Below are 57,240 nucleotides of genomic sequence, written 5' to 3'. Positions count from 1 at the left end.
GCAGCGCCTTGCCTTCCGGGCTCTGCTGGAAGCGATCGACGGCGTTGATGTCGTTGAACAGGAACGGCAGGTCGAAGATCTGGATCTGCTTGGTGTAGTGCTCGAACTTGGCCAGCGACGGCGCGATGATCTGTACGTCACCGAGCAGCAGCGCTTCCATTTCCTTGCCATCGCCGAACAGCGAGGAGTTCGGGTAGACCTGCACGGTCACCTTGCCGTCCAGGCGCTCGTCGACGAGCTTCTTGAACAGCAGGGCGCCCTGGCCTTTCGGCGTGTGCTCGGCAACCACGTGGGCGAACTTGATCGATATCGGATCGGCCGCCTGGGCCATGCCGGCGATGCTCAGCGACAGGGCGCAAGCCAGTGCCTTGGCAGTGAATTTGAACATGCGATGCTTCCTCTTGTTGTTGGCTATCGTGCTGGGCGCCGAGGCGCTGAAACGAGCGAACAAGAGCAAGTCGAGGATTGCCGCTCGAGCGGCAGGATCGGTTGGCAGCGATTGGGCCTGGACTTGTACTTGTTTTCCGCTGATGAGCAGCAGAGCAAGCGTTGTGCCAGGCGTGGTAAGAATTCGGCATGGCAGCTTTGCGTCAGGCGCAAAGCCCCATGTCATATGGTACGGCGGATTTTCAAAATAAAACCCGCCAGCCCTTGCGGTTGGCGGGTTTGCGAATTTCCGATGAAAGCCGCTGATGAAGTCGGCAAGAATCCGCTTATTTACTCGATGTCGTCTGGCGAGCTTCCGCCAGCGTCGGCGAAGTTCAAGCCATGCTTGCGCAGTTTGTCGTGCAGGGTCTTGCGGGGCACGCCAAGAGCCTCGGCGAGGCTGCGCAGGGAGTTGTGGTTACGGGTCAGTTCGGCGGCGATCAGCGCACGCTCGAAGGCCTCGACCTGTTCGCTGAGGCTGCCGGATAGCGGCGCACTGTGTAGCTGGCTGTCGACGCTCAATTCCAGCCCCAAATCCAGGCCAAGTGCGAAGCGCTCGCCAGCGTTCTGCAATTCACGCACGTTGCCCGGCCAGGGGTGGCGTAGCAGCATGGCGCGCTGACCGGGTTGCAAGTCCCGTTGCGGCAGGCCGTGGCGGGCGCTGGCGGTGTTAGCGAAATGCTGGAACAGCACCAGGATGTCCTCGCCGCGTTCGCGCAAGGGCGGGATGCGCAGTGGCGCGACGTTGAGGCGGTAATAAAGGTCGGCGCGAAAGCGTCCCTGGTCGGCGGCGGTACGCAGGTCTTCCTTGGTAGCCGCGATCACCCGGATATCCAGCGGGATCAGTTGATTGCCGCCGAGGCGTTCGACCACCCGCTCCTGCAGCAGGCGCAGCAGTTTGACCTGCACGTCCAGGGTCATGCTCTCGATTTCATCGAGGAACAGCGTGCCGCCATTGGCAAACTCGAACTTGCCGATGCGGCGCTTCTGCGCGCCGGTGAAGGCACCGGGCTCGTGGCCGAACAGCTCGCTTTCCACCACGGATTCGGCCAGGGCGCCGGCGTTGATCGCCACGAAGGGGCCATCGCGGCGGCTGGACAGGTCGTGCAGGGCGCGGGCCACGACTTCCTTGCCGGCGCCGGTTTCACCGAGGATCAGCACGTCGGTGCTGATCCCGGCCAGGGAGCCGATCTGCTCGCGCAGGCGTTGAATGGCCGGCGAGTTGCCGACCAGCCTACCGGACAGTTGCTGGCGGTCGGCCAGAGCCAGGCGCAGGCTGCGGTTGTCGAGCACCAGGCGGCGCAGGGCCAGGGCACGGCGCACGCTTTCCAGCAGGTCTTCGCTGGCGAAGGGTTTCTCCAGGAAGTCGTAGGCACCGGCGCGCATGGCCTGTACGGCCAGGGGCACGTCGCCGTGGCCGGTGATCAGCAGCACCGGCAGATCCGGGTCCTGTTCATGCAGTTGCTTGAGCAGCTCCAGCCCATCGACGCCCGGCATGCGTATATCGCTGACCACCACGCCGGGCCAGTCGCGTTCGATACGCTCGGCCAGGCCCTTGGCATCGGCCAGGGTGGCGACCTTGAGGCCGGCCAGGTCCAGGGTCTGGCTGAGGGCCTGGCGCAGGTGCGGGTCGTCGTCGATCAGCAGAACCTGAGTATTGGCGTCGATGGTGCTCATACGGTGAAGTCCTCGGGCGGCTGGATGTTCACGCCGTTGTCGGCGGTGCGCAGGCGCAGGATCAGGTGCGCGCCGCCTTTGGGATGGTTGGCGAACAGCAGTTCGCCGCCCAGGGCGCGCATCAGGGTGTCACAGATCGCCAGGCCCAGGCCGAGGCCCTGGGCGCTGGTCTTGGTGGTGAAGAACGGTTCGCGGGCGTGGGCCAGGGCGCTTTCCGAAAAGCCGGGGCCGTTGTCGCGCAGGTGCAGCTCGAGCAGATCGCCCTGCAGCTCGGTGCTGATCCAGATGCGCCGCGGCTGCGGGCGCTCGGCCAGGGCATCCAAGGCGTTGGCCAGCAGGTTGCTGAGCACCTGGCGCAGGCGCGTCTCGCCAGCCTGCACCCACAGGGTGGCATCCGGCAGATCGCGGATCAGCTCGACGTCCATGGCACGGCGGCGCTTGGCCAGCAGCGCCAGGGCATCGTCGATGGCCGGTTGCAGGGCCACGCTTTCCGGTGCGTGGCGGTCGCGGCGGGCGAAGGCGCGCAGGTGGGCGATGATCGAGGCCATGCGCTCGGTGAGCTGGCTGATCAGCTTGAGGTTGCCGCGGGCGTCCTCGGTGCGCCCGTGGTCGAGCAGCACGCCGGCATTCTCGGCGTAGCTGCGGATGGCCGCCAGGGGCTGGTTGAGTTCGTGGCTGATGCTGGCGCTCATGGTGCCCAGGGCGGTCAGCTTGCTGGCCTGGACCAGTTCGTCCTGGGCCTGCACCAGTTCCTGTTGGGCCTGCTCGCGCTCCAGTACTTCCTGCTTGAGGCGGCTGTTGAGGCGCTCCAGATCCTGGGTACGTTCCTGCACGCGCTGCTCCAGCTCCTGGCGGGCACGGGTACTGAGGGCGATGCGGTCAAGGTAATGACGGCGGCGCTGCATCATCAGGCCGACCAGCAGGATCAACACCAGCAGGGCGCCACCGCCGACCGCCATTACCGTGCGCACCGAACGGTCGAGTACCACCCGCGGGGCGAGAATGCTGACGCTCCAGCCAGTTTCGTCGAGTACCCGACTCTGCGTCAGCCAGGCATCGGGGTCGAGCTGCAGGGGCGGCGGTGCCTGGGTCGGGTAGGGCTGGATGGCGGCGATGGAGGCGCGCTCGGCCTTGTCCAGCGGGCGGCTGGCGTGAAAGCGCCAGTCCGGGCGCGAAGTCAGGATCACCACGCCATTGCCGTCGGTCACCAGCAGTTGCTCCGGGGTGTTGCCCCACAGGCTTTCGGTGTGATCGAGGTCGACTTTGATAACCATCACGCCGATCTTCTGATTGCCGTCATAGACCGCCGAAGCGAAGTAGTAGCCGCGCTTGCCAGAGGTGGTGCCGAGACCGAAGAAGCGCCCCAGGCGCCCGGCCAGCGCCTCCTGGAAGTAGGGGCGAAAGGCGAAGTTGCCGCGCACGAAGGTGTCCTGCTGATCCCAGTTGGAGGCTGCCAGGGTTTCGCCCTTGGGGTTCATCAGATAGATGACATCGGCACCGGTCTGCTGGCGTACGCGCTTGAGCAACTGGTTGGCCGCTGCCTGGGCGGCTTCGTCGCCCGGCGTCGCCAGCACGGTACGCAGGCCCGGCAGGTCGCCGAGAATCGGCGGCAGTACTTCGTAGCGGCGCAGGGTACCCAGCAGGTTGGCCACGTACAGGTCGAGGGTTTGCCGATTCTGTTCGGTCAGCTCGATGCGGTAATAGCGCTCGGCGACGTAGTGCAACGGCCACAGCAGCGGCGCCAGCAGCAGGGCCAGGATTGCCAGGCTGCGCCAGCGGGGGCGTTTGGGAATGGTGCTGGGGATCGTGTTCATCGAATGGGCGCCGGAAAGACCGGGCCATTATGACCGCATACGCCGGGTGCCAGGTAGCCCAACCCGAACCTGGCGATAGAGGGTGAGCCCGGGTTCCCAGCGCTCACCCGGGCTAGCTGTCGGCGTCAGCGTGGCCTGTTCAGGCACTCGAGCAGGCCGGTGTGCCAGTCCGGCAGGCGCACGCCCCAGTCGCGCTCCAGGCGCGTACAGTCCAGGCGCGAATTGAGCGGGCGCCTGGCGGGCGTCGGGTACTCCGTGGTGGCGATGGGCTTCAGCGTGGCGACCGGTTTGCCCTGTGCCAGCAATTGCGCGGCGATGGCTTCGGCAAAGCCGCACCAGGACGTTTCACCGCGTGCGCTGAAGTGATAGACGCCCCAGGCTGCGGTTTGCTCAGCCTGCCAGCGCTCGATCAGTTGCACGGTCGCAGCGGCGATGCTGCCGGCCCAGGTCGGCGCGCCGATCTGATCGGCCACCACGCTGAGCTGCTCGCGCTCCTGCAGCAGGCGCTGCATGGTCAGCAGGAAGTTGCGCCCGTGCAGGGAGTACACCCAGCTGGTGCGCAGGATCAGGTGCTTGCCACCCACTGCCGCGATGGCCTGCTCGCCAGCCAGTTTGCTGCGGCCGTAGACGCCCAGCGGGTTGGATAGGTCGTCTTCGTGGTAGGCGGCCGGCTTGCTGCCGTCGAACACGTAATCGGTGGAGTAGTGGATCAGTGGTACGTCGAGCGCCGCTGCCTCTTCGGCGAGCACGCCAGGCGCGATGGCGTTGATCGCGAAGGCCGCCTCCGGCTCGCTTTCAGCGGCATCGACCGCGGTGTGCGCTGCAGCGTTGATGATTAGTTCCGGGCGCAGATGGCGCACGGCCTCACGCAGGCGCGCGGTATCGGCAAGGTCGAGTTGCTCTCGGCCGAGCACGATCAGTTCATGCTGCTTGCTGAGCAACGACTGCAGCTCACGGCTCACCTGGCCGTGTTGGCCGAGCAGGAGGATCTTCATTGGAACAGCTCGGCGTCGTCGAAGAACTTGCCCTGCTGGTCCTTCGTTGAAAGCTTAGGTTCGCTTCGCAGCTGCCAATCGATGGCCAGCTTGGGATCATCCCAGCGGATGCAGCGCTCGTGGGCCGGGGCATAGTAGTCGGTGGTCTTGTAGAGGAATTCGGCGAACTCGCTGAGTACCACGAAGCCGTGAGCAAAACCCTCGGGCACCCACATCTGCCGTTTGTTGTCAGCGGAGAGATGGGCGCCCACCCACTGGCCAAAGGTGGCTGACTGGCGGCGCAGGTCCACGGCGACGTCGTACACTTCGCCCGCGGTCACGCGCACCAGCTTGCCCTGGGCCTGTTGCACCTGATAGTGCAGGCCGCGCAGCACGCCGCGCTGCGAGCGCGAGTGGTTGTCTTGAACGAAGTTGGGGTTCAGGCTCGTTGCGTCGGCAAAGGCCTTCGCGTTGAAGCTTTCGAAAAAGAAGCCGCGCTCATCGCCGAATACCTTGGGTTCGAGTATCAATACGTCGGGGATGGCGGTTTGAATGATGTGCATCAGTTGTCCTCGGCCAGGCTGAACAGGTACTGGCCATAACCGGTCTTGCCGAACGCCTTGGCCTGGCGCAGCAGGCATTCGCGGTCGATCCAGCCCTGCCCGTAGGCGATCTCTTCCAGGCAGGCGACTTTCAGTCCCTGGCGGTGCTCGATGGTTTGTACGTACTGCGAGGCTTCCAGCAGGCTGTCGTGGGTGCCGGTGTCGAGCCAGGCGAAGCCGCGGCCGAAGCGCTCTACGCGCAAATCGCCGCGCTGCAGGTAGGCGTTGTTGACGTCGGTGATTTCCAGCTCGCCGCGCTTGGACGGTTTGACCGCCTTGGCGATCTCGATCACGTCGTTGTCGTAGAAGTACAGGCCCGTTACGGCATAGCTGGAACGCGGCTGGGCCGGCTTTTCCTCGATGGAGATCGCCTGGCCCTGAGCATCGAACTCCACCACGCCAAAGCGCTCGGGATCGCGAACCCAGTAACCGAACACCGTGGCGCCCTTTTCCACTTGCGCCGCGCGCAATAGCATCTCGGTGAAGTGTTGGCCATGGAAGATGTTGTCGCCAAGGATCAGGCACACCGGATCACTGCCGATGAACGCTTCGCCAATGATGAAGGCGCGCGCCAGACCGTCCGGCTCCGGCTGTTCGGCATAGCTCAGCTGCAGGCCGAACTGGCTGCCGTCGCCGAGCAGCTTCTGAAACTGCGGCAGATCGTGGGGTGTGGAGATGATCAGAATCTCGCGGATACCGGCGAGCATCAGCACCGATAGCGGGTAATAGATCATCGGTTTGTCGTAGATCGGCAGCAGCTGCTTGGACAGGCCCAGGGTGATCGGGTGCAGGCGGGTGCCGGAGCCGCCAGCGAGGATGATGCCTTTCATTACTGTTGCTCCTTGGGCGCGCCGAGCCGTTCGCGCTGGTAGCTGCCGTCCTGCACGCGGCGGCACCAGTCGAGGTTGTCCAGGTACCAGCGCACGGTCTTGCGCAGGCCGCTGGGGAAGGTTTCCGCTGGCGTCCAGCCCAGCTCGCGCTCGATCTTGCTGGCGTCGATGGCGTAGCGCAGGTCATGGCCGGGGCGATCGGTGACGAAGGTGATCTGCTCGCGGTAGGAGCCAGCTCCACGCGGCTGCAGTTCGTCGAGCAGGTCGCAGATGGCGTGCACCACGTCGAGGTTCTTCTGTTCGTTGTGGCCGCCGATATTGTAGGTCTCGCCAACCGCGCCGCGGGTGACGACCTGCAGCAGGGCGCGGGCATGATCCTCGACGAACAGCCAGTCGCGCACCTGCTGGCCATTGCCATACACCGGCAGCGGCTTGCCATCCAGGGCGTTGAGAATCACCAGCGGGATCAGCTTTTCCGGGAAGTGGTAGGGGCCGTAGTTGTTCGAGCAGTTGGTCAACAGCACCGGCAGGCCGTAGGTGCGCTGCCAGGCGCGCACCAGATGGTCCGAGGCCGCCTTGCTGGCCGAGTAGGGCGAACTGGGCGCGTAGGGCGTGGTTTCGGTGAACAGGTCGTCGACGCCGTGCAGGTCGCCGTACACCTCGTCGGTGGAAATATGGTGGAAGCGAAACGCCTGGCGACGGGGCTCGTCCAGCTTCGACCAGTAAGCGCGGGAGGCTTCGAGCAGCCCATAGGTGCCGACGATGTTGGTCTGGATGAACGCCGCCGGGCCGTCGATGGAACGGTCGACGTGGGACTCGGCCGCCAGGTGCATAATGGCATCCGGTTGGAAGCTGTTCAGCGCCTCGCTGACTGCAGCCTGATCGCCGATGTCCGCCTGCAGGAAGCCATAGCGCGGGTCATGCTCGACCTCGCGCAGCGATTCCAGGTTGCCGGCATAGGTCAGTTTGTCGAGGTTGAGCACCTCGTGATCTGTGCTCTTGATCAGGTGACGGATCAGCGCGGAGCCGATAAAGCCCGCGCCGCCGGTAACGAGAATGCGCATGTGAAAGGTGCCCAGCCATTTAAAAGGCCAAGTATGCCTGCTCGACCCCTCAGAGACGAGCGCTGGAAAAGGTATCGCAGGCACCCACCTTGCCGCTTTCGAATCCGGTGGTGAACCAGTGAACGCGTTGCGCCGAGGTGCCGTGGGTGAAGGAGTCCGGCACCACCCGGCCCTGGGTCTGTTGCTGCAGGCGGTCATCGCCGATGGCGTTGGCGGCGTTCAGCGCCTCTTCCAGATCGCCCGGCTCCAGCCAGTCCAGGCGGCGCTGGGCATGGTGCGCCCAGATGCCGGCCAGGCAATCGGCCTGCAGTTCCTGGCGCACCAGCAGGCCGTTGGCGCCCTCCAGGTTCTCGCCACGCTGACGCGCCGCATCGACCTTGGCGGACACGCCAAGCAGCGTCTGCACGTGGTGGCCGACTTCGTGGGCGATCACGTAGGCCTGGGCGAAATCGCCGGCCGCACCGTAGCGGTGTTCCAGATCACGGAAGAAGCTCAGGTCCAGATAGACCTGGCGGTCGCCCGGGCAGTAGAACGGGCCGACCGCCGAACTGGCGAAACCGCAGGCCGAGTTCACCCCGCCGTCGAACAGCACCAGCGTCGGGTCCTGATACTGGCGGCTGTTGGCTTGGAAGATGGCGCGCCAGGTGTCTTCGGTATCGCCCAGCACCGCACGCACGAACTCCGACTGCTCGTCGTCTCCCGCCGGGCGATCCACCTGGCTGCTCGAATAACCGCCGGACTGGCCGGCGAGCTGGCCGAGAATCTGCAACGGGTCCTGGCCCATCAGCAAACCTACCACAACGACGATGGCGATGCCGCCGAGGCTCAGCCCACGGCCGCCGCCAAAGCGCATGCCACCACCGCCGCCACGGGCGTCCACGACGTTGTCACTGCGGCGAGCTCGTTTCCAGCGCATGGCGATATCCTTTCAAAGGGGGCGAGTCAGTTGCCCGGATAACTACTGACCACGCTTTCGCCGCCTTGTGCGTCCAATCCAATCACCTGATAGGCGTCGCGAATATTGCCCCGTTCCATGCCCGGCGAGCCGGTGGGCATGCCGGGCGCGGCGATGCCGAGCAGATCGGGGCGCTCGCGCAGTTTGAGGATGTCGGCCGCCGGCACATGGCCTTCGACGAATTTGCCGTCGATCACTCCGGTGTGACAGGAGCCCAGGCGCTCGGGCACGCCGAGGCGCTCCTTGACCGCGTGCATGTCGGTCTCGATATGGTCGTTCACGGTAAAGCCGTTGGCCTGCAGATGGCTGATCCAGCCCTTGCAGCAGCCGCAGTTGGCATCGCGATGTACATCGATGGTCAGCGGCTCGGCGGCCTGGGCGAGGCCGGCGCACAGGCCGGCGACAAGAAGCAGTGGGCGCATGCTGGAATCCTCCGGAAAGATTCCGCGAGCATAGCGCCGCCAGCGGTTGTTTACCTATTCGACAGGTTCGTAGGGCAGCCCCACGTAATTCTCGGCGATGCTGGTGCGCCCGGCTTCGGAGCCGACGAAGTAGTCCAGCTCGGTCTGGCGCATGCGCGCGGTAAAGGCATCGGTATCCGGGAAGTTGTGCAGCAGGCCGGTCATCCACCAGGAAAAGCGCTCGGCCTTCCAGACCCGACGCAGGCAGATCGCCGAGTAGCGCTCGAGTAGCTCGGTGCGGCCTTCGCGGTACACCTTGAGCAGAATGCGGTACAGGGTGCTGACGTCGCTGGCGGCCAGGTTGAGGCCCTTGGCGCCGGTGGGCGGCACGATATGGGCGGCGTCGCCGAGCAGGAACAGCTTGCCGTACTGCGTGGGCTCGACCACGAAGCTGCGCAGCGGGGCGATGCTTTTCTCGATGGACGGCCCGGTGACCAGATTGGCCGCCGTATCGGCCGGCAGGCGGGCTTTCAATTCACCCCAGAAGCGCTCGTCGGGCCAGTCCTGCACCTGCTCGTCGAGGCCGACCTGCACGTAATAGCGGGTGCGCGTCGGCGAGCGCATGCTGCACAGGGCGAAGCCGCGCGGGTGGCTGGCATAGATCAGCTCTTCGGCCACCGGCGGGGTGTCGGCCAGTACGCCGAGCCAGCCGAACGGATAGACCCGTTCGAAGATCTTCAGGGTATCGGCAGGGATCGATTGCCGCGATACGCCATGGAAGCCGTCGCAACCCGCGATGTAGTCGCAGTCCAGGCGATGGGCCGTGCCATCCTTTTGGTAGGTGACATAGGGCGCGGCGCCCTTGAGATCGTGCAACTGCACGTCGCCCACCTCGTAGTGGGTCAATGCGCCGCTCGCTTCGCGCGCTTCCATCAGGTCACGGGTGACCTCGGTCTGGCCGTAGATCATCACCGTCTTGCCGCCGCTCAGGCCTTTGAGGTCGATACGCTCGCGGCGGCCGTCGAAGGCCAGTTCGAAGCCATCGTGCACCAGGCCTTCGCGGTCCATGCGCGCGCCGACCCCGGCTTCGCGCAGCAGATCGACCATGCCCTGTTCGAGCACCCCGGCGCGGATGCGACCGAGCACGTAGTCGGGGCGCTGGCGTTCGAGAATCACGGTGTCGATGCCGGCGTTGTGCAGTAATTGGCCGAGTAGCAGGCCGGCCGGGCCGGCCCCGATGATGGCGACGGTGGTTTTCATGGCGTCCTCGATATTGTTGTGTGGACTGTCGTGCTTGTATTTTTGATTGGCCTTGGCCGCTGGATAAGGCAAATTCGCGTCGTTTACTTGGACTTTCATAAACTCCGTGCGCCTATCGGCCACTTTTCCGGGAGCCGCCATGAATCAGCCGCAGATCGCCGTGCCGGTGTTCAAGCTGTACGGCGACGCCCTGGAGTGGCCGACGCCCGACTTGCTGCACTGCGAGTCGATTCCCAAGCGCAGCCGCCTGCATGACTGGGTGATCGAACCGCACCGCCATCCCGATCTGCTGCAGTTGCTGTATCTGCGCCAGGGCTCGGCGCTGATCGAAGTGGAAGGCGTGCAGTCGCGCATCGCCGATCCGGCGCTGCAGGTGTTGCCGCCCTTGTGCGTGCACGGCTTCCAGTTCTCCGATGACGTCGACGGTTACGTGCTGACCCTGGCCGCGCCATTGGTGGCGCAGCTGGAGGCGCACCTCGGCGCCCGGCATCCGGTGTTCAGCACGTCGGCGCTTTATCCGGTGGGCGATGATCGCGCCCAGCTGGATCATCTGTTCGATGCCATCGACAGCGAGTACGGGCAGAGCGCGCCGGCGCGCAACCTGCTGCTGCAGTCGCTGGTCGGCGTGCTGGCGGTGTGGCTTGGCCGTCAGGTGCTGGGGCGCCAGGCCGCCGAGCGGCCGGCCCGTGGCGAACAGCATCTGGCGGCGTTCAATCGTCTGGTGGAGCGGCATTTTCGCGAGCAGTTGTCGGTCGAGGGGTACGCCCGGCGCCTGGGCATCACCACCGCGCACCTGAACAGCATGACCCGCCGCTACGCCGGGCAGAGCGCCCAGGCCCTGGTGCATCAGCGCCAGTTGCTGGAGGCCAAGCGCCTGCTGGTGTATTCGTCGATGACCCTCAGCCAGATCGCCGACACCCTGCAGTTCTCCGAGCCGGCGTATTTCTCGCGGTTCTTCAAGCGCCTCACCGGCCAGACGCCCAGCGCCTTCCGACAACAGCGCTGACTGGCCTATGCTCAGCCCATGTGCCCGGAGGATTGCGCCATGCCCTACGCCCGTATCTTTCTCGTCGTGCAACTGCTCGTGCTCGCTGCTTTCGGCGTTGCCTACTTTCTGTGGCCCCAGGAAATGGGCGCGGTCAGCGGCATGCTGCTGATGGAGTCGTCCTCGGTCACCGACGTGCGTGCCCATTACGGCGCCCTGTCGGTCGGGTTGGCGGTGTTTGTCGCCCTGGCCGTGTGGCGGCACGAGCTGACGCGGCCCGCGCTGATCTTGCTGCTGGTGCTCTACGCCAGCCTGGCGCTGGGGCGTATCGCCGGTCTGTGGCTCGATGGTGGCACGCAGCAGACCTTCAATCTGTGGGCCCTGTTGTTCGAGGCCGTGTCCGCAGGTTTGGCAGGCTGGGCACTGCAACGCCCGCGAGCGCTATGATGGCGCCTGTCGACAGGTGGGCGAGGGCGTGATGTACAAATCCGGACAGCGGGTACTGGCTGCCTTGCGGCAGATGATCGCCTCGGGTGAGTTGGCGGCGGGCGAACGTATCGCTGAAATTCCTACCGCCGAGCGGCTGCAGGTCTCGCGTACGCCGATTCGCATCGCCTTTCGTACCCTCGAGCAGGAAGGTCTGCTGTGCAAGGCCCCGGGCCGTGGCTACACGGTGCGGGCGGTGACCGACGACGATATCGCCGGCGCCGTGGAAGTGCGCGGCGTGCTGGAAGGCCTGGCCGCGCGCCAGGCCGCCGAGCGCGGCCTCAGCGACGAGATCCGCAATCGCCTGTATGCGTGCCTGGTGGAGGGCGATCGGCTGTTCGAGAAGGGTCATGTGGTGATGGAGGAGCTGGAGATCTATCACGACCTCAACAAGCGTTTTCATCAGGCGATCATCGAGGCCAGCGGCAACAGCGCCATCGCCATGGCCCTGTCGCGCAACGATCACCTGCCGTTCGCCTCGGTCAGCTCACTGGCCGTGGATGGCAACGACATGCCCCGCGAATACCGGCGCTTCAGCTTCGCCCACATGCAGCACCACGCCGTCTACGATGCCCTGGTCAACGGCCAAGGCGCGCGCGCGGAAAACATCATGCGCGAACACGCCAACGCCACCCTGCGTTACGCCCGCGCGGTGCATGGCGATGAAACGGGTGAAGCCGCGATGACGATCCTGCGCGATGGCTGAGGTGCAGTGGGCGATCCGCCAGGCGCGCGAGGCGGATGCCGACGCCATCAGCGACGTCATCGTGCAGGCGTTGCGGCTCAGCAATGCCGCGGATTATCCGCCGCAGGTGATCGAGCGGGTGGCCGCCAACTTCGACGCCGCCAGTGTGCGTGCACTGATGGCCTCGCGTGAAGTATTCGTGGCGCTCGATGGCGCGCGGGTGGTGGCCACCGCCAGCCTGGCCGGCGATGTGGTGCGGTCGGTGTTCGTGCTGCCCGAACTGCAAGGGCGCGGGGTCGGCAAGGCGCTGATGGGCCATGTCGAAGACGTCGCGCAGGCCGCTGCCGTGCCGTGCTTGCGGGTGCCGGCGTCACTGACGGCGGTGCCGTTCTACAAGGCCCTGGGTTATGCCGTGGTCCGCGAAGTGGTCGAAGGCGATGAGCGGACTCTGGTGATGGCCCGTCAGCTCAGTGCTGGGTAATCGGCTCAGGAAGGTGTCGTGCATTCGATTTGGTGGGCTGAAGCCCACCCTACAGGTGGTGGTGGGTGTAGGGTGGGCTTCAGCCCACCATCGCTGCCGGCAGGGATCAGATATCCAACACCAACCGCGCGCTTTTCGCCCTTGAACAGCAGGGCGTGAACTGGTCGTTGGCGGCCTGCTCTTCTTCGCTGAGAAACAGATCGCGGTGATCCGGCTCGCCTTCCAGCACGCGGGTCAGGCAGGTGCCGCAGATGCCCTGCTCGCAGGACACTGGAATTTCCACGCCGATGCCGCGCAGCACTTCCACCACGCTGATGCCTTCCGGCACCTTGAGCACTTCGCCGCTGCTGGCCAGTTGCACTTCGAAACCCGCCTGGGGCTGGTCGTCCGGTTCGGCGCTGAAGTACTCGCGGTGCAGGTTGTCGTTGGTCCAGCCCAGCGCGCGGGCGCTGTCCAGCACATGCGCCATGAAACCGCCCGGGCCGCAGACGTACAGGTGTGTCTGCGCCTGGGTCGGGCCGATCAGCGCGGCGGTATCCGGGCGCTTGCTCGCCTCGCCGTCGTCGAAATGCAGGTGCACGCGCTCGGCGAACGGTGACTGGCGCAGGCGCTCGACGAACGCCGCCTGCGGCGCCGAGCGGGCGAAGTAGTGCAGGGTGAAGTCGCCGCCGATGTGGCTCAGCCGTTCGGCCATGCACAGGATCGGGGTGATGCCGATACCGCCGGCCATCAGCAGGTGGCGCCTGGCGTCGTGCTGCAGCGCAAACAGGTTGCGTGGTTCGCTGATGCTCAGCCTGACGCCCTGCTCGAGGCCGTGCATGGCGATGGAGCCGCCGCGCGAGTCGGCGCTGCGCAGCACGGCGATCTGATAGCGGTGCCGCTCTTCGGGGTGGTTGCACAGCGAATACTGGCGAATCAGCCCATCCGGCAGGTGCACGTCGATATGCGCGCCAGCGCTGAAGGCCGGTAGTGGTTCTCCATCCGCGCGGGCCAGATCGAAGCTGAGAATGTCCTGGGCCTGGGGCTCGATGGCGGTGACGATGACGTCGATCATGGTGGCGCTCTCTTCAAGGCTTGCGCGCACCACCTGGGTGGCGCGCGACGGGCAAGGGTCAGCCGACCTGGCGGACGTCGATTTTCTGGGCGGCGAGGGCCTGCTCCTCAGCCAGCAGGCGGTCGATGATGCGCCGCGACTGCACGCCACCGGCGTCGATGTTGAGCTTGAGCAGCCCGCGCTCGGGCTGCCAGAGCAGGTTGCGCTGCTGGCGTTCGAGCATCTCCAGGTCCTCGCTGAAAATCTTGTCCTGGCCTTCGCGAATGCTGTCGGTCAGTGCCTGGTCCTCGGGTTTGAAGCTGCGCGCCATGCCCCAGAAATACCAGATCGAGGTCTCGCTCTCCGGGGTGATGAAATCGACCACGATGCTCGCCGCCTTGACCTCGGCCGGCGCCTCGTAGCCGCCGTGCCCGGCGTGGGCCACACCGACTTCGATCATCACGTGGCTGGGCGGTTTGAAGCGGCAGATCTGCCAGCGATCCACCGGCACATCGTCGGCCAGGCCGTTGCCGAGCAATGCCATGCGCCAGAACGGCGGAGCCATGATGTTTTCCATGTGGCGGCTGGTGATCACCTCATCGCCTTCGACCTGGGTGATCGGCGGCGCTTCGTCGATCTCCTTCTGGCCGATGCTCGAGGCATGCACGTAGGTTTCATGAGTCAGGTCCATCAGGTTGTCGACCATCAGCCGGTAGTCGCAATTGATGTGGAACAGCCCGCCGCCGTAAGCCCAGTCGGGATTTTCCGCCCATTCCAGATGATGGATGGTGGCCGGATCGGCCAGTGCCTGATCGCCGGTCCACACCCAGATGAAGCCATAGCGCTCCACCGCCGCGAATGCACGGATGCCGGGAAAGCCGCGCACGCGTTGGCCGGGCATCGACACGGTCTTGCCTTCGCAGCCCATCTCCAGGCCGTGATAGCCGCAGATCAGGTTGCCGTTCTCGACATAGCCGAGCGACAGCGGCGCGCCGCGGTGCGGGCAGAAATCCTCGAGAGCCACTACCTGGCCCTCGGCGCCGCGATAGAACACGATCTTTTCCCCGCAAATCTGCCGGCCCAGGGGCTTCTCGGCGATCTCATCGGGGGTGCAGGCTACATACCAGGCATTTTTCGGGTACATGACGACCTCGGTTATTGTTGGAGTTATTGGATCCAATGGTTGGTTTTTAATCAGCCTAATGTCAAGGCCTGTCCGGGAAAACAGTTAACAAAACAAACTGTCCGATCAGCGAACGCAATCTTCCCGTGTCACCGATCGAGCAAGGCCCCGAGCGACGGGGCTCGGGCCTCGGGCGCCTGTATTCAGAGGCTCGTCGCTTCGGTTGCCTGGATTGAATATTGGATCCACTTCTGCAAGCTTGGCTGCGGCTTCTCCCATAACAACAATCCAGGATCCGCGCCGATGAACCTTCGCCTCGCTCCGTCAGCTGCCGATTGCAGCATGCCTTTCTCGTTATCTTTCGTGGCTGCGGCGGGAGGTGCGCGATGAGCGATCTCCGGCAGGTCGTCGACCAGGGGCCGATGCGCGGCTTTCAATGGATCGCCATCGGCGTATGCATCGTGCTCAACATGATCGATGGCTTCGATGTGCTGGTGATGGCCTTCACGGCCTCGTCGGTGGCCGCCGATTGGTCGCTCAGTGGCGCGGAAATCGGCCTGCTGCTCAGCGCCGGGTTGCTTGGCATGGCTACCGGCTCGCTGTTCATCGCGCCCTGGGCCGATCGCATCGGTCGGCGCCCGCTGATCCTGCTGTGCCTGGTGATTTCCGGCACCGGCATGCTGCTCTCGGCACTGAGCCAGACGCCTACCCAACTGGCGCTGCTGCGCGGCTTCACCGGGCTGGGTATCGGCGGCATCCTGGCCAGCAGCAATGTGATCGCCAGCGAGTACGCCAGCAAGCGCTGGCGCGGCCTGGCGGTCAGTCTGCAATCCACCGGCTATGCCCTGGGCGCCACGCTCGGTGGCCTGCTGGCGGTGTGGCTGCTGTCGCACTGGGGCTGGCGCTCGGTGTTCTTAGCCGGCGGGCTGATGACCTTCGTGGCCATCGTGCCGGTGCTGCTGTGGCTGCCCGAGTCGCTGGATTTCCTGCTCTCCAAGCAGCCGGCCAAGGCGCTGGTGCGGGTCAATCGTCTGGCCCTGAAACTGGGCCAGCCGAGCCTGACTGCGCTGCCGTCGCTGGCGGGCGATGGGCAGGGTGGCAGCGGTTCCTTCGCGCGGCTGTTCGACCCTGAGCAACGCCGCAGCACCTTGCTGATCTGGGTACTGTTCTTCCTGGTGATGTTCGGCTTCTACTTCATCATGAGCTGGACACCCAAGCTGCTCACCCAATCTGGGTTGTCGGTGCAGCAGGGCGTTACTGGTGGCGTGCTGCTGAGCATCGGCGGCATCTTCGGTGCGGCGCTGCTGGGGTTGTTATCGGCGCGCTTTTCCCTGGCGCGGGTGCTGGCCGGCTTCATGCTGATCACCGCCGTGCTGCTGGTGATCTTCACCGGCCTGGGCTCGTCGTTCACCGCGGCGCTGGGCATGGGCCTGCTGATCGGGCTGTTTTCCAACGGCTGCGTCGCCGGCCTCTATGCGTTGTCGCCGCTGATCTATGGCGCGTCGGTACGGGCCACCGGGGTGGGCTGGGCGATCGGCATCGGTCGTGGCGGGGCGATCCTGTCGCCGACCGTGGCGGGTTTCATGCTCGATGACGGCTGGCAGCCGCTGCAGCTCTACACCTGGTTCGCCCTGGTGTTCGTCGCCGCGGCGGTGCTGTTGCTGACCTTGCTGCCGGCGCAGAAGCCGCAGCAGCTGACGCCCGCTCAGGCCTGAGCCACAACGGGCGCGAGGCGGCATCGCGCGCCCGGTCCGTCGCCAGAGTGCCAGGGTGTGGTCGATGTGCAGGCGGGTCTGCTTCTCGTCACCATCGCCGCGCAACTGGTGCTCCATGCGCTGGCGCCGCTGGCCTATCCGACTGCGGTACGCGCCACTGGTGTGGGTGCTGCGGTCGACAGGCCGCCTGGGATCGGTTCCCGGGCCACTGGGCATCGTACTGACCGAGGCGGGCACATGACAGACGCTGCGGTGGCCTTGCGCCGCCGCACTAGCCGCCGCACTTTTCCACAGGCAATAAAAAACCCGCCGAAGCGGGCTTTTACTGACCAATGCCAACGTCCTGTCGGCTGCCATCCTAGCTATGGTCATGTCATCCATGACCCTGAGCACGTCCTGTGCTGCAGGTATGGGCATAGATTACGGCGCGCGGCGGGGTGTCACCAGAGCGAACCGGCGCGCCGTCGTGTAAGCCTTTGGCTATAGCGAAGCGGCGGTGTGAACTGTCCGAGATTCTTCGCACCCTTCGAACGATGGCGTTGGCGGCGAATATGCGGATTCCGAACAGATGGTGATTTTTATTAATGGTTAATTGACATAACCATTTTTCAGGATTAGCTTCTGTCCATCGACAACCAAAACAAGAGCACACCCCATGAGCAAGTACGAAGGCCGCTGGCAAACCGTCAAGGTCGATGTCGAAGAAGGCATCGCCTGGGTCACTCTCAACCGTCCGGAAAAACGCAACGCCATGAGCCCGACCCTCAATCGCGAGATGGTCGAGATCCTCGAAGTGCTTGAGCAGGACGCCGAGGCCCGCGTACTGGTGCTGACCGGCGCCGGCGAGTCGTGGACTGCGGGCATGGACCTCAAGGAATACTTCCGCGAGGTGGACGCCGGCCCGGAAATTCTCCAGGAGAAGATCCGCCGCGAAGCCTCGCAGTGGCAGTGGAAGCTGTTGCGCATGTACGCCAAACCGACCATTGCCATGGTCAACGGCTGGTGCTTCGGCGGCGGCTTCAGCCCGCTGGTGGCCTGCGACCTGGCGATCTGCGCCGATGAAGCCACCTTCGGCCTTTCCGAAATCAACTGGGGCATTCCGCCGGGCAACCTGGTCAGCAAGGCCATGGCCGACACCGTGGGCCACCGTCAGTCGCTGTACTACATCATGACCGGCAAGACCTTCGACGGTAAGAAAGCCGCCGAGATGGGGTTGGTCAACGAAAGCGTGCCGCTGGCCCAGCTGCGTGACACCACCCTGGAGCTGGCGCGCAACCTGCTGGAAAAGAACCCGGTGGTGCTGCGCGCCGCCAAGCATGGCTTCAAGCGCTGCCGCGAGCTGACCTGGGAGCAGAACGAAGACTATCTGTACGCCAAACTCGACCAGTCGCGCCTGCTGGACGAAGAGGGTGGTCGCGAGCAGGGCATGAAGCAGTTCCTCGACGACAAGAGCATCAAGCCCGGCCTGCAGGCCTATAAGCGCTGATCGCCTAGCCTTGTAAAGCGCGGCGTCCGCCATGGGGTCGCGCGCGTTCCCGACAACGACAACAATGAGGAATCACCATGCTGGACGTGCCCCTGCTGATCGGTGGCCGCTCGTGCCCGTCCCGGGACGAACGCACCTTCGAACGTCGTAACCCGGTGACCGGCGAGGTGGTATCGCGAGTCGCCGCCGCCACTCTGGAAGATGCCGACGCTGCGGTGGCCGCCGCACAGGCCGCTTTTCCCGCCTGGGCCGCGCTGGCGCCCAACGAGCGGCGCACGCGTCTGCTCAAGGCCGCAGCCGAGATGCAGGCGCGCGCTGGCGAGTTCATCGCCGCTGCCGGGGAAACCGGGGCGATGGCCAACTGGTACGGCTTCAACGTGCACCTGGCCAGCAACATGCTGCGCGAGGCGGCGTCGCTGACCACCCAGATCCATGGCGAGGTGATTCCTTCCGACGTGCCCGGCAGCTTCGCCATGGCGCTGCGCCAACCCTGCGGCGTGGTGCTCGGCATCGCGCCGTGGAACGCCCCGGTGATTCTCGCCACTCGCGCCATCGCCATGCCGTTGGCCTGCGGCAATACCGTGGTGCTCAAGGCCTCCGAGCTGAGCCCCGCCGTACACCGGCTGATCGGTCAGGTGCTGCAGGACGCCGGCCTGGGTGACGGCGTGGTCAACGTGATCAGCAACGCGCCGGCCGATGCTGCGGCGATCGTCGAGCGGCTGATCGCCAACCCGGCGGTGCGGCGGGTCAACTTCACCGGCTCGACAAAGGTCGGGCGCATCGTCGGCGAACTGTCGGCCCGCCACCTCAAGCCGGCACTGCTGGAATTGGGCGGCAAGGCGCCGTTGCTGGTACTCGACGATGCCGACCTGGACGCTGCCGTCGAAGCCGCGGCCTTCGGCGCCTACTTCAACCAAGGGCAGATCTGCATGTCCACCGAGCGCCTGGTGGTCGACGCCAAGGTTGCCGACGCCTTCGTCGCCAAACTGGCGACGAAGATCGCCAGCCTGCGCGCCGGTGACCCGGCCGACAGCGCTTCGGTGCTCGGCTCGCTGGTCGACACCTCGGCGGGCGAGCGCATCCAGTCGCTGATCGACGACGCCGTCGGCAAGGGCGCCAAGCTGGTCGCCGGTGGCCAGGTCGAAGGCAGCATCATGCAGGCGACCCTGCTCGACAACGTCACCCCGGCGATGCGCCTGTACGCCGAGGAGTCCTTCGGGCCGGTGGCCGTGGTGCTGCGCGGCAGTGGCGACGAAGAGCTGCTGCGCTTGGCCAACGACTCCGAGTTCGGCCTGTCGTCGGCGATCTTCAGCCGCGATACCACGCGGGCGCTGGCCCTGGCGCAGCGCGTCGAGTCGGGCATCTGCCACATCAACGGGCCGACCGTTCACGACGAGGCGCAAATGCCCTTCGGCGGCGTCAAGGCCAGTGGGTACGGCAGCTTCGGCGGCAAGTCGGCGATCGAGCAGTTCACTCAGTTGCGCTGGGTGACCCTGCAGAACGGCCCGCAGCACTACCCGATCTAACCAGGCGACGGCGGTAATCCTGCGAGTGCCGGCTGCCTCCCTGGCGAGGCGGTACGGCGCTGCGTGACAACAAGAACAACAGGGGCGAGCCAGTCGCCCGCGTGGAGAAGCGAAGTGAACGCCAATACCGGACCGCGTTATCGCCAGGTGTCCATCGGCCACCCGGCCGTCGAGGTCAGCGAGCGCCAGGGCGAATTGCATCTGCGCTCGCTGGAACCGCTGGCGCCCTTGCCCGAGCGTTTGCTCGACCGCTTGGTGCATTGGGCCGAAGTGCGTGGCGAGCAGACCTTTCTGGCCGCACGCGGCGAGAGCGGCGCGTGGCAGCACACCCCTTATGCACAGATGCTCAATACGGTGCGAGCCATCGCCCAGTGCCTGCTCGGCTTCGGCCTGAGCGCCGAGCGGCCGCTGGCGATTCTCTCCGGCAACGGCCTGCAGCACCTGCAGATCGCCCTCGGCGCCATGTACGCGGGCATCCCCTACTGCCCGATATCGCCGGCCTATTCGCTGCTCTCCCAGGACCACGCCAAGCTGCGCCACGTCTGCGATTTGCTGCGGCCGGGGCTGGTGTTCGTCGACAACGCTGCGCCCTATCAGCGCGCCATCGACGCCGTGCTGCCAAGCGATGTGCCGGTGATCACCGTGCACGGTGAAGTGGCGGGCCGGCGCACCATCGATTTCGCCAACCTGCTGGCCCAGCCAGGCGGCGTCGAGGCCGAAGTCGCCTTCGCCGCCACCGGCCCGGATACCATCGCCAAGTTTCTGTTCACCTCCGGCTCCACCAAGCTGCCCAAGGCGGTGGTCACCACCCAACGCATGCTTTGCGCCAACCAGCAGATGCTGCTGCAGACCTTCCCGGTATTCGGTGAGGAGCCGCCGGTGCTGGTCGACTGGTTGCCGTGGAACCACACCTTTGGCGGCAGCCACAACCTGGGCATCGTGCTGTACAACGGCGGCACCTTCTACCTCGACGACGGCAAGCCGACGCCCCAGGGCATGGCGCAAACCCTGCGCAATCTGGGCGAGATTTCCCCGACCGCCTACCTGACGGTGCCCAAGGGCTGGGAAGAACTGGTCAACGCCCTGGAGCAGGACGCGGCGCTGCGTGAGACCTTTTTCGCACGCATCAAGCTGTTCTTCTTCGCCGCTGCCGGGCTGTCGCAGAGCGTCTGGGACCGCCTCGACCGCATCGCCGAGCGGCATTGCGGCGAGCGCATTCGCATGATGGCCGGCCTGGGCATGACCGAGGCATCGCCCTCCTGCACCTTCACCACCGGGCCGCTGTCCATGGCCGGCTACGTCGGTTTGCCAGCGCCGGGCTGCGAAGTGCGCCTGGTGCCGGTCGACGGCAAGCTGGAAGGGCGCTTTCGCGGGCCGCACATCATGCCCGGTTACTGGCGTGCCGAGCAGCAGACCGCCGAGGTGTTCGACGAGGACGGCTTCTACTGCTCCGGTGATGCGCTCAAGCTGGCTGAGCCGAACGATCCGCAGCTGGGCCTGATGTTCGACGGGCGCATCGCCGAAGACTTCAAGCTGTCGTCCGGGGTGTTCGTCAGCGTCGGCCCGCTGCGTAACCGCGCGGTGCTGGAAGGCTCGCCCTACGTGCAGGACGTGGTGGTCGCCGCGCCGGATCGCGAATGCCTCGGGCTGCTGGTTTTCCCGCGTCTGTATGAGTGCCGGCAACTGGCCGGCCTGGCGGCGGACGCCAGCGACGCCGAGGTACTGGCCAGCGCGCCGGTACGCGGCTGGTTCGCCGACTGGCTGCAGCGCCTGAACCGCGCAGCCACCGGCAATGCCACGCGGCTGGAATGGATCGCCCTGATGAGCCAGGCGCCGTCCATCGACCGCGGCGAGATCACCGACAAGGGTTCGATCAACCAGCGCGCCGTGCTGCAATGGCGCGCCGAGCAGGTGGAGGCCTTGTACCGCGGCCGTGACGAGTCGATCCTGCGCGCCGAGAGGCCAATGTGAATGGCGCACAGGGCAGCCACTTCGAGGATATGACGATCATCGCGGTGCTGCGTACGCTCTGGAGCTACCTGAACGGGGGCTGGCGCGGTTGAGCGCAGCGTGCAAACCACCGGCAACAGCTGCGCGGTGGTCGACGGAGCGGCGGCGGCACTGTTTTTTTGGCTGGACGGGTGTGCTCTGTTCGCCGGTGTGTGGCGTGTAGAGGAATGATGAGAATGTGGCGGGAGTGGTCATCGGCGCAGTATTTGTGGGAGCGGGCCATGCCCGCGAAAAATCACGGGCATGGACTGGGCGTGCCCGCCCGCTCCCATAATGAGTCCGCCAGCATTACCGTATTGTTTGCGCGCTCAGTTCCGCTCTGACGAGCGGGTTACTTTTGGCATTGCCCGGATAGCCGGCCCCGCCAAAAGAAACCAAAAGGTCTAGCCCCGACACCCGGCCCCAGCTGCGCTGGGGTTCCCTCATTACATCGTCGTTCCGGGGGCCGGCCTGGAAGGGCCATCCATGGCCCATCAGGCGGGGGCGCCTAGCCCCCTCGCCGCATCCATGCGGCTCGTCCCCCTATACAACGATTCCATTCGGCCTCCTGAAGGGGCGATTGATGTCGTCTGCTACCGCCGTGCAGGAGAAACATCAAAAAGCAAAAGCGACGAGTGGCTGCTTCTGCCTTCAAGCGGCCTCTCCCAAGCAGCCTTAACCGTTGACCTTGTGCAGCAACCGTAGCAGTTGGTTGCGCTCGTCGTCGTCGAGGGCAGCGGTGGCCGCTTCGTCGCTGGCCACGGCGATGGCCTTGAGTTGGCCGAGCAGGGCGATGCCTGCCTTGGTGAGGAACACGCCATAGGCGCGCTTGTCCTGCACGCCACGCACGCGCTGGGCCAGGCCGCGGCTTTCCAGCTTGTTGAGCAGCGGCACCAGTTGCGGCGGTTCGATGGCCAGTTGGCGGGCCAGGTCGGCCTGCATCAGGCCTGGTTCGTTGTCGATGATCACCATCGCGGTGAACTGGGCCGGGCGCAGGTCGTGTTCGGCCAGATTACCGACCAAGTGCTGGAACACCTTCAGTTGGGCGCGGCGCAGCGCGTAGCCCACCAGGGTGTCCAGCCAGCTGTCAGGCAGCGCGTCGCCAGCGACGCTGTTCGCGGGCGAGGTGTCCGGCAGGCTGGAAACGTTGCTCATGACTTGGCTTCTTCAGTTAAGAGAGTTAATTATTTTGCACCGTGGCTCGCTGGCTGGCCAGCGTGGAGAGGAGATCGGCGCGCGTCGCGTCAGGCCCGTTTCTTGGCGCCTGGAGCATTGCCCGGCGTGCGATTGAGCTTTTCCGCGCTAAGCCGGCGCTGGCCTTCGCCGTCGACCCAGCCGGCTTCCCAGGCAGCGGCGGGAATGCTGTTGGCGAAGGGCAGGGTCTCGGCTGCATGGCCGGCAAGGCCTGCCATGTAGCCCTGTTGGTAGGCCTTGGTGAGGCTTTCCAGGCTCCAGTGCTGCTTGGTGTCGGGGTGGCTCATGAGAGGGGTTCGCAAAGAGGCTTGCAAACCATGCTAGCCAAATACGCCTGGCCAAACCGGGCCACCTGTCCCGGATTTATGACCATTGGTTTCTTTTGTGACGCAGTCGTCGCGGGCCAGGCCTCGGTTTCACACGGCCAGGGCGAGGATGCTGGCCTGGTAGGCGGCGGCGAAGCTGTCGAAGTCGCCTTCTTCGTGGGCTTCGAGTTCGGCCTGATCCTGCAGTGAGCGCTGTGCGGCCTGCTCGAATTCGGCCTGCCGCTCGCTGCTCAATGGCTGGCCGCGGAAATGCTCGGCGTGGCGCTTGCTCTGGCGCAGGGAAAACGCCGCGAAGCTTTCGCCCTTCTGCAGTTCGGCGAGCACCTGGGCCGAGGGCGTCAGACTGGCATCGTCGACTTTCGCGCGTTGGGCCTGCAGAGCAGCGCCGTGGGCGTCCGTGCCCTGGCTGCGGTCGAGCAGTTCGGTGATCGCCTCGATACCGTCGAGCAGCTCGTGGGCCCAGCTCTGCAGAACCACGGGTGCGCCGTGACGCTGCAGGTGCAGGCCCGGGCGGCGGCCGTCCTTGACCACCTTGAGGAAGTTATCCGAACAGCTGCCGCATTCGCCGTTGCTCAGCTGTGGGCTGTCCTGCAGGGCGCAGTAGAGCAGGAAGGCGTCGAGGAAGCGCGACTCGGCGAGGTCGATGCCCATTGGCAGGAACGGGTTGATGTCCAGGCAGCGCGCCTCGACGTACTGCACGCCACGGGCCATCAGCGCCTGGATCGGCCGCTCGCCACTGTAGGTCACCCGTTTCGGGCGGATGTTGGAGTAGTACTCGTTCTCGATCTGCAGCACGTTGGTGTTGAGCTGCAGCCACTCGCCGTCCTTCTTGGTGCCGATGTCCACATAGGGTGGATAAGGCGTGCCAACCGCCTGGCGCAGGCTGTCGGTGTAGCTGGCCAGGTCGTTGTAGCAGGGCGTCAGCCCGGCCTGGGCTTCGCTCTGGTAACCCAGGTCGCTCATGCGCAGGCTGGTGGCGTAGGGCAGGTACAGGGTATCGGCGTCCAGCTCCTGGAGCTGGTGCGGGGCGCCGCGCATGAAGTTCTTGTCCAGCGCCGGCGAGGCACCGAACAGGTACATCAGCAGCCAGCTGTAGCGGCGAAAGTTGCGGATCAGCGCGATGTAGCGCGAGGACTGATAGTCGCGCGCGCTGCGCCCGTCGCCTTCGGCTTCCTGCAGCACGGCCCACAGCTGCTCCGGCACGGAGAAGTTGTAGTGGATGCCGGCGATGCACTGCATGGTCTTGCCGTAACGCAGGGCCAGGCCCTTGCGGTACACGTACTTGAGTTGGCCGATGTGCGAGCTGCCGTAACGGGCGATCGGAATGGTCTGCTCATCCGGCAGCGGGCCCGGCATCGAGGGGCTCCACAGGTACTCGCCGTCGAGCTTGCTGTACACGAAACGGTGGATGCGATCCAGCTCTGCCAGGGTGTCACCCGGGTCGACCGCCGTGGCGGTGATGAACTCGAGCAGAGATTCGGAATAGTCCGTGGTGATCTGGCCGTTGATCAGCGCCGAGCCCAGCGCAGCGGGGTGCCCGCTCAGCGCCAGCTGGCCGCTTTCATCGACGCGCAGGCATTCACGCTCAATGCCATGCAGGCACTGGGAGAGCAGGGACAGGTTGGCGTGCTCGCCGAGCAGGGCCAGACGGCGGGAGAACAGGTCGCTCAAGATTGCATTCCTTCACGCAGCGGTCGCCCCAATATGGGGGTGGACGCTGGACTCTACAAGGGGCGAATTGCTGACGTTGGTCGTCTGGCGAAAGGGATGTACGTTTTAGCGACACACGCAGGCAGCTTTCAAGCTCTGCCGCGCGTGATCTGGGCCTCGGAGCCTGTTCACGATCTTTATGCGCATGAAGCGGCAGCTACAAGGCAAAAGCGGCTATTGATGAAGTACCTGTGGGAGCGGGCCATGCCCGCGATTTTTCGCGCGCATGGCGCGCTCCCACAATGGATCAGGGAAAGGCCGCTCCCGCCACTTGGCTGCTTGAATCGACGAATCTGCGCTTAGCGATCATGAACAGGATCTTAGAGGCAGGCGAAGGTGGCTTGGGCCTTGGCGACCAGCTTATCGTGCTGGTGCACCTCGGCTTCGATCACCTGGGTGCGGCGGCCGGCGTGGATGACCCAGGCACGGCAGCTCAGGTCACCTTCGGTGACGCCGCGGATGTAGTTGACCTTGCACTCCAGGGTCACGCTGCTCGGCTCGCCGTCGCTGAGGCTGTGGCTGGCCTGGCCCATGGCGGTGTCGATCAGCGAGAACAGCGCGCCGCCGTGCAGCTTGCCGTGCAGGTTGCGCAGGCCGTCGTGCATGCTCAGGGCAATGATCGCTTCGCCGGCCTCGGCCTTGACGATCCTGAGGCCGAGCAGGCGCCCGAAGGCGCTGCTCTTGCCGATTTCATCCGCGGAGTCGCTCATCGCTTACTTCCTCAGCTGCTTGGCGTTGGCGAACAGCGCGGCCATGGCAGCGTTGGCCGGGGCCGGCTTTTCCTGGCCCCCGTGGCGCTCGCTGCGTGGTGCCTGACCGCCCTTGCCCGCGCCCTGGCGAGCACCGCCGCGCGGGCCTTCGACCTTCTCGCCCGGGGTGTCGCTCATGCGCATCGACAGGGCGATGCGGTTGCGCGGGATGTCCACTTCCATGACCTTGACCTTGACCACGTCGCCGGCTTTGACCGCCTCGTGCGGGTCCTTGATGAATTTCTCGGAGAGCGCCGAGATGTGCACCAGGCCGTCCTGGTGCACGCCGATGTCGACGAAGGCGCCAAAGTTGGTCACGTTGGTGACTACGCCTTCGAGGATCATCCCCAATTCGAGGTCTTTGAGGGTTTCCACGCCTTCCTGGAACTCGGCGGTCTTGAACTCGGGGCGCGGGTCGCGACCGGGTTTTTCCAGCTCGCTGAGAATGTCGCTGACGGTCACCTGGCCAAAGGTCTCGTCGGTGAACTTCTTCGGATCCAGGCGCTTGAGAAAGCCCGCATCGCCGATCAGCGAGCGAATGTCGCGGCCCGTGTCGGCGGCGATGCGCTGCACCAGCGGGTAGGTTTCCGGGTGCACGGCGGAGGCATCCAGCGGGTTGTCGCCGTTCATCACGCGCAGGAAGCCGGCGGCCTGTTCGAAGGTCTTGTCGCCCAGGCGCGGGACCTTCTTCAGAGCGTCACGGGTTTTGAATGCGCCGTGAGCGTCGCGGTGGGCGACGATGTTCTGCGCCAAGGTTGCGTTGAGGCCGGAAATCCGTGCCAGCAGGGCGCTGGAGGCTGTGTTGACGTCAACGCCCACGGCGTTCACGCAGTCTTCTACCACCGCGTCCAGGCTGCGCGCCAGCTTCAGCTGGGACACATCGTGCTGATACTGGCCCACGCCGATGGATTTCGGGTCGATCTTCACCAGTTCGGCCAGCGGGTCCTGCAGGCGGCGGGCGATGCTTACCGCGCCGCGCAGCGACACGTCCAGATCGGGGAATTCCCTGGCCGCCAGCTCCGAGGCCGAATACACCGAGGCGCCAGCCTCGCTGACCATGATCTTGGTCATTTTCAGGCCCGGGTACTTCTTGATCAGCTCGATGGCCAGCTTGTCGGTCTCGCGGCTGGCGGTGCCGTTGCCGATGGCGATCAGGTCGACGCCATGCTTGGCGCACAGCTTGGCCAGCACGTTGAGGGTGCCGTCCCAGTCGTTGCGCGGTGCGTGCGGGTAGACGGTGGCGGTGTCGAGCAGCTTGCCGGTGGCATCGACCACCGCCACCTTGCAGCCGGTGCGCAGGCCCGGGTCGAGGCCCAGGGTTGCGCGCGGGCCGGCGGGGGCGGCCAGCAGCAGGTCGTGCAGGTTGCGGGCGAATACGCTGATCGCCTCGGTTTCCGCGCCTTCACGCAGCTCGCCGAGCAGGTCGGTTTCCAGATGGGTGTAGAGCTTGACCTTCCAGGTCCAGCGCACCACCTCGCTCAGCCACTTGTCGCCGGCACGCCCCTGGTTGGCGATGCCGAAACGCTCGGCGATCATGCCCTCGCACGGGTGCAGGGTGCCGGGAAGCTCTTCGCCGACCTTGAGGCTGGCATTGAGGATGCCCTCGTTGCGACCGCGGAAAATCGCCAGGGCCCGGTGTGACGGGGCGCCCTTGAGCTTTTCGTCATGCTCGAAGTAGTCGCGGAACTTGGCGCCTTCGGTTTCCTTGCCGGCGATCACCCGGGCGCTCAGGGTGGCGTTGTCGGTGAGGAAGCCGCGCAGGCTACTGAGCAGGCTGGCGTCTTCGGCGAAGCGCTCCATGAGGATGTACTTGGCGCCTTCGAGCACCGCCTTGGTGTCGGCGAAGCCTTTCTCGGCATCGATGAAGCGCGCCGCTTCGCTCTCCGGGGTCAGGTCTGGATCGTTGAACAGCGCATCGGCCAGCTCGCCGAGGCCGGCTTCCAGGGCGATCTGGCCCTTGGTACGGCGCTTCTGCTTGTACGGCAGGTAGAGGTCCTCGAGGCGCGTCTTGGTATCGGCGAGGTTGATCTCGCGGGTCAGCTCGGGGGTCAGCTTGCCTTGTTCCTCGATGCTGGCGAGGATGCTCGCCCGGCGGTCATCGAGTTCGCGCAGATAACGCAGGCGCTCTTCCAGGTTGCGCAGTTGGGTATCGTCGAGGCTGCCGGTGACTTCCTTGCGGTAACGGGCGATGAACGGCACGGTAGAGCCTTCATCCAGCAGCTGTACGGCGGCGGCGACCTGTTGCGGGCGCACGCCCAGTTCTTCGGCGATACGGTTGTTGATGCTGAGCATAGAAAGAAGAGTCCACCTTGAAACGACTAAAACCGGCCTCGCTCATGATGAGCCGGACACTGACGGGCACCTTTAGAAACTACCTGCGTTGTCATCACAGCGTTAAAAACAGGCTCGGACTGCTCATTTACAACCCGTAAACTGCGCGTCCTCGCCTGTTTGCCTTGTGCTGACTGCCTCGCCTACGTTTCTAAAGGCGCCCTAAAGCGGCGCATTATAGCCACGCCCACACGGGCGCAGGCCACTCGCCGTTGGCGGCTGTCAGACCATGAATTGGTGCGAAGTGCGCCAACAACGGCGAAAAATCTGCTAACAATGGACAATACGTGGTCTACACGGCCTCTGAGCCATAATGCCGCCGGTCAGCCGGGCGCAACGCGTCGCGGACTCTCGGTCAAGGAGCTTCTATGAGCAGTACTGCAGTACCACCGGTTGAAGGCGAAAAGATCCTGATTGTCGATGACGACGCCCGTCTGCGTCGCCTGCTCGAGCGTTTCTTCGACGAGCAGGGCTATCGCGTCCGCGCCGTGGAAAACGTCGAGCAGATGGACCGCCTGCTATCGCGCGAGCTGTTCAACCTGGTGGTGCTCGACCTGATGCTGCCCGGCGAGGATGGCATGAGCGCCTGCCGCCGTCTGCGCGCGTCCAACAACCAGGTGCCGATCATCATGCTCACTGCCAAGGGTGACGAAGGCAGCCGTATCCAGGGTCTGGAGATCGGTGCCGACGATTACCTGGCCAAGCCTTTCAACCCGCGCGAACTGCTGGCTCGCATCAAGGCCGTGCTGCGCCGTCAGGCGCCGGTCGTGCCGGGCGCGCCGGGCAGCGAAGACGAGAGCGTCACCTTTGGTGATTACGAGCTGTCCCTGGCCACTCGTGAGCTGAAGAAGGGCGACGAGGTGCACATGCTCACCACCGGCGAGTTCGCGGTGCTCAAGGCGCTGGTGCAACATGCCCGCGAGCCGCTGACCCGCGACAAGCTGATGAATCTGGCCCGCGGTCGCGAGTGGGATGCCCTGGAGCGCTCCATCGACGTACAGATTTCCCGTCTGCGCCGACTGATCGAGCCGGACCCGTCCAAGCCGCGCTACATCCAGACCGTCTGGGGCGTGGGTTATGTATTCGTGCCGGACGGCAACAAATGACAGACCGGTGAGAAGCCTCCTGCGTTGCCATCGCGGCGTTGAGAACAGGCTGGGCAGCCCCGGCCAAACTGCGTATTTACTGCTCGGCCACCGTGCGCGTTCGCCCGCTCTCGCGGAGTCGCCATCGTCAGTGCACTGGTTGCCTGGCCCAGGTATCTCAACGGCCTGTTGGCCAATCGAACACAAAAGGGCTGGCCACCGAAACCAGCCCTTTTGCGTTAAGTTTCCCGCCCTCAGCGTTCTGCCCCGGCTTCTGTCCTTATGAAAGCTCCTCTCTGGTTTCCGCAAAGTTTCTTCTCGCGCACCCTCTGGCTGGTGCTGATCGTCGTGCTGTTCTCCAAGGCGCTGACCCTCGTCTACCTGATGATGAACGAGGACGTGCTGGTCGATCGTCAGTACAGCCATGGCGCGGCCCTGACCCTGCGCGCTTACTGGGCGGCGGATCCCGAGGATCGCGCCAGCATCGCCGAGGCCGCCGGCCTCAAGCGGGTGACGCGCGCCGAAGTGCCGGCCAGCGAGGAGCACTGGCCCTACAGCGAGATCTTCCAGCGGCAGATGCAGTCCGAACTCGGTCCGGATACCGAAACCCGGGTCCGCGCCAAGAGCCCGCCAGCGCTGTGGGTGCATGCACCGACCCTGGGCGAGGACTGGGTTCGCGTACCGCTCTACCCGCACCCGCTACGTGGCCAGCGGATCTGGAGCGTGCTGGGCTGGTTTCTGGGCATCGGCCTGTTGTCCACAGCGGCGGCGTGGATTTTCGTGCGCCAGCTCAGCGCGCCGCTCAAGCGCCTGGTGATCGCTGCCCGGCAGTTTGGCCAGGGCCGCAGCGTGCGGTTGCCGGTGGGCGATACGCCGAGCGAAATGACCGAGGTATACCGCGCCTTCAACCAGATGGCCGAGGACGTCGAGCAGGCCGGGCGCGAGCGCGAGCTGATGCTCGCCGGGGTGTCCCATGATCTGCGCACGCCGTTGACGCGGCTGAGGCTGTCGCTGGAGTTTCTCGACCACGATTCCGAGCTGACCGACGACATGGTGCGCGATATCGAGGACATGGACGCCATTCTCGATCAGTTCCTGGCCTTCATCCGCGACGGTCGCGACGAGCCCGTCGAAGACCTGGTGCTGCCCGAGCTGATTCGCGAGGTGGTCGCCCCCTACAACCAGAAGGGCGAACAGGTGCGCCTGTTCCTCGAACCGATCCCGGCCTTTCCGCTGCGCCGGGTGTCGATCAAACGGTTGATCGTCAACCTGATCGAAAATGCCCTGCGCTATGGCGGCAGCCCGGTGGAAATCGTCCTGTCAGTGGCCGGTGACCCCAGTGCGCCTTACGTGGTATTGAGCGTGATGGACCGCGGCGCCGGCATCGATCCGAGCGAGCTGAGCAATATCGTCAACCCGTTCATCCGTGGCGACAGCGCCCGCGGTGGCAAGGGAGCCGGGTTGGGGCTGGCAATCGTCAAGCGCATCGCTTCGCTGCATGGCGGCAGCGTGGAATTGCGCAATCGTACCGGTGGTGGGCTGGAGGCCCGTATTTGTCTGCCTCTGGGGTTGGTGTTGCCACGCGACGCGGCCTGATTCTCGACTAGGCTGTTAACTCGATGCAGGCACCTGTACAGCCCTGATAGGCTGCTTCATGCTGTGCTGGCATAGCGATATGAGGTTCGTATGCCCAGCACTGCCGAACGCTTGCCGTTCTGGACCTGGTGGTTGCCACTGCCTGCGTTCCATTTGGCTACACAGCTGTCCCTGGCCACCCAGTTCGAGGGTGGGTTGGGCATTCTCTACCTGCCGTTCGCCCTCGGCTTGGTACTGGTGCTCTGGTGGGGGCCGCGGGTGCTGTGGGCGCTCTACGCCAATGCGCTGCTTTGCGCGCCTCTGTGGGGCCTGGACTGGCCCCAGGCGCCACTGCATGCGGCGCCGGAAACCCTGGGCGTCGCCTGCTGTTACCTGTCGCTGCGCTGGCGGCCATTCGATGCGGCATTGCCGGACATCAGTCACCTGCTGCGCTTCATCCTGCTCGGTGTGCTGATACCGGCGGCAGTCACCTGCCTGCTGCTGATCGGCTGTCGGTTGCTGCTCGACGAACTGACCATGGCGCAGGAGCCGCAGCTGGTTCTGGCGCTCTGGCTGGCCGACAGCCTGACCGCGCTGGTTATATCCATTCCCCTGCTGACCTATCTCAGCCCCTGGTTGCGCCGGCGCAGCTGGCTGATGCGGGCAGCGGGCATCGCGACGCCGCTGCTGCAGGTGCCCCGGGTTTTGCGCACGCTGCCATCGCCGTACTTACTGCTGCCGGTGCTGGTTTGCCTGCCGGTGCTGGTGGAGCTGTTGCCTGCGCCCCTGAAGATGCCAGCCGTAGGCCTGGTCATGCTGGGTCTCGCGCTGGTCTGGGGGTTCTCCGGGGCGGTATGCGGGGCTGCGATCAGCGCCGTCGCCATCCTGGTGCTGCCCTGGTTTCATGCGGTCACCGATGGCGGCAGCTGGACCGATCCGCAGCGTGTCGAGCTGCACTTCGGCATCCTGCTGTTCGTCCTGGCCGCGCTGCTGATCGGCCGCAGCCTCACTGACCTGCGCCTGGCCCTCAGCCATAGCGCGGCAGTGCAGCGCCAACTGAACCTGGCGCATTCGGCGCTGGATGCCAGCCCGCTGGGGGTGCTGATCGCCGATGCGCGACAGGCCGAATTGCCGCTGATCTACTGCAACCCGGCCTTCGAACAGATCAGCGGGCGCGAGGCCGATGCGACCCTCGGCCTCAGCCTCCTCGAGCTGCTGCGCGGCGAGAAACGCCACGAAGGCCTGCATGTGCTGGAAACCGCCATTCGCCGCGAGGTGCCCGGCAATGCCGTGTTGCGCCTGCAGCGCCAGGGCGGCGAAGCCTTCTGGGGCGAAGTGATTCTGGCGCCGATGCGCGACGAGGAAGGCGTCAGTCACTTCATCGTCATGCAGCAGGACGTCAGCGCACGCGAGCAACTGGCCCAGGACATGGTGCGCCAGAGCGAGGCCCTGCAACAGCAGAGCCATTTGTTCACCCAGACCGAGAACATCGCCGACCTGGGCGGCTGGTCGCTGAACATGCGTGACATGAGCATGTACTGGAGCGCCGGCTGCTTCGCCATCTACGAGCTGGACCCGAAAAGCGGTGCGCCGTCCTTCGAGGAATCGCTGAATCAGTTCGATGCGCCTGGTCGCGAGCTGATCGGCCGCACCCTGCAGAAGGTGTACAAGGGCGACGACCAGTTCGACATCGAGGTGCGCGGCAGTACCGCCAAGGGCCGCACGCGCTGGGTCAGGCTACTGGGCGTGGCCGAGCGCGACGGTGGCGAGCTGGTACGCATCTATGGTGCCGCTCAGGACATCACTGCGCGGCGCCGCACCGAGCAGCAACTGCGCGAGCGCGACGATCGTCTGCGCCTGTTCTTCGAGGCGCCGCTGATCGGCATGGCGCTGATTACCCCGACCTTCGGTTGGTCGGAGGTCAACCTCAAACTGTGCAGCATCCTTGGCCTGAGCCGCGAGCAACTGATGGAATCCAGCTGGGCCAGCATCAGCAGCCCCGAGGACCTGGAGGCCGAGCAGCCCCTGCTCGACGAAGTGCTCAGCGGCAGCCGCGAGGGCTTCGAGCGCGATCGCAATTTCCTGCGCGGCGACGGCAGCCCGGTGCAGACGCGCCTGCACCTGCGTGCGGTGCGACGCACCAATGGCGGCGTCAGCATGTTCTTGTTGCTGGTCGAGGACATCAGCGCGCGCTACGAAGCCGAAGCCCGCTATCGCACCGTCGTCGAGCATGCGCCCGAGGCGATCATGCTCTATAGCGAAGAGGGCGGCATGGTCGATTTCAACGGCAACGCCCTGCGCCTGTTCGGCTATCGACGCGAGGAGCTGCTCAGTCGCTGGCCTTTCGAACTGAGCCCGGAGCTTCAGGCCGACGGCAGGCCGTCCTCCGAGGCTGCCAAACACTACCTCAAGGCCGCCCTGCGCGGTGAGGTGCCGGTGTTCGAATGGTTGCACCAGGATAGCGGCGGTCGGCAGTTTCCCTGTGAAGTACGCCTTGTGCGGCTGCCGGGCGAGCCGGTGCTGATTCGCTGCAGCGTCACCGATATCTCCGAGCGCCAGCGTTACCAGCGGGAGATCGAACGCCTGGCCTACAGCGACGAACTCACCGGCCTGCCCAACCGCCGGCTGATGCTCGACCGCCTGCAGCATGCCATGGACCGTGAGATACGCCAGGGCAGCCTGGGCGCGCTGCTGTTCATCGACCTCGACCATTTCAAGACGGTCAACGACAGCCTCGGCCACCTGGTCGGCGACAGCCTGCTACGAGAGGTGACCGCGCGTCTGGAAGGGCAACTGCGTACCGAAGACACCCTCGCGCGCATGGGCGGTGATGAGTTCGTGGTGCTGCTCGAGGGCCTGGATGCCAATGCCCAACTGGCGGGCGAGCAGGCTGCGCTGGTTGGCGAGCGCTTGCTCAAGAGCCTGGAACGGCCCTGCGTGATCGACGGTCACGAGTTGTCCATGAGCGCCAGCATCGGCATCGCCCTGCATCCGTTCGGAGAGCAGAACGCCGCCGATGTGCTCAAACAGGCCGACACCGCCATGTACCGTGCCAAGCAGGGTGGGCGCAACGCCCTGCACTTCTTCGCACCCGCCATGCAGGCAGCCATCGACCAGCGTCTGCAGCTGCAGGGCGAGCTGCGCCAGGCGATTGCCCGGGAGCAGCTTTACTTGGTGTTCCAGCCACAATTGCAATTGGATGATGGCCGGTTGATCGGTGCCGAGGTGCTGGTGCGCTGGGCGCACCCGGAAAAGGGCGAGATTCTGCCAGGTCATTTCATTCCCCTGGCCGAAGAAACCGGCTTGATTCAGGACATCGGCAATTGGGTGCTCGAACGGGCCTGCGCCACCCTGCAGGGGTGGCAGGCGGAGTACCCGGACGTGGTATTGGCGGTGAACCTCAGCCCGCGCGAGTTGCGCAGCCGCGAGTGCGTCGAGCGGGTACGTGGCTGCCTGGAACGCTACGGCGTGCCGGCCGCGGCCCTGGAGCTGGAGCTCACCGAAGGCGTGCTACTCGAGGACGTCGAACAGTGCATCGCCAACATGCGCGCGCTCAAGAAGCTCGGCGTACGCTTCTCGATCGACGACTTCGGCACTGGCTATTCGTCCCTGACCTATCTCAAGCGCCTGCCGCTGGACCGGCTGAAGATCGACCGCAGCTTCACCCAGGATCTAGGGGCAAGCGGCAACGGCAGTAACGTGCTGCTGGTGGAAACCATCCTGATGATCGCCCGCAACCTGGGCCTGGAGTGCGTGGCCGAGGGCATCGAAACCAGCGACCAGCTCGAGCACCTGAAGCGTCTGGGTTGCGAGTTCGGTCAGGGTTATCTGCTGGGCAGGCCGATGGTCGAGGCGGAGTTCGTGGCGCGAATGGGCCGGCCGCACCAGGCCCGTTCCTGAGTCTTCACCAGCTCAGTTCGTCACCCTGCAAGCGCGCCTTGCGGCCATACGGCCAGGCGAAGTTGGCGTCGCCGTGGCCGCTGGGCAGCTCGCCGTAGAGCGGGATGTCGAAGGGTGCCAGGTACTCGCCGATGATTTCCTCGATGCTGTGCTGCACGCCGCGCCGTGGGCAGTCGGTGAAGCTGCCCAGGCACAACGCGGCCGGGCGGCGCTCGGCGAAGCTTTCGAACAGTTGCCAGAAGCTGCGCTCCAGGCGGTAGTACGGCTCGCCGACGTCCTCGAGAATCAGGATGGCATCGTCCGGCAGTTGCATGCCGGCGACTGTGCCGCAACCGCTGGCCAGCGCCGTCAGGTTGCCGCCGACCAGCGGGCCTTCGACGACAGTTTGCGGGCCGCTGAGGTGGCGTACGGGTAGCGAGTGGCTGCGGTCCTGCAGCAGATCCCACAGCGAGCGCATCGACGCCAGCCACTCGCGTTGGCCGGCCGGTGCGGACAGGGCCTGCAGGCCGAGGGCAGTGGCCACCGGGCCGTGGATGCCGGGCAGGTCGTGGCGGGCGAAGGCGTCGAGCAGCACCGACAGGTCCGAGTAACCGATCAGCGGCCTTGGGCTGGCGCGCTGCAACAATGGCCAGTCGATGCCCGGCAGCAGCTGCGCGCTGCCGTAGCCGCCGCGCAGGCACCAGACGGCGTCGATGTCCGGCAGGCTGAAGGCTTCGTGCAGGTCGTCCAGGCGCTGCGCCGGCGTGCCCGCCAGGTAACGATGACGGGCGCGCACGTGGCGCCCCAGGTGGTAATCGATGCCCTGCACGTCGAGTTGCGCCAGGGTGGTGTCGAAGATCTCGTTGGCGATTGCCGAGGCGGGGGCGATCAGGGCCACACGGCCCTTGAAGGCTGTACTCATCCTTTACCCTTGGTGCGTGTCAGGTTGGGGCCGCCGTTCTTTTCCAGGTAGCCGATGATCATTCCGGCAACGTCCTTGCCGGTGGTCACTTCGATGCCTTCCAGGCCGGGCGAGGAGTTCACCTCCATCACCAGCGGGCCGTGGTTGGAGCGCAGGATGTCGACGCCGGCCACCGACAGGCCCATGACCTTGGCGGCGCGGATGGCGGTCATGCGTTCTTCCGGGGTGATCTTGATCAGGCTGGCGGTGCCGCCGCGGTGAAGGTTGGAGCGGAATTCGCCGGGCTTGGCCTGGCGTTTCATCGCCGCGATGACCTTGTCGCCGACCACGAAGCAGCGGATGTCGGCGCCGCCGGCTTCCTTGATGTACTCCTGCACCATGATGTTCTGCTTGAGGCCCATGAAGGCCTCGATCACCGATTCGGCGGCCTTCTCGGTTTCGCACAGCACCACGCCGATACCCTGGGTGCCTTCGAGCACCTTGATCACCAGCGGCGCGCCGTTGACCATCTGGATCAGGTCGGGAATGTCGTCCGGCGAGTGGGCGAAGCCGGTCACCGGCAGGCCGATGCCGCGCCGCGACAGCAACTGCAGGGAGCGCAGCTTGTCCCGCGAGCGGGCGATGGCCACCGATTCGTTGAGCGGCACCACGCCCATCATCTCGAACTGGCGCAGCACCGCGCAGCCATAGAAGGTCACCGAGGCGCCGATACGCGGGATCACCGCGTCGAAGCCTTCCAGCGGTTTGCCGCGATAATGGATCTGCGGCTTGTGGCTGGCGATGTTCATGTAGGCGCGCAGGGTATCGATCACCACCATTTCATGGCCGCGCTGTTGCCCGGCTTCGACCAGGCGACGCGTGGAATACAGGCGCGGATTGCGCGACAGCACAGCGATTTTCATTGGGCACCGGTCGGGTCGGGAAGCACAGGTTTGTCTTGTACGTAAGTGAGCGCCGGGTTGACCACCAGTTGGCCGTCGACCAGGGCTTTGGAACCGAGCAACATGCGATAGCGCATGGTCTTGCGGCTGGCCAGGGTGAACTCCACCGGCCACTGCAGATCGCCCAGCATCAGACTGGTACGGATCACGTAGCGGCTCTGGGCCTGGCCGTTGGAACTCTTGATGGTCTTGAGCGCGACCAGGCGCGCCTCGCAGCGATGGCGGCGCTGCACTTGGGTGCCGATGTAGGCGGTGAAGCGCACCCAGCGTTCGCCGTCGCGCTCGAACGGCTGAATGTCGCTGGCGTGCAGGCTCGACGTGCTGGCGCCGGTGTCGATCTTGGCGCGCAGGCCGACGATGCCCAGCTCCGGCAGGTTCACCCACTCGCGCAGGCCGATCACGTTGAGGTGGTCGAATGTCTTCAAGAACGCGTTCCGTCTCTATAAGGGCTGGCATCAGGCGCGCATGGTACTGAAAATTCGCCGTGCTGCACGCCTGTCAATGGGTGATCGTAGCGGATGCCCATGCCGCTTCGGCTATCGTCGGCAGAGCCCTGAATTGCGGCTTGGCGAACAGGTAACCCTGCATCAGGTCGATGCCGCTGGCAGCGAGAAAGTCGCGTTCGCCCGGCGTTTCGATCCCCTCGGCGATCACCGTTACACCCAGATCGTTACAAATGCGGAGGATGCCGCGCACGATGGCCTGGCGGGCCTTGTCCTGGTCGACGTCGCGGATCAGCGCCATATCCAGCTTGATCAGGTCAGGCTGGAAATCGGCCAACAGGGTGAGACCGGAATGGCCAGCGCCGAAATCGTCGATGGCCGTCTTGAAACCGAACTCTCGGTACTGGCGCAGGATGTTGGTCAGGTGCCTGCTGTCGGCCATGTGATCGCTTTCCAATGTCTCGAAAATCAGCCGGTCGAGAGGGAAGTCATGCTGACGCGCCGCTTCCAGGGTGCTGCGGATGCACAGCTCGGGGCGATACACGGCGTTGGGCAGGAAGTTGATCGACAGGTAGCTGGCCATGCCCAGTTGCTTGGCCTCGGCAATGGCCTGGGTGCGGCAGCGCTGGTCGAAGCGATAGCGGTTGTCGTCGTTGACGCGCTCGAGTATGGACAGCGCCCCTTCGCCCGCCGGCCCGCGCACCAGTGCCTCATGGGCGAATACCTGACGGCTGCGGATGTCGATGATCGGCTGGAAGGCGAAATGAAAGTCGAAGTCCAGCTCCGGGCTGCTCTGGCAGCCACGGCATTTTTCGGGGTGGACGAGATCGCTGGGAAAGTGGGTCACCGCTGCTCCAGAATGAGGATCGCTCGAGCTTGCATGCATGGGACAATGCGCACAGGCTCAAGTGACAATGAATAGTGATGATAGCCAGCAATGAGTGAGGTAAGGGTGGCAAAGCAGGATGCCGATGACAAGGTTCGCTTGGACAAGTGGCTGTGGGCCGCGCGCTTCTACAAGACCCGTGCGCTCGCCAAGGCGGCGATCGAGGGTGGCAAGGTGCATTGTCGCGGTGAGCGCTGCAAACCGGGCAAGGAACCCAGGGTCGGCGAAGAGTACGTGATTCGTACCGGTTTCGATGAACGCACCGTGGTGGTTCAGGCGCTGTCGGTGGTGCGTCGCGGGGCGCCCGAGGCGCAGACGCTGTATGCCGAAACCGGCGAGAGCATCGTGCGCCGCGAGTTGGCCGCCGAGCAGCGCAAGGCCGGTGCCCTGGGCGTACAGACCGAAGGGCGGCCGAGCAAGAAGCAGCGCCGGCAGCTGTTCTACCTGCGCGGCGGCTCCGGGGAGTGGGTGGAGTAGGGCGGCCAGCTCTGGGCGAGCCGGCCAGCCGTGATCAGCGCCCGCTGATTACGGCGAAGCCGCCGATCACCGGCACGCGGGCCAGAATCCGCATCAGCGGTGCCGTCGCCCGTTCGATGGCGGCGCTGGCTCGGTAGGCCAATGGCGTGTAGCAGCTCCAGGCGATGCCCAGCACGCTGAGCAGTACTCCACCGACGAAGGCATCCGCTCCCCAATGGGCGCCAGCGACCAGCCGCGGCAGCATGCCGATCACCGCTACTGCCCAGGCCAGCAAGCGGCGCCAGCCGCTGACGAAGAGGCTGCAGAACATCGCCCAGATCAACAGCACCGAGGCGTGGTCGCCCGGGAAGCTGCGCGTGGCGCTGTCCTTCAGGTCCCAGCGCTCTTCCCAGGCGGGAAACATCTCGGTGAGCCGTGCGCTGCCTTCGACCTGCAGCGAGGGGCTCGCATGCTGCCAGCCCATGTACTCGACCAGATCGGCAAAGCCCACGCGCATCAGCAGCATGACGATCAGGGCGACCAGAAACGCATAGAGGCCGGTGCGCACCTGGTTGGCCGGAAATATCAGGCCGGCCCGCAGCATGATTGCCAGCATCACCACGCCGACGCCGGCGTCCACCGGGCGCATGCTGCCGATCGCCCAGATATGCGCCCACAGGCCGGCGGCGTGTACGGGGTCGTTGAGCAGATGGAACAACCAGACGTCGAACTGATTCCAGTACACGCGGGTAACCGGCCACAGCCAGCTGGCGAACAGCACGGCGACGAGCAGGTGGCTGATGAGCAGGGCGCGTGGGCGCCATTGAGCGTTGAGGGCGAGATGCATGATGGCGGCTCGAGGAAAACCGCTGATTCTAGGCAAGCGTGTCGTCCTGCTGGGTGCTATCGCTGCTTCGTTCAGCCGGCGTTCAGGCTGCAGGAAGCAGCCGTTCTTCGCCTGCGGCTTGGTCGGCGCCGCGTTTGCGCCTAAAATTGCCGGCCCCCAGCCCAGCGGGTGCGCCCCTGGTCTGTCTTGCATCCTTGAGCAGGCGACTCGTTATGTCCGACTTCACCCAACGCTTTATTTTCGATGACACCGATGTGCGCGGTGAACTGGTCGGGCTGTCCGGCAGCTATCAGCAGGTGCTGGCCAAGCACGATTACCCGCGCCCGGTGGCGCAGCTGCTCGGTGAGCTGCTGGCTGCCGCCTCCCTGCTGGTCGGCACCCTGAAGTTCGACGGCCTGCTGGTGCTGCAGGTACGTTCCGAAGGCCCGGTGCCGCTATTGATGGTGGAGTGTTCCAGCGAAGGTGACCTACGCGGCATCGCCCGTTACGACGCCGAGCGCGTCACCGAAGGCGATGGCCTGCGCCAGCTGATGCCCGAAGGGGTGATGGCGATGACCGTCGACCCCACGCAGGGCCAGCGTTACCAGGGTATCGTGTCGCTGGACGGCGCCACCCTGGCCGACTGCCTGACCAACTACTTCGCCACCTCCGAGCAGCTGGCCACGCGGTTCTGGCTGTGCGCCGACGGCCTGCGCGCCCGTGGCTTGCTGCTCCAGCAACTGCCGCCCGATCGCCTGACCGACGACGACGAGCGTGCCGCCAGCTGGGAGCACCTGGTGACCCTGGCCGACACCCTGCAGAACGAGGAATTGCTGGGCCTGGACAACGAGACCCTGCTGCATCGCCTGTACCACCAGGAGACGGTTCGCCTGTTCGATCCGCGTGGCATTCGCTTCCGTTGTAGCTGCTCTCGTGAACGCTCGGCCAAAGCGCTGGTCAGTTTAGGGCGGGCCGATGCCGAGCTGCTGCTCAGCGAGCATCATGGCCGCGTGGAAATCGACTGCCAGTTCTGCAACGAACGCTACGGCTTCGACGCCGCCGACATCGCTCAGCTGTTCGCTGGCGGAGGCAGTCAACAGCCCTCCGACACCCGTCACTGAGGGCTGCCAGCAACGCGCAGGCTGTTCTGATTGGGGGCTGCACCCGCGGTCCGCTTTTCTGGCATAATCCGCGCACTTTTTTAGCTGTAGCCCTGTTCTCTGCATGGCTACAAACGTTTGGAAGACTCGGCCGATCGGCCGACGGGGACTCACATGACGCAAGCCAACAACGCTGTGTACACCGACATCAGCACTGCCCAACTGGTCGAAGAAGCCCTTCGTCGCGGTGAAGGCGAACTGGCGTCCACCGGTGCTCTGGTTGTACGCACCGGCCACCGTACCGGGCGTTCTCCGGTCGACCGCTTCATCGTCGACGAGCCGAGCACTTCGGCCGACATCGGCTGGGGCCCGATCAACCGCAAGTTTCCAGCGGACAAGTTCGATGCGCTGTGGGAGCGCGTTCAGGCGTTCTCCAACGCCCAGGACAGCTTCGTTTCCCACGTTCATGTAGGTTCTGCCGAAGACCACTACCTGCCCGTCAAGATGACCACTGCCACCGCTTGGCAGAACCTTTTCGGCCGCCAGCTGTTCATCGAGCCGACCCAGTACAACCCGTCCGGCAAGCAGGAGTGGCAGGTTCTCAACGTCGCCAACTTCGAGTGCGTGCCGGAGCGTGACGGCACCAACTCCGACGGCTGCGTGATCATCAACTTCGCTCAGAAGAAGGTGCTGATCGCCGGCATGCGTTACGCCGGTGAAATGAAGAAAGCCATGTTCAGCGTGCAGAACTTCCTGCTGCCGGCCGCCGACGTGCTGCCGATGCACTGCGCCGCCAACATCGGCGAAGAAGGCGACGTGACCCTGTTCTTCGGCCTGTCCGGCACCGGCAAGACCACCCTGTCCGCCGACGAAAGCCGTTACCTGATCGGTGACGACGAGCACGGCTGGGGCGAGGGCGTGGTGTTCAACATCGAGGGCGGTTGCTATGCCAAGTGCATCGACCTGTCCGAGAAGAACGAGCCGGTGATCTGGAAAGCCATCAAGTTCGGTACCGTGCTGGAAAACGTGGTGCTCGACGAGCAGCGCAAGCCGGATTACACCGACGACAGCCTGACCCAGAACAGCCGCGCCGCCTACCCGCTGGAATTCGTCGAGAAGCGCAGCGAGAAGAACCTCGGTGGCGAGCCGAACGCGGTGATCTTCCTGACCTGCGACCTGACCGGCGTACTGCCGCCCGTGTCGATCCTCAACAACGAGCAGGCCGCCTACCACTTCCTGTCCGGCTACACCGCCCTGGTCGGCTCCACCGAAATGGGTTCGGGCAGCGGTATCAAGTCGACCTTCTCCACCTGCTTCGGCGCGCCGTTCTTCCCGCGCCCGGCTGGCGTCTACGCCGAGCTGCTGATCAAGCGTATCCAGGCCTTCGGCTCCAAGGTCTACCTGGTCAACACCGGCTGGACCGGCGGTGGCTACGGCGTCGGCAAGCGTTTCAACATCCCGACCACCCGTGGCGTGATCGCTGCGATCCAGAGCGGTGCGCTGATCGATGCCGAGACCGAGCACCTGCCGATCATCAACCTGGATGTGCCGAAGTCGGTACCGGGCGTCGAGACCAACCTGCTCAACCCGCGCAACACCTGGGCTGACCAGAATGCCTACGACGAAGCCGCCAAGGGCCTGGCCAAGCTGTTCATCGACAACTTCACCAAGTTCGACGTCAGCGACGCCATCAAGAAAGCCGGCCCGCAGCTCTAAGCGCTGGGTAGAGCAAAAGAAACCGCCTTCGGGCGGTTTCTTTTTGGCGGCAGGCGGCAGGCCACAGGTTGTAGGCTAGAAGCGGGAAAAACGCTTGACGAGCTGTACGCGCTAGCGCCCACTGTGAAGCCTGAAGCCTGAAGCCTGAAGCCTGAAGCCTGAAGCCTGAAGCCTGAAGCCTGAAGCCTGAAGCCTGAAGCCTGAAGCCTGAAGCCTGAAGCCTGAAGCCTGAAGCCTGAAGCCTGTTCAACGGAGTGACAGCTCATGTCCACCCTCAAACGTGTCTTCGGTTTCGACCAACTGCGCCCTGGCCAGGAGGCGGTGATCAGCGCCGTGCTCGCCGGTCGTTCGGCAGCAGCGATTTTCCCCACCGGCTCGGGCAAGTCCCTGTGCTACCAGTTGCCAGCCTTGCACCTGCCGCACCTGACGCTGGTGGTGTCGCCTCTGCTGGCGCTGATGCAGGACCAGCTCGCCTTCCTGCATCGCCACGGCATCAGCGCGGCCAGCATCGATTCGGCACAGAGCCGCGAGCAGGTCAGTGAGACCATGGCCAAAGCCAAGGCCGGCGAGCTGAAGATCCTGATGATTTCGGTCGAGCGCCTGAAGAACGAGCGCTTTCGCAACTTTATCGGCGAGGTGCCGATTTCCCTGCTGGTGGTCGACGAGGCCCACTGCATTTCCGAGTGGGGCCACAATTTCCGGCCGGATTATCTGAAGCTGCCGGACTATCAGCGCCAGTTCGCCATCTCTCAGGTGTTGCTGCTCACCGCCACAGCGACGCCGCCGGTGATCGCCGACATGCAGAAGAAGTTCGCCATCGCCGCCGACGACGTGGTCACCACCGGTTTCTACCGGCCCAACCTGAACCTGCTGGTCGAGCCGGTAGCCGGCCGCGACAAGCAGCAGCGCCTCGAGCAGTGGCTGGGCGGCAAGGTTGGCGAGCCGAGCATCGTTTACGTCACCCAACAGAAGACCGCCGAGCAGGTCGCCGAACGCCTGAGCCTGCGGGGCTTGTCCGTCAGCGCCTACCACGCCGGCATGGGCCACGAGATGCGCGAGGCGATCCAGCGCCGCTTCATGGCCGGCGAGCTGAGCTGCATCGTCGCCACCATCGCTTTCGGCATGGGTATCGACAAGCGCGACATCCGCAACGTCGTGCATTTCGATCTACCCAAATCGGTGGAAAACTACAGCCAGGAGATCGGCCGTGCCGGCCGCGACGGCGAGGCCTCCGACTGCCTGGTGCTGGCCAATCGCGACAGCCTCAACGTGCTGGAAAACTTCGTGTACGGCGACACGCCGGAGCTGGGCGGTATCGTCCGGGTGCTCGAGGAAATTCGTGGCAACAGCCAGGGCGGGCAGTGGGAAATGACCATCAATGCACTGAGCGATCACAGCAACATTCGCCAGTTGCCGCTCAAAACCCTGCTGGTGCAGCTGGAGCTGCGCGGCAGCATCGCGCCGCGCTACGCCTATTTCGCCGAGTACCGCTTCAAGTACCTGGTCGAGCCGGAAGCCCTGCTGGCACGCTTCGAGGGTGAACGGCGGCAGTTCGTCGAGGCCATCTTCAACGCGTCCACCCGGGCCCGCACCTGGTGCAGCGTGGATTTCGACGCGCTCTATGGCCAGCATCAGGCCCAGCGCGAGCGGGTGGTCAAGGCGCTGGACTATCTGCAGGAGCGCGGCTGGATCGAGCTGGAAAGCAAGCAGATGACCGATGTCTACGCCGTGCTCCAGGCGGACTTCGACGTGCAGGGGCTGGCGAGTGAGCTGCATACCTATTTCGTGGCCCAGGAGGGCAGCGAGATCCGGCGGATCCAGGCGATGCTCGCGCTGTTCGCCAGCGAGCAATGCCTGAGTCATCGTCTGGCCCGCTATTTTGGTGACGAGCAGGCGCCATCGCGCTGTGGGCATTGCTCGGTGTGCCGCGGGCAGGTCGCCCAGCTGCCCGAACCGCCACCGCTGCCACCCCTGGCGGAGTACGACCGCAACGCGTTGTGCGCGCCATTCATCGCCGCTCACCAGGCTGCGTGTGGCGGCGAGCTGCCTGGTAACGAATGCCTGGCACGTTTTCTCTGCGGCCTCAGCTCGCCCCTGTTCACCCGTCTCAAGGCCCGGCAGATCAAGGGTTTCGCCGCGCTGGAGGACTATCCCTACGGCGAGATCCGTACCTGGCTGGCCGACGCCTGACAGGCCGCTGGTTCGGTAGGCGTGGCGCAGTGGGCCATACTGCAAGGTTTCGAACCCCGGAAACCACGCCATGACCCTTTCCCTGCCCCAGCGCCTGGCCCGCGCCATCAACGCGCAGCCCGGCGAGCTGGCCGCGGCGCTGGCCGGTTTCGCGCTGTTCTTCTGCCTGTTCAGCGGCTACTTCATGCTGCGGCCGATTCGCGAATCGATGGGCATCCAGGCTGGGGTGGAAAACCTGCAATGGTTGTTCACCGCCACCTTCGTGGTCATGCTTCTGGCGGTGCCGCTGTTCGCCTGGCTCAACTCGCGGGTACCGCGCATCCATTTCATCGATTGGGTATACGGCTTTTTCTGCCTCAACCTGCTGGGCTTCGCCCTGGCGTTCAGCCTCATGGGCGAAAGCCTTTGGCTGGCGCGGGTGTTCTACGTATGGATCTCGGTCTACAACCTGTTCGTGGTATCGGTGGCCTGGAGCCTGATGGCCGACGTGTTCGACTCGCCCCAGGCCAAGCGGTTGTTCGCCTTCATCGCCGCTGGCGCCAGTGTCGGCGGCCTCAGTGGCCCGGCGCTGAGCGCGCTGCTGGTCGGCAGCATCGGCGCCAGCGGCCTGGCCTTCCTGGCTGCCGTGCTGTTGGCCGGTGCGCTGGCACTCAAGCATTACCTGATGGCCTGGCGCGAGCGAGCCGGAGCGGGGCGCCCCGGTGCCCGCCAGACGGAAAATCCCCGGCGCCCGGTGGCGGGTAATCCGTTCAGCGGCATGACGCGGGTGTTCACATCATCCTACCTGCTGGGCATCTGCGCCTTCGTCATCCTGCTCGCCACGGTCACCACCTTCCTGTACTTCGAGCAGGCACGTTTGGTGGCCGAGCTGTTTCCTGATCGCGACGAGCAGGTGCGGGTGTTCGGGCTGATCGACTTCGTCGTGCAGGCCGGCGCGCTGCTGGCCCAGCTGTTCATCACCAGCCGCGTCGCCCAGCGCCTCGGCGTGCGCACCTTGCTGGCCGCGGTGCCGATGCTGATGTGCGTGGGCTTTCTCGCCCTGGCCATGGCGCCGACCTTCGCGGTGCTGGCTGGGCTGATGATCGTGCGGCGCATCGGCGAATACGCCTTCGTGCGGCCGGGGCGGGAAATGCTCTTCGCGCCGCTGGATGCCGAGAGCAAGTACAAGGCCAAGAACTTCATCGATACCGTGGTCTATCGTGGCGGCGACGCGCTCAGCGGCTGGGCCAAGAGCCTGATTGACCTGCTCGGCTACGGCGTGGCCCTGATCGCGGTGATCGGCGCGGTCTGCGCCGCGCTCTGGGGGCTGCTGGGCTGGTACCTGGGCGGTCGCGCCGACCGTGGTGAAAGCGCTGCGCCGCTGGCCGAACCCGAGGCGGCGGTCAGGCGCTGATCAGCGTGCGCGCTTCGCTGAAACAGGCCTCGGCCAGCGGCGAGCGGGGCGCGCCACGGCGCATGATCAGGCCCAGCGGGGCCAGGGTGTGGGCGTCCTCGATGGGCGTGAGGATCAGTTCGTTGGTGAACTCGGCCAGGCCGTTCTGCAGCGGCATGATCGAGCAGCACAGGCCGGCGCTGACCGCTTGCAGCAACTGGTGAACGGCATCGGTTTCCAGCTTGGGCAGGGGCGTCAGGCCCCGCGAGCGGAAGCTGTGGTCGATGGACTGGCGAAAGTGCATGCCGGCCGACAGCAAACCCAGCGGCAGGTCGATCAGGTTCTCCCAGCGCAGGGTGGTTTCGCTGAACTGGAAATGCCGGCGGTCATACAGCAGGCCCATGCGCGTGGCGGCCAGCTCGAGGCTGTCGAAGTGCTCACGGTCGAGGCGGTCGAGGTACGACAGGCCCAGGTCCAGCTGGTTGCTGCCCAGGCGCTCGAGAATCTGGTCGCTGCTCAGGGCGAACAGCTGAAAGCGTAATCCCGGATGCTGCTCGGCGAACAGGCGCACCAGTTCCATCGGGTCGAAGCCGGACAGCGGCACCACGCCCAGGCGCAAGGTGCCGACCAGCTGGCCACGGCAGGCAGCGGCCTCGGCATACAGGCCATCGTGGGCGGCCATCAGGCTACGGGCCCAGGCCAGCACCCGCTCGCCTTCGGCGGTGAACCCTTCGAAACGCTGGCCGCGGCGTACCAGCTCCAGGCTCAGTTCGTTTTCCAGGTTGCGCAGGCGCATCGACAAGGTCGGCTGGGTGACGTGGCAGCGAGCGGCTGCCTGGCCGAAATGGCGGGTTTCGTCGAGGGCGATCAGAAACTTGAGCTGCTTGATATCCATGGGCGCTCTATCGAGGGGTAGCTGGCGCGGGCTGCGTCGAAAATTCTAGCAGCCGGCTCAGGAGGCGACGGTATCGTCCTGTGTCTGGGTACGGCGTTCACCGACCCAGTACTCGATCAGGTCCCTCAATTGCGAGAGTTCCACGGGCTTGGCCATGTGGCCGTCCATGCCGACCTGGCGTGCGCGCTCCTTGTGTTCGCTGAGAATGTGCGCGGTCAGCGCGACCACCGGCGTGCGCGGGCGGCGTTCGGCGATCTCCCAGGCCCGCAGTTGCTCAGTGGCGGAGAAACCGTCCATCACCGGCATCTCGCAATCCATCAGCACCAGGTCGTAGCGTTGGGCTTTCATGGCGATGAGGGCTTCTTCGCCATTGCTCGCCGTGTCCGGCTTCAAGTTGAGCTTGCCGAGCATGCCACGGATCACCTTGGTGGAAATGCTGTTGTCCTCGGCGACCAGAATGCGGAAGTCCTCGGGCACTTCCAGTACTGCCGGGCTGGCCTGGGCGGGGGCATCCGCGCCGCGCTGGCGCTGGGCGAGCTCGTCGGCCAGGGTCGCCTTGAGGGTGTAGCCAGCCACCGGCTTGGCGAGGATGCGCTTGATGCCGGCGTTGCGCGCGATGATCTTGCTTGGCGCGTGGCTGATGCCGGTGAGCATGATGATCAGGATGTCGTTGTTGAGGCTCGGGTCTTCCTTGATCTTGGCGGCCAATTGCATGCCGCTCATGCCCGGCATGTCCTGGTCGAGCAGTACCACGTCGAAATACTCGCGCATGTGCGCGCGAGTGCGCAGCAACGCCAGCGCCTCCTTGCCGGACGGCACGCTGCTGACGTTCATGCCCCAGGCGTTGCATTGCTGCAGCAGCACTTTGCGGCAGGTGTCGTTGTCGTCCACCACCAGCAGGCGGGTGCCCTGCAGGGTACCGTCGATATCGGTGCTCGGCTGCTGCAGGCGGGCGTCGTCCAGCGGCAGGGTCAGCCACAGGGTGGAGCCCTGGTTGCCGCCGCTCTGGATGCCGAACTCGCCGCCCATCAGCAGGATCAGCTGGCGGGCGATGATCAGCCCCAGGCGGCTGCCCAGGCGAGTGGCCGACAGGAAGTCACGGCTCTGCAGTTCGGTGTTGAGCAGTGCGTCGCGCTCGCTGGCATTGAGCGGGTGGCCGCTGTCCTGCACGGCGAAGCGCAGGCGCGGCTGCTCGCCGCTGCTGTCGAGGGCGACCACCAGCAGGATCTCGCCCTCACTGGTCTGCTTGAAGGCGTTGTCGAGCAGGCTGAGCAGGATCTGCCGCAGGCGCGTCGGGTCGCCGCTGACGATGCGTGGCACCTGGGGTTGAATGAAACTGATCAGCTCGATCTTCTGCAGTTCGGCCTTGGCGCGGAAGATGTCCAGACAATCTTCGGTCAGTGCATTGAGATCGAATTGCACATCGTCCAATTCGATCTGCCCGGATTCCAGCTTGGATATGTCGAGAATCTCGTTGATCAGGTTGAGCAGCTCGTTGCCCGAGCTGTGAATGGTCTGTACGTAATCGCGCTGCTTGGCCGACAGCGGCGTGCCGAGCAGCAGCTCGGTCATGCCCAGCACGCCGTTCATGGGCGTGCGGATCTCATGGCTGATCTTGGCCAGGAATTCGGCCTTGGCCTTGAGCTCGGCGTCGTTGGTGGCCAGGGCGGTACGCGCGCGCGACGCGGCGCGCTGCAATTGCCGCTGGTGCTCGGCCAGGGCGGCGCTGAGCACCACGCCGCTGAGGGTGGCGATGGTGAACACGCCGATGACCAGCCAGCCGGGGTCGAGTTGGTCGAAACCGAACAGGATGGGGATGAACAGGCCGAACCCGACGTTGAACACTACCATGGCCACCACCACCAGCCGCGCCGACTGGTAGCCGTTGTGCCAGTGCACGCCGCTGACCAGCAGCACCGCGAGGGTGCCGACGAACACCAGCAGGTAGACCAGTGCGCTGTACCACAGCAGCCCGGTGATGAGGATGGTCAGACCCAGTAGCAGGGTCACCAAGGCGTGGCCCTGCAGGACCAGATTGAGCTTGCTGCGCTGCATCGGTGTGTGGCGGAAGAAGCCGAGCACGAAGGCCGACAGGCAGAACGCGGCGATCAATGCACTGGTATCGGCGATCAGCGACTGGTTGTAGCCAAGGCTCGGTACCCAGGCGGCCAGCAGGCCGAGGTTGGCGGCCGCACACACCGCCAGGCCGCCATGCAGGCCGGCGAGCCACAGGCTGCACACCGAGCGCATGTAGGCGAAGCGGATCAGGTTGTAGACCACCACCAGCAGCAGGGCGCCGAGCAGGGCGCCGAGCAGGTAGGCCGGCTTCTCCAGGCTGACCAGTTCGGCCTCGTCGATGACCTTGAACCAGGCCATCAGCGGGTGGTTCGAGGTCATCCGGACATAGACTTCCCGTGCCTGCCCGTCGTTGGGCAGCGACATCAGGTAGGCGCGCGAAGGCAGCGGACGCGAGCTCATCGGCATCGACTCGCCGCTGTGCACGGTCTGCTCGATCAGCGGGCCGTTGAGCAGGTAGTAATCGAGAAACTGTACCCGTGGCGCGAACAGCCACAACCAGTAGGGCGCCTGGTGCTCGGGCACGTCGAAGCGCAGCCAGACGGCCTTGTCGCTGGGCGGGTAGGTGAAGGCGAGGTCATCGAGGGGCAGGAACTGGTTGCGGCGGCTGCGCACATCATCCAGGTTCAGCTGGGCGCTGTCGTCGACGAAAACCGACCAGCCGGTGGCATAGGGCGTGACGACACGCTGCGCCGCCGTGCTCGACAGGCAGACGCCGGCCAACAGCAGGCTGACGAGTAGACCTATGGCGATCCTGAGCCGTCGCACGTGGCAATCCCTTTTAGGTTATCCGGCTGAATTATAGCCAGCCGAGGTGGCACAGACTATGAACTGAGACCCTATCCTGACAGCCAGGCCGCCCTGTCGAGCGGCCGCCTGCGGTATTGCCGATGGGCGGCATCGCGCGATGCCGCCATCTTGTTACATCACTTGTCGCCCTGCTCGCGGGCGATCGCCCGGTAGCCGATGTCGTTGCGGTGGAACATGCCGTTCCAGCGGATCTTCGCGGCCAGGCGATAGGCCTGCTGCTGGGCATCCGCCACGCTGGCGCCGATGGCGGTGGCGCACAGGACGCGGCCGCCTGCGGTGACCACCTGGCCGTCCTGCAGGGCGGTGCCGGCGTGGAATACCTTGCCTTCCAGCTGCGCGGCGTCGTCCAGCCCTTCGATCACGTCACCCTTGGCGTAGTCGCCCGGGTAGCCGCCGGCGGCCAGTACCACGCCGACGGTCGGACGCGGGTCCCAGGTCGCTTCGACCTTGTCCAGCGCCTTGGCCAGTGCGGCCTCGACCAGCAGCACCAGGGAGCTTTCCAGGCGCACCATGATCGGCTGGGTTTCCGGGTCGCCGAAGCGGCAGTTGAATTCGATGACTTTCGGCGCGCCGCTCTTGTCGATCATCAGGCCGGCGTACAGGAAGCCGGTGTAGACGTTACCTTCGGCAGCCATGCCGCGCACGGTCGGGTAGATGACTTCATCCATCACCCGCTTGTGCACGTCGGCGGTCACCACCGGAGCCGGCGAGTAGGCGCCCATGCCGCCGGTATTCGGGCCGCTGTCGGCATCGCCGACACGCTTGTGATCCTGGCTGGTGGCCATAGGCAGCACGTTCTGGCCGTCGACCATGACGATGAAGCTGGCTTCCTCGCCGTCGAGGAACTCTTCGATCACCACGCGCGAGCCGGCGTCACCGAAAGCATTGCCGGCGAGCATGTCGCGCACGGCGTCCTCGGCTTCGGCCAGGGTCATGGCGACGATCACGCCCTTGCCCGCGGCCAGGCCGTCGGCCTTGATCACGATCGGTGCGCCTTTCTCACGCAGGTAGGCCAGGGCCGGCTCGACTTCGGTGAAGTTCTGGTAATCGGCGGTCGGGATGTTCTGGCGGGCCAGGAAATCCTTGGTGAAGGCCTTGGAACCTTCCAGCTGGGCCGCGGCGGCGGTCGGGCCGAAGATGTCCAGGTCGCGGGAGCGGAACAGGTCGACCACGCCCTTCACCAGCGGCGCTTCGGGGCCGACGATGGTCAGTTGCACGTTCTGCTCGGCGAAATCGGCCAGTGCCTGGATATCCAGCACGTCGATGGCGACGTTCTCGCACTTGGGCTCGAAGGCGGTACCGGCGTTGCCCGGTGCGACGAAAACCTTGGCGATGCGCTTGTCCTGCGCCACTTTCCAGGCCAGGGCGTGTTCACGACCGCCGCTGCCGATGATCAATACGTTCATGTCTGTCTCCCGATGGAGGCGGGCTGGTAGCCCGTTCGGCGGATAAGCGAAGCGTTATCCACCCTAAAAATTTCGAGGTCGCGATCGGGCTGGTAGATGCAAGGCGCGGCTGGTTTCGATAAGCGGAGTTGCCTGTTGGCAATGAGCATTATCGGAGCCAGCTGCAACGCCGCAGATGCCTGTCCGAGTGCGGCCGATTTAGTGGCGGAAGTGGCGCATGCCGGTGAACACCATGGCAATACCGGCTTCATCGGCGGCGGCGATCACTTCGTTGTCGCGCATCGAACCACCGGGCTGGATCACCGCGGTGATGCCGGCCTTGGCGGCGTTGTCGATACCGTCGCGGAACGGGAAGAAGGCATCGGAGGCCATGACCGCGCCCGGCACCGGCAGGCCGGCGTGTTCGGCCTTGATGGCGGCGATACGCGCGGAGTTGACGCGGCTCATCTGGCCGGCGCCGACGCCGACGGTCTGGCGATTCTTGGCGTACACGATGGCGTTGGATTTGACGAATTTGGCCACTTTCCAGGCGAAGATCAGGTCATGGATCTCCTGCTCGCTCGGCGCGCGCTGGGTAACGATCTTCAGGTCTTCGGCCTTGATCATGCCGATGTCGCGGCTCTGGACCAGCAGGCCGCCGTTGACGCGCTTGTAGTCCCAGCCCGGCGCACGTTCGGTCGGCCATTCGCCGCACGCGAGCAGGCGCACGTTGGCCTTGGCGGCGATCACTTCACGGGCAGCGTCGCTGATTCTCGGGGCGATGATCACTTCGACGAACTGGCGCTCGACGATGGCCTTGGCGGTTTCGCCGTCCAGTTCGCGGTTGAAGGCGATGATGCCGCCGAACGCCGATTCGGTGTCGGTGGCGTAGGCCAGGTCATAGGCCTTGCGGATGCCACCTTCGTCTTCCGGTACCACGGCGACGCCGCACGGGTTGGCGTGCTTGACGATCACGCAGGCCGGTTTGACGAAACTCTTCACGCATTCCAGCGCGGCGTCGGTGTCGGCCACGTTGTTGAACGACAGCTCTTTGCCCTGCAGCTGCACGGCGGTGGCCACGCAGGCTTCTTCGGCGTGCTCGACGTAGAACGCGGCTTTCTGGTGCGGGTTTTCGCCGTAGCGCATTTCCTGCGCCTTGATGAACTGGGTGTTGAAGGTGCGCGGGAACTGACCGCGGTCTTCGGTGGACAGGGTGTCGCGGCCCTGGTCGATGGTACCCAGGTAGTTGGCGATCATGCCGTCGTAGGCCGCGGTGTGCTCGAAGGCCCTGAGGGCCAGGTCGAAGCGCTGGGCATAGCACAGGCCGCCGAGCTTCAGGGAGTCGATGACCGCGCTGTAGTCACCGGCGTTGACCACGATGGCCACGTCTTTGTGATTCTTGGCGGCCGAGCGCACCATGGTCGGACCGCCGATGTCGATGTTCTCGATGGCATCGGCCAGGTCACAGCCCGGCTTGGCGACGGTAGCCGCGAAGGGGTACAGGTTGACCGCCACCAGGTCGATCGGCTTGATGCCGTGCTCGTCCATCACCGCGCCGTCGAGGGCGCGGCGGCCGAGGATGCCGCCGTGGATTTTCGGGTGCAGGGTCTTCACCCGGCCGTCCATCATTTCCGGGAAGCCGGTGTAGTCGGCCACTTCCACTGCTGCCACGCCGTTGTCCTTGAGCAGCTTGTAGGTGCCGCCGGTGGAGAGGATTTCCACGTTGAGGGCGACGAGCTCGCGGGCGAATTCGAGGATGCCGGTCTTGTCGGACACGCTGATCAGCGCACGGCGGACGGGGAGGCGGGTGGTCTGGTCGGTCATGATTTTCCTAACGGGCTACAGGCTTCAGGCTACAAGCGGCAGGCAAAAGCGGCTCGGCCTGCGGCCTGGAGCCTGTGGCCTGCCGCCGCTTTAAAGGAGGTCGTACTGCTTGAGCTTCTTGCGCAGGGTGCCGCGGTTCAGGCCCAACAGTTCCGAGGCCTTGGTCTGGTTGCCCTTCACGTAGTTCATGACGGTCTCCAGCAGCGGGGCTTCCACTTCGGTGAGCACCAGGTTGTAGACGTCGGTGACGTCTGCGCCCTCAAGGTGAGCGAAGTAGTTGTGCAAGGCTTTCTCGACGCTGCCGCGCAGGGTCTGGCCTTCTTCGCTCGGTGTGTTGAGGTGCTGTTTCAAACTGGTGTTGTCGCTCACGGGTGCAATCCCACTTCCTAAAGTCTCGTTCAACAGTGTCATGCGGCAGCCTCTTTTTCGTCGTTGTAGCGTTCACCGAAGAACTGGCGAACGCTTGCACATTGCGCCTCCTGGCTGTCCAGACGATTGAACTGGGCACGGAATTCGCGGGCGCCGGGCAGCGTCGCGAGGTACCAGCCCACATGCTTGCGAGCGATGCGCACGCCCATGACGTCGCCGTAGAAGGCGTGCAGGGCGGCCAGGTGCTCGAGCAGAATGCGTTCGATCTCGGCCAGCGCAGGGGCCGGGCAATGGGCTCCGGTGCGCAGGTAATGCTCGATTTCTCTGAAAATCCACGGGCGGCCCTGGGCCGCCCGGCCGATCAGCAGGCCATCGGCACCGGTAGCGGCCAGCACATGGGCGGCCTTTTCCGGTGAGTCGATGTCGCCGTTGGCCAGTACCGGAATCGATACGGCCTGCTTGATCGCGGCGATGGTGTCGTACTCGGCCTCGCCGGTGTACAGGTCGGCGCGGGTGCGGCCGTGCACGGCCAGGGCGACGATGCCGGACTGCTCGGCAATCCGCGCGACCTCGACGCCATTCTTGTTCTGACGGTCCCAGCCGGTGCGAATCTTCAGGGTGACCGGGACGTCGACGGCGGCGACCACCGCTTCGAGAATCGCCTGCACCAGCGGCTGATCCTTGAGCAGGGCGGAGCCAGCCGCCTTGTTGCAGACCTTCTTGGCCGGGCAGCCCATGTTGATGTCGATGATCTGGGCGCCCAGCTGCACATTGGCGCGGGCTGCCTCGGCGAGCATCTGCGGGTCGCCACCGGCGATCTGCACGGAGCGTGGCTGCGGATCGCCGCTGTGGATCATGCGCAGGCTCGACTTGCGCGTGTTCCACAGGCGTACATCGCTGGTGACCATCTCGGAAACCACCATGCCGGCGCCGAGGCGCCGGCACAGTTGCCGGAATGGCTGATCGGTGACGCCGGCCATGGGGGCCAGGATCAGTCGATTGGGCAATGTATAGGGGCCGATGCTTAGCGCCGACATAGGGCTTCCCTGCTCAAGAGACGTGCTGTTGAGACCAGTAGGAGAGTGCGAAAAGGGGGGAGATCATACCCGCTCTGAATGACCGGATAAAGGTGGTTTTGAACAAAATCTGAACAGCAGGGCCGTGGTGCGCGGTCGCGTCGGCGGCCGGCCCCGATGCAGACGGTCCCTCGTCGGCCGCCGCCTATCGGTTGGCCGAGGCTACTCCGGCGAGTGGAAGTTGAGGCTGTAGTTCACCGCCCGGGCGCCCGGGTCGAGGATGTCCAGAGCGATATGGATCGGCGTCTGCGGCGGCATTTCCGCCTGGCCAGCCAGCTCACCCGCCAGGTACTCGCTGGGTTTGAAGCGACGACTGGCGATCAACTGTCCGTTGATGTCCGCGAAGCGCATCTCCAGGAGCGGAAATGGCTGGGAGAACGACGCGCGATTGTAGAGGATCGCGTCTACCACCAGGGCGCCGCTGAACTCCGGGTGGCTGCGCACCACCAGGTTGCTGCTCCTGATCTGGTCGATGTCGACTTTGGAGGGCAGGGTGCAGCCGAGGGTCGGGCAGATCTGTTCGAACCAGGGCCGGTACTGATCCTGGCGGGCCAGTTCGGCGTAGTGATAGATCACGTATTGCCCGGCCAGCGCGGCCGCCGCCAGCAGATTGAGCAGGCCCCAGCCGATCCAGCGGCCCCAGGGCTTGCGCGGCGGACGCCAGTCGAGCTGCAGCGGTTCCTCTTCAAGTTCGAACAGGGCTTCGCCGCGCAGGTTCGGCTCGCTGCGTGGGCGCGTCTTTGCGCCCTTGGGCACCGGTGCAGGCGTTTGCGGCTCATCGTCGTGGTGGTCGTCGGATGGCGCGGGCTCAGGCGGGTCGTCGCGCTGGGCGCTGAGGCTGAACGTCGGCTCGGCCTCCACGTCCTCACGGCTTGGCGCAGCAGGCTTAGCGGGCGAGAAGACCTCGCGCAGGCCCGGCGTTCTGGGCAGCGGCGGCACGGCTTCGGGGGCCTTGGCCGGCGGCGGTTGGCCGAAATCGATGCTCGGTGTCGGACGCTCGCCCAGTGGTTCGAGCTCCAGCTTGCTGACGGTCGGGTCATCGCGCAGCAGGGCCTCGGCCCAGCGCTCGTCTTCGGCGGGCTCGTCGTCCTGCTCATCGAAGCGCGGCGTTTGCCGGGTCGGCAGGTCGAGTTCGAGGAACTGGCGCGACAGCTGCTGTTCCTGCGCCTCGAGCTTGGCCAGCTCCTCGTCGAGGTCGAGGTCATCGAGATCCAGGTCGTCGTGAATCCACAGCGTACCGTCGTCGGTCTTGCCCGGCGGTTTGGCACTGGCAGGCGGCAGCGCTGCAATGCTCGGTGCCGGTGCCGGTGCCGGTGCCGGTGCCGATGGCTTGGGCGTTGCCGCGGGTGCTGGTGTAGCGGGCGCCGCGGCACGCATGTCCGGAATGTGATGACCCTGCTCGCGCAACTGCCGCGCGGCATTGAATACCTGCAGGCAGGCGCCACAGCGTACCGAGCCCTGGGCAACGGCAAGCTGGGCCAGGTTCACGCGGAAACTGGTGCTGCAGTTCGGGCATTGGGTCACGAAGCTTTCGGTCATGCGTCATCCGACGGCCGCGGGGCGGCAAAAACGGGGCAATAGTCTAACCCAACAGATTGCAAAAGCAGCATTAAGTGCCGCGCCGTGCCAATGCGGGCACGGCGCGGACGCGCGCTTAACGGCGAATGCCGCTGATGCGCACCCAGCCGTCCTGGACGGCGCTCGGGTCGAGGTCGAAGTCGGCGGCGTAGGCAGCGCACACGTCGTCGGCCTGCTCGGCGAGAATGCCTGACAGCGCCAGGCGGCCACCTGGCTTGACCAGGCTGGTGATCTGCGGCGCCAGGCTGACCAGCGGGCCGGCAAGAATGTTGGCGACCACCACGTCAGCCGGCTCCTGGGGCAGGTCGGCTGGCAGGTAGAGCGGGAAGCGCTGGTCGGCGATGCCGTTGCGCCCCGCGTTGTCGCGCGACGCTTCCAGGGCTTGCGGGTCGATGTCGGTGCCGACCGCCCGAGGCGCGCCGAGCAGCAGGGCAGCGATGGCCAGGATGCCCGAGCCGCAACCGAAATCCAGCACGCTGCAACCTTCCAGTGGCTGGGCGTCGAGCCATTGCAGGCACAGCGAGGTGGTCGGGTGGGTGCCGGTGCCGAACGCCAGGCCCGGGTCAAGCAGCAGGTTCACGGCGTCCGGCTGCGGCGCCTCGTGCCAGCTCGGCACGATCCACAGGCGCTGGCCGAAACGCATCGGCGCGAAGCCGTCCATCCAGCTGCGCTCCCAGTCCTGGTCTTCGATGCGCTCGATCTGGTGTTCCGGCAACGCGCCGTCGGTCAGCAGTTGCAGGTGAGCAACCAGCGTGTCGGCGTCGGTATCGGCCTCGAACAGGGCGAGCAGGTGGGTGTGGCTCCACAGCGGTGTGGTGCCCAGGTCGGGCTCGAAGATCGGCTGGTCTTCGGCGTCCATGAAGGTGACGGACACCGCGCCGACGTCCAGCAGGGCGTCTTCATAAGTGGGCGCCTGCTCAGGGGTGATGGCGAGGCGCAGTTGTAGCCAGGGCATGGGAGGCTCCGGTAGGGCGGCCGCAAGCGCAGGGCTGGCGACGGCAGATAATGGTGTCGGACGGGTTCAGGTGCTGACGTCCGGGTTGTCCCAGTCGTCCTGGCCATCGTTGTCGATAAGCCAGTTTAAGGCCGCGTGACGCTCCATGACTACGCTGGGGTTGAGGCCGGCGGGCATCGGCGCCTGCTTGAGGCGGGCATCCACGCAGGCCCAGTGGTAACGGTAGATCAGGTCGGCTTCGTCGAGGATGCTGGTGATGTCGCGCAGTTTCGCCTGTGCCATGAACGTGGCGAAATCGGCATGTTGCGCCACGGCCTGGATGGCGAAGTCGCAATCGATGGCATGGTCGGGCAAATCCAGCTCCTCCACCACGCCCAGCGCCCACAGCAGCACCCAGTAGGCCTCGTACTTCCAGACCATGTTGACGACATCCTGTTCGCCACCCTCGTTACCGAGGATGCGCGCTTCCTGGTGCGTCAGCTCGTCGACGCCGTACTGTTCCAGCAACTCCTGGCACCAGCGGGCGGTGTCCGGCGTGTACTGACCGGCCTGGCGATCGCAGGCGGCCTGGATGGCGAACAGGCAGGCGATGGCGCGACGGGCGATTTCCTCGGCGCTGCGCACGCGCACCTCGCTGGCATCCTCGATCATCGGCAGGTGCTCGATATAGGGAATGCCGGCTGCCTGGAGGCGGGCGATGGAGGCTTGCTTGCGCGCTTCGGGCGTCAGGCTGGTTTGGGAAGATCCGTTCATGTCGCCATCCTTTTTGACGTTGAAATGCAAAAGGGGAGCGGCCTTGGCCGCTCCCCTTCTGTGGTGCCGGACGCGCTTAGTGCTTGTCCATGCCCAGTTTCTTTTCCAGGTAGTGGATGTTGATCCCACCCTGGCAGAAACCCTTGTCGCGAACCAGGTCGCGGTGCAGCGGCACGTTGGTCTTGATACCGTCGACGACGATCTCGTCCAGGGCGTTGCGCATGCGGGCCATGGCCTCGTCGCGGGTCACGCCGTAGGTGATCAGCTTGCCGATCAGCGAGTCGTAGTTCGGCGGTACCGAGTAGC

The 57,240-nt window shown here is 65.2% G+C and carries 47 protein-coding genes and 2 pseudogenes (1 of these 49 only partly in view); 17 read left to right on the top strand and 32 right to left on the bottom strand.

Features of this window, described 5'->3' with window-relative positions:
• From dctP to pobA, 10 genes are all read right to left on the bottom strand, one after another.
• On the bottom strand, positions 1-388 hold the start of the coding sequence (gene dctP / locus BVH03_RS20015; RefSeq protein WP_075962820.1) for a C4-dicarboxylate TRAP substrate-binding protein DctP. The gene continues 608 nt to the left of window position 1, outside the view; only the first 388 of its 996 coding nucleotides appear in the window; its start codon is at positions 386-388; the stop codon falls past the left edge of the window.
• A 329-nt stretch (positions 389-717) separates the two neighbouring features.
• A complete protein-coding gene (locus BVH03_RS20010; RefSeq protein ID WP_075962819.1) occupies positions 718-2,103 on the bottom strand; it encodes a sigma-54 dependent transcriptional regulator in 1,386 nt (461 codons plus the stop codon).
• Positions 2,100-3,917: an ATP-binding protein gene (locus BVH03_RS20005; protein WP_177344927.1), complete on the bottom strand. Its 1,818-nt coding sequence runs from the start codon at positions 3,915-3,917 to the stop codon at positions 2,100-2,102. The genes BVH03_RS20010 and BVH03_RS20005 overlap by 4 nt, the downstream gene beginning before the upstream one ends.
• A 125-nt stretch (positions 3,918-4,042) precedes the next feature.
• A complete protein-coding gene (gene rfbD / locus BVH03_RS20000; RefSeq protein WP_075962818.1) occupies positions 4,043-4,912 on the bottom strand; it encodes a dTDP-4-dehydrorhamnose reductase in 870 nt (289 codons plus the stop codon).
• A complete protein-coding gene (gene rfbC / locus BVH03_RS19995) occupies positions 4,909-5,454 on the bottom strand; it encodes a dTDP-4-dehydrorhamnose 3,5-epimerase (RefSeq protein WP_075962817.1) in 546 nt (181 codons plus the stop codon). The genes rfbD and rfbC overlap by 4 nt, the downstream gene beginning before the upstream one ends.
• A complete protein-coding gene (gene rfbA / locus BVH03_RS19990; RefSeq protein ID WP_075962816.1) occupies positions 5,454-6,323 on the bottom strand; it encodes a glucose-1-phosphate thymidylyltransferase RfbA in 870 nt (289 codons plus the stop codon). The genes rfbC and rfbA overlap by 1 nt, the downstream gene beginning before the upstream one ends.
• Entirely contained in the window at positions 6,323-7,387 is a 1,065-nt protein-coding gene (rfbB, locus tag BVH03_RS19985) for a dTDP-glucose 4,6-dehydratase (RefSeq protein ID WP_075962815.1), read from the bottom strand. The genes rfbA and rfbB overlap by 1 nt, the downstream gene beginning before the upstream one ends.
• 49 nt (positions 7,388-7,436) lie before the next feature.
• A complete protein-coding gene (locus BVH03_RS19980) occupies positions 7,437-8,303 on the bottom strand; it encodes a neutral zinc metallopeptidase (protein ID WP_075962814.1) in 867 nt (288 codons plus the stop codon).
• Positions 8,304-8,329: 26 nt separating this feature from the next.
• The gene (locus BVH03_RS19975) at positions 8,330-8,764 is read right to left on the bottom strand and encodes a DUF411 domain-containing protein (protein WP_075962813.1); all 435 of its coding nucleotides are present in this window, start codon (positions 8,762-8,764) and stop codon (positions 8,330-8,332) included.
• 54 nt (positions 8,765-8,818) lie between these two features.
• Positions 8,819-10,003: a 4-hydroxybenzoate 3-monooxygenase gene (gene pobA, locus BVH03_RS19970; protein WP_075962983.1), complete on the bottom strand. Its 1,185-nt coding sequence runs from the start codon at positions 10,001-10,003 to the stop codon at positions 8,819-8,821.
• Between the two features lie 139 nt (positions 10,004-10,142).
• Between pobA and BVH03_RS19965 the strand changes: the two genes are divergently transcribed.
• From BVH03_RS19965 to BVH03_RS19950, 4 genes are read left to right on the top strand one after another with little or no spacing between them, the layout of a single operon-like run.
• Positions 10,143-11,009: a helix-turn-helix domain-containing protein gene (locus BVH03_RS19965; RefSeq protein ID WP_075962812.1), complete on the top strand. Its 867-nt coding sequence runs from the start codon at positions 10,143-10,145 to the stop codon at positions 11,007-11,009.
• Positions 11,010-11,048: 39 nt separating this feature from the next.
• On the top strand, positions 11,049-11,435 hold the full coding sequence (locus BVH03_RS19960) for a DUF4345 domain-containing protein (protein ID WP_075962811.1): 387 nt from the start codon (positions 11,049-11,051) through the stop codon (positions 11,433-11,435).
• A gap of 31 nt (positions 11,436-11,466) precedes the next feature.
• On the top strand, positions 11,467-12,180 hold the full coding sequence (locus BVH03_RS19955) for a GntR family transcriptional regulator (RefSeq protein WP_075962982.1): 714 nt from the start codon (positions 11,467-11,469) through the stop codon (positions 12,178-12,180).
• The gene (locus BVH03_RS19950) at positions 12,173-12,640 is read left to right on the top strand and encodes a GNAT family N-acetyltransferase (protein WP_075962810.1); all 468 of its coding nucleotides are present in this window, start codon (positions 12,173-12,175) and stop codon (positions 12,638-12,640) included. Before BVH03_RS19955 ends, BVH03_RS19950 begins: the two co-directional genes overlap by 8 nt.
• Before the next feature lie 106 nt (positions 12,641-12,746).
• On the opposite strand, the gene BVH03_RS19945 is transcribed toward BVH03_RS19950, so the two are convergent.
• Complete coding sequence (locus tag BVH03_RS19945) at positions 12,747-13,694, bottom strand: PDR/VanB family oxidoreductase (RefSeq protein WP_075962809.1); 948 nt, start codon at positions 13,692-13,694, stop codon at positions 12,747-12,749.
• A 58-nt stretch (positions 13,695-13,752) separates the two neighbouring features.
• Positions 13,753-14,817, bottom strand: a complete 1,065-nt coding sequence (locus BVH03_RS19940) for an aromatic ring-hydroxylating dioxygenase subunit alpha (RefSeq protein WP_075962808.1) — start codon at positions 14,815-14,817, stop codon at positions 13,753-13,755.
• Between the two features lie 365 nt (positions 14,818-15,182).
• Between BVH03_RS19940 and BVH03_RS19935 the strand changes: the two genes are divergently transcribed.
• From BVH03_RS19935 to BVH03_RS19920, 5 genes and pseudogenes are all read left to right on the top strand, one after another.
• A complete protein-coding gene (locus tag BVH03_RS19935; protein ID WP_075962807.1) occupies positions 15,183-16,511 on the top strand; it encodes an MFS transporter in 1,329 nt (442 codons plus the stop codon).
• Positions 16,512-16,595: 84 nt separating this feature from the next.
• Positions 16,596-16,749: pseudogene (locus BVH03_RS27290) on the top strand (3-(3-hydroxy-phenyl)propionate transporter MhpT); the annotation flags it as partial.
• 417 nt (positions 16,750-17,166) lie between these two features.
• The gene (locus BVH03_RS19930) at positions 17,167-17,997 is read left to right on the top strand and encodes a p-hydroxycinnamoyl CoA hydratase/lyase (protein WP_013793122.1); all 831 of its coding nucleotides are present in this window, start codon (positions 17,167-17,169) and stop codon (positions 17,995-17,997) included.
• Between the two features lie 77 nt (positions 17,998-18,074).
• Positions 18,075-19,523 (top strand): aldehyde dehydrogenase, encoded by a 1,449-nt coding sequence (locus BVH03_RS19925; RefSeq protein WP_075962806.1) that lies wholly within the window; start codon positions 18,075-18,077, stop codon positions 19,521-19,523.
• Between the two features lie 114 nt (positions 19,524-19,637).
• On the top strand, positions 19,638-21,494 hold the full coding sequence (locus tag BVH03_RS19920; RefSeq protein ID WP_075962805.1) for a feruloyl-CoA synthase: 1,857 nt from the start codon (positions 19,638-19,640) through the stop codon (positions 21,492-21,494).
• A 693-nt stretch (positions 21,495-22,187) separates the two neighbouring features.
• Here BVH03_RS19920 and BVH03_RS19915 read toward each other — a convergent pair.
• The 5 genes from BVH03_RS19915 to BVH03_RS19895 form a co-directional block, all read right to left on the bottom strand.
• Positions 22,188-22,667: a MarR family winged helix-turn-helix transcriptional regulator gene (locus BVH03_RS19915; RefSeq protein ID WP_075962804.1), complete on the bottom strand. Its 480-nt coding sequence runs from the start codon at positions 22,665-22,667 to the stop codon at positions 22,188-22,190.
• 89 nt (positions 22,668-22,756) lie between these two features.
• Entirely contained in the window at positions 22,757-22,993 is a 237-nt protein-coding gene (gene rmf, locus BVH03_RS19910) for a ribosome modulation factor (RefSeq protein ID WP_075962803.1), read from the bottom strand.
• A 129-nt stretch (positions 22,994-23,122) separates the two neighbouring features.
• Entirely contained in the window at positions 23,123-24,703 is a 1,581-nt protein-coding gene (gene gshA / locus BVH03_RS19905) for a glutamate--cysteine ligase (protein ID WP_075962802.1), read from the bottom strand.
• 359 nt (positions 24,704-25,062) lie between these two features.
• The gene (locus BVH03_RS19900) at positions 25,063-25,452 is read right to left on the bottom strand and encodes a PaaI family thioesterase (protein ID WP_075962801.1); all 390 of its coding nucleotides are present in this window, start codon (positions 25,450-25,452) and stop codon (positions 25,063-25,065) included.
• A 3-nt stretch (positions 25,453-25,455) separates the two neighbouring features.
• The gene (locus tag BVH03_RS19895; protein WP_075962800.1) at positions 25,456-27,783 is read right to left on the bottom strand and encodes a Tex family protein; all 2,328 of its coding nucleotides are present in this window, start codon (positions 27,781-27,783) and stop codon (positions 25,456-25,458) included.
• 407 nt (positions 27,784-28,190) lie between these two features.
• Between BVH03_RS19895 and ompR the strand changes: the two genes are divergently transcribed.
• From ompR to BVH03_RS19880, 3 genes are all read left to right on the top strand, one after another.
• Complete coding sequence (ompR, locus tag BVH03_RS19890; RefSeq protein ID WP_075962799.1) at positions 28,191-28,928, top strand: two-component system response regulator OmpR; 738 nt, start codon at positions 28,191-28,193, stop codon at positions 28,926-28,928.
• A 261-nt stretch (positions 28,929-29,189) separates the two neighbouring features.
• Positions 29,190-30,503, top strand: a complete 1,314-nt coding sequence (locus tag BVH03_RS19885) for an ATP-binding protein (RefSeq protein WP_075962798.1) — start codon at positions 29,190-29,192, stop codon at positions 30,501-30,503.
• Positions 30,504-30,593: 90 nt separating this feature from the next.
• Positions 30,594-34,382: an EAL domain-containing protein gene (locus BVH03_RS19880; protein ID WP_075962797.1), complete on the top strand. Its 3,789-nt coding sequence runs from the start codon at positions 30,594-30,596 to the stop codon at positions 34,380-34,382.
• A gap of 4 nt (positions 34,383-34,386) precedes the next feature.
• Here BVH03_RS19880 and BVH03_RS19875 read toward each other — a convergent pair whose 3' ends face one another.
• The 4 genes from BVH03_RS19875 to BVH03_RS19860 all read right to left on the bottom strand — a co-directional run bounded on the left by BVH03_RS19875 (position 34,387) and on the right by BVH03_RS19860 (position 37,514).
• Positions 34,387-35,283: an LD-carboxypeptidase gene (locus BVH03_RS19875; protein WP_075962796.1), complete on the bottom strand. Its 897-nt coding sequence runs from the start codon at positions 35,281-35,283 to the stop codon at positions 34,387-34,389.
• Positions 35,280-36,185, bottom strand: a complete 906-nt coding sequence (gene rimK / locus BVH03_RS19870; RefSeq protein WP_070884623.1) for a 30S ribosomal protein S6--L-glutamate ligase — start codon at positions 36,183-36,185, stop codon at positions 35,280-35,282. Before rimK ends, BVH03_RS19875 begins: the two co-directional genes overlap by 4 nt.
• A complete protein-coding gene (locus tag BVH03_RS19865; protein WP_168172937.1) occupies positions 36,182-36,616 on the bottom strand; it encodes an ATP-dependent zinc protease in 435 nt (144 codons plus the stop codon). Before BVH03_RS19865 ends, rimK begins: the two co-directional genes overlap by 4 nt.
• Positions 36,617-36,722: 106 nt before the next feature.
• Complete coding sequence (locus BVH03_RS19860) at positions 36,723-37,514, bottom strand: EAL domain-containing protein (RefSeq protein ID WP_075962795.1); 792 nt, start codon at positions 37,512-37,514, stop codon at positions 36,723-36,725.
• 90 nt (positions 37,515-37,604) lie between these two features.
• Between BVH03_RS19860 and BVH03_RS19855 the strand changes: the two genes are divergently transcribed.
• Positions 37,605-38,030, top strand: a complete 426-nt coding sequence (locus BVH03_RS19855) for an RNA-binding S4 domain-containing protein (RefSeq protein WP_075932320.1) — start codon at positions 37,605-37,607, stop codon at positions 38,028-38,030.
• A gap of 34 nt (positions 38,031-38,064) precedes the next feature.
• Here the strand turns inward: BVH03_RS19855 and BVH03_RS19850 are convergent, their stop codons facing one another.
• A complete protein-coding gene (locus BVH03_RS19850) occupies positions 38,065-38,856 on the bottom strand; it encodes a phosphatase PAP2 family protein (protein WP_075962794.1) in 792 nt (263 codons plus the stop codon).
• Between the two features lie 212 nt (positions 38,857-39,068).
• On the opposite strand from BVH03_RS19850, the gene hslO reads away from it, so the two are divergent.
• The 4 genes from hslO to BVH03_RS19830 all read left to right on the top strand — a co-directional run bounded on the left by hslO (position 39,069) and on the right by BVH03_RS19830 (position 45,234).
• A complete protein-coding gene (gene hslO / locus BVH03_RS19845; RefSeq protein WP_075962793.1) occupies positions 39,069-39,956 on the top strand; it encodes an Hsp33 family molecular chaperone HslO in 888 nt (295 codons plus the stop codon).
• 153 nt (positions 39,957-40,109) lie between these two features.
• A complete protein-coding gene (locus BVH03_RS19840; RefSeq protein WP_075962792.1) occupies positions 40,110-41,651 on the top strand; it encodes a phosphoenolpyruvate carboxykinase in 1,542 nt (513 codons plus the stop codon).
• 264 nt (positions 41,652-41,915) lie between these two features.
• Positions 41,916-43,841 (top strand): ATP-dependent DNA helicase RecQ, encoded by a 1,926-nt coding sequence (locus tag BVH03_RS19835; protein ID WP_075962791.1) that lies wholly within the window; start codon positions 41,916-41,918, stop codon positions 43,839-43,841.
• Positions 43,842-43,911: 70 nt separating this feature from the next.
• Entirely contained in the window at positions 43,912-45,234 is a 1,323-nt protein-coding gene (locus BVH03_RS19830; RefSeq protein WP_075962790.1) for an NTP/NDP exchange transporter, read from the top strand.
• Here BVH03_RS19830 and BVH03_RS19825 read toward each other — a convergent pair.
• The 10 genes and pseudogenes from BVH03_RS19825 to BVH03_RS19780 form a co-directional block, all read right to left on the bottom strand.
• Positions 45,224-46,108 carry a LysR family transcriptional regulator gene (locus BVH03_RS19825; protein ID WP_075962789.1) on the bottom strand — a complete coding sequence of 295 codons (885 nt, stop codon included), beginning with the start codon at positions 46,106-46,108 and terminating at the stop codon, positions 45,224-45,226. The two genes, BVH03_RS19830 and BVH03_RS19825, sit on opposite strands and share 11 nt — an antisense overlap.
• Before the next feature lie 57 nt (positions 46,109-46,165).
• Complete coding sequence (locus BVH03_RS19820; protein WP_075962788.1) at positions 46,166-48,952, bottom strand: response regulator; 2,787 nt, start codon at positions 48,950-48,952, stop codon at positions 46,166-46,168.
• A 158-nt stretch (positions 48,953-49,110) separates the two neighbouring features.
• Positions 49,111-50,400 carry a phosphoribosylamine--glycine ligase gene (gene purD / locus BVH03_RS19815; protein ID WP_075962787.1) on the bottom strand — a complete coding sequence of 430 codons (1,290 nt, stop codon included), beginning with the start codon at positions 50,398-50,400 and terminating at the stop codon, positions 49,111-49,113.
• Positions 50,401-50,598: 198 nt separating this feature from the next.
• Positions 50,599-52,203: a bifunctional phosphoribosylaminoimidazolecarboxamide formyltransferase/IMP cyclohydrolase gene (purH, locus tag BVH03_RS19810; protein WP_075962786.1), complete on the bottom strand. Its 1,605-nt coding sequence runs from the start codon at positions 52,201-52,203 to the stop codon at positions 50,599-50,601.
• Between the two features lie 90 nt (positions 52,204-52,293).
• Positions 52,294-52,614, bottom strand: coding sequence for a DNA-binding transcriptional regulator Fis (fis, locus tag BVH03_RS19805; protein ID WP_075962785.1), 321 nt, complete (start codon positions 52,612-52,614; stop codon positions 52,294-52,296).
• Positions 52,611-53,609: a tRNA dihydrouridine synthase DusB gene (dusB, locus tag BVH03_RS19800; protein ID WP_075962784.1), complete on the bottom strand. Its 999-nt coding sequence runs from the start codon at positions 53,607-53,609 to the stop codon at positions 52,611-52,613. The genes fis and dusB overlap by 4 nt, the downstream gene beginning before the upstream one ends.
• Positions 53,610-53,810: 201 nt before the next feature.
• Positions 53,811-55,187, bottom strand: coding sequence for a DUF3426 domain-containing protein (locus BVH03_RS19795; protein WP_075962783.1), 1,377 nt, complete (start codon positions 55,185-55,187; stop codon positions 53,811-53,813).
• 115 nt (positions 55,188-55,302) lie between these two features.
• Positions 55,303-56,181: a 50S ribosomal protein L11 methyltransferase gene (gene prmA, locus BVH03_RS19790; RefSeq protein ID WP_075962782.1), complete on the bottom strand. Its 879-nt coding sequence runs from the start codon at positions 56,179-56,181 to the stop codon at positions 55,303-55,305.
• A 66-nt stretch (positions 56,182-56,247) separates the two neighbouring features.
• Positions 56,248-56,934: a DUF4272 domain-containing protein gene (locus BVH03_RS19785; protein WP_075962781.1), complete on the bottom strand. Its 687-nt coding sequence runs from the start codon at positions 56,932-56,934 to the stop codon at positions 56,248-56,250.
• Positions 56,935-57,010: 76 nt separating this feature from the next.
• A pseudogene (locus BVH03_RS19780) lies at positions 57,011-57,240 on the bottom strand (acetyl-CoA carboxylase biotin carboxylase subunit); the annotation flags it as partial.

This window comes from Pseudomonas sp. PA15(2017) (genome assembly GCF_001945395.1).
Classification (GTDB): domain Bacteria; phylum Pseudomonadota; class Gammaproteobacteria; order Pseudomonadales; family Pseudomonadaceae; genus Aquipseudomonas.
This window is presented reverse-complemented; position numbering and strand designations above follow the sequence as displayed.

Excerpts from the sequence above, each read along its gene's own strand:
- BVH03_RS20010 (WP_075962819.1), bottom strand. The coding sequence starts at position 2,103 with ATGAGCACCATCGACGCCAATACTCAGGTTCTGCTGATCGACGACGAC.
- BVH03_RS20005 (WP_177344927.1), bottom strand. The coding sequence starts at position 3,917 with ATGAACACGATCCCCAGCACCATTCCCAAACGCCCCCGCTGGCGCAGC.
- rfbD (WP_075962818.1), bottom strand. The coding sequence starts at position 4,912 with ATGAAGATCCTCCTGCTCGGCCAACACGGCCAGGTGAGCCGTGAGCTG.
- rfbC (WP_075962817.1), bottom strand. The coding sequence starts at position 5,454 with ATGCACATCATTCAAACCGCCATCCCCGACGTATTGATACTCGAACCC.
- rfbA (WP_075962816.1), bottom strand. The coding sequence starts at position 6,323 with ATGAAAGGCATCATCCTCGCTGGCGGCTCCGGCACCCGCCTGCACCCG.
- rfbB (WP_075962815.1), bottom strand. The coding sequence starts at position 7,387 with ATGCGCATTCTCGTTACCGGCGGCGCGGGCTTTATCGGCTCCGCGCTG.
- BVH03_RS19980 (WP_075962814.1), bottom strand. The coding sequence starts at position 8,303 with ATGCGCTGGAAACGAGCTCGCCGCAGTGACAACGTCGTGGACGCCCGT.
- BVH03_RS19975 (WP_075962813.1), bottom strand. The coding sequence starts at position 8,764 with ATGCGCCCACTGCTTCTTGTCGCCGGCCTGTGCGCCGGCCTCGCCCAG.
- pobA (WP_075962983.1), bottom strand. The coding sequence starts at position 10,003 with ATGAAAACCACCGTCGCCATCATCGGGGCCGGCCCGGCCGGCCTGCTA.
- BVH03_RS19965 (WP_075962812.1), top strand. The coding sequence starts at position 10,143 with ATGAATCAGCCGCAGATCGCCGTGCCGGTGTTCAAGCTGTACGGCGAC.
- BVH03_RS19960 (WP_075962811.1), top strand. The coding sequence starts at position 11,049 with ATGCCCTACGCCCGTATCTTTCTCGTCGTGCAACTGCTCGTGCTCGCT.
- BVH03_RS19955 (WP_075962982.1), top strand. The coding sequence starts at position 11,467 with ATGTACAAATCCGGACAGCGGGTACTGGCTGCCTTGCGGCAGATGATC.
- BVH03_RS19950 (WP_075962810.1), top strand. The coding sequence starts at position 12,173 with ATGGCTGAGGTGCAGTGGGCGATCCGCCAGGCGCGCGAGGCGGATGCC.
- BVH03_RS19945 (WP_075962809.1), bottom strand. The coding sequence starts at position 13,694 with ATGATCGACGTCATCGTCACCGCCATCGAGCCCCAGGCCCAGGACATT.
- BVH03_RS19940 (WP_075962808.1), bottom strand. The coding sequence starts at position 14,817 with ATGTACCCGAAAAATGCCTGGTATGTAGCCTGCACCCCCGATGAGATC.
- BVH03_RS19935 (WP_075962807.1), top strand. The coding sequence starts at position 15,183 with ATGAGCGATCTCCGGCAGGTCGTCGACCAGGGGCCGATGCGCGGCTTT.
- BVH03_RS19930 (WP_013793122.1), top strand. The coding sequence starts at position 17,167 with ATGAGCAAGTACGAAGGCCGCTGGCAAACCGTCAAGGTCGATGTCGAA.
- BVH03_RS19925 (WP_075962806.1), top strand. The coding sequence starts at position 18,075 with ATGCTGGACGTGCCCCTGCTGATCGGTGGCCGCTCGTGCCCGTCCCGG.
- BVH03_RS19915 (WP_075962804.1), bottom strand. The coding sequence starts at position 22,667 with ATGAGCAACGTTTCCAGCCTGCCGGACACCTCGCCCGCGAACAGCGTC.
- rmf (WP_075962803.1), bottom strand. The coding sequence starts at position 22,993 with ATGAGCCACCCCGACACCAAGCAGCACTGGAGCCTGGAAAGCCTCACC.
- BVH03_RS19900 (WP_075962801.1), bottom strand. The coding sequence starts at position 25,452 with ATGAGCGACTCCGCGGATGAAATCGGCAAGAGCAGCGCCTTCGGGCGC.
- BVH03_RS19895 (WP_075962800.1), bottom strand. The coding sequence starts at position 27,783 with ATGCTCAGCATCAACAACCGTATCGCCGAAGAACTGGGCGTGCGCCCG.
- ompR (WP_075962799.1), top strand. The coding sequence starts at position 28,191 with ATGAGCAGTACTGCAGTACCACCGGTTGAAGGCGAAAAGATCCTGATT.
- BVH03_RS19885 (WP_075962798.1), top strand. The coding sequence starts at position 29,190 with ATGAAAGCTCCTCTCTGGTTTCCGCAAAGTTTCTTCTCGCGCACCCTC.
- BVH03_RS19880 (WP_075962797.1), top strand. The coding sequence starts at position 30,594 with ATGCCCAGCACTGCCGAACGCTTGCCGTTCTGGACCTGGTGGTTGCCA.
- BVH03_RS19875 (WP_075962796.1), bottom strand. The coding sequence starts at position 35,283 with ATGAGTACAGCCTTCAAGGGCCGTGTGGCCCTGATCGCCCCCGCCTCG.
- rimK (WP_070884623.1), bottom strand. The coding sequence starts at position 36,185 with ATGAAAATCGCTGTGCTGTCGCGCAATCCGCGCCTGTATTCCACGCGT.
- BVH03_RS19855 (WP_075932320.1), top strand. The coding sequence starts at position 37,605 with ATGAGTGAGGTAAGGGTGGCAAAGCAGGATGCCGATGACAAGGTTCGC.
- BVH03_RS19850 (WP_075962794.1), bottom strand. The coding sequence starts at position 38,856 with ATGCATCTCGCCCTCAACGCTCAATGGCGCCCACGCGCCCTGCTCATC.
- hslO (WP_075962793.1), top strand. The coding sequence starts at position 39,069 with ATGTCCGACTTCACCCAACGCTTTATTTTCGATGACACCGATGTGCGC.
- BVH03_RS19840 (WP_075962792.1), top strand. The coding sequence starts at position 40,110 with ATGACGCAAGCCAACAACGCTGTGTACACCGACATCAGCACTGCCCAA.
- BVH03_RS19835 (WP_075962791.1), top strand. The coding sequence starts at position 41,916 with ATGTCCACCCTCAAACGTGTCTTCGGTTTCGACCAACTGCGCCCTGGC.
- BVH03_RS19830 (WP_075962790.1), top strand. The coding sequence starts at position 43,912 with ATGACCCTTTCCCTGCCCCAGCGCCTGGCCCGCGCCATCAACGCGCAG.
- BVH03_RS19825 (WP_075962789.1), bottom strand. The coding sequence starts at position 46,108 with ATGGATATCAAGCAGCTCAAGTTTCTGATCGCCCTCGACGAAACCCGC.
- purD (WP_075962787.1), bottom strand. The coding sequence starts at position 50,400 with ATGAACGTATTGATCATCGGCAGCGGCGGTCGTGAACACGCCCTGGCC.
- purH (WP_075962786.1), bottom strand. The coding sequence starts at position 52,203 with ATGACCGACCAGACCACCCGCCTCCCCGTCCGCCGTGCGCTGATCAGC.
- fis (WP_075962785.1), bottom strand. The coding sequence starts at position 52,614 with ATGACACTGTTGAACGAGACTTTAGGAAGTGGGATTGCACCCGTGAGC.
- dusB (WP_075962784.1), bottom strand. The coding sequence starts at position 53,609 with ATGTCGGCGCTAAGCATCGGCCCCTATACATTGCCCAATCGACTGATC.
- BVH03_RS19795 (WP_075962783.1), bottom strand. The coding sequence starts at position 55,187 with ATGACCGAAAGCTTCGTGACCCAATGCCCGAACTGCAGCACCAGTTTC.
- prmA (WP_075962782.1), bottom strand. The coding sequence starts at position 56,181 with ATGCCCTGGCTACAACTGCGCCTCGCCATCACCCCTGAGCAGGCGCCC.
- BVH03_RS19785 (WP_075962781.1), bottom strand. The coding sequence starts at position 56,934 with ATGAACGGATCTTCCCAAACCAGCCTGACGCCCGAAGCGCGCAAGCAA.